Annotated in this window: 55 protein-coding genes, 1 tRNA gene and 5 pseudogenes (1 of these 61 running past the window's edge); 26 read left to right on the plus strand and 35 right to left on the minus strand. The window is 58.9% G+C overall.

All coding sequences use genetic code 11. From position 1 onward, the window contains the following. Positions 1-144 precede the first annotated feature (144 nt). Positions 145-1,080 carry a LysR family transcriptional regulator gene (locus E2H86_RS19690; RefSeq protein ID WP_133330848.1) on the minus strand — a complete coding sequence of 312 codons (936 nt, stop codon included), beginning with the start codon at positions 1,078-1,080 and terminating at the stop codon, positions 145-147. Between the two features lie 117 nt (positions 1,081-1,197). Here E2H86_RS19690 and E2H86_RS19695 point away from each other — a divergent pair, with 117 nt between their 5' ends. The 3 genes from E2H86_RS19695 to E2H86_RS19705 all read left to right on the plus strand — a co-directional run bounded on the left by E2H86_RS19695 (position 1,198) and on the right by E2H86_RS19705 (position 5,413). After that, positions 1,198-1,947, plus strand: a complete 750-nt coding sequence (locus E2H86_RS19695; RefSeq protein WP_133330850.1) for a 3-oxoacyl-ACP reductase family protein — start codon at positions 1,198-1,200, stop codon at positions 1,945-1,947. Between the two features lie 47 nt (positions 1,948-1,994). After that, a complete protein-coding gene (locus E2H86_RS19700) occupies positions 1,995-3,185 on the plus strand; it encodes an MFS transporter (protein ID WP_133330852.1) in 1,191 nt (396 codons plus the stop codon). A 92-nt stretch (positions 3,186-3,277) separates the two neighbouring features. Continuing rightward, positions 3,278-5,413 carry a TonB-dependent siderophore receptor gene (locus tag E2H86_RS19705; RefSeq protein WP_133330854.1) on the plus strand — a complete coding sequence of 712 codons (2,136 nt, stop codon included), beginning with the start codon at positions 3,278-3,280 and terminating at the stop codon, positions 5,411-5,413. A 215-nt stretch (positions 5,414-5,628) separates the two neighbouring features. On the opposite strand, the gene E2H86_RS19710 is transcribed toward E2H86_RS19705, so the two are convergent. Next, a tRNA-Ser gene (locus E2H86_RS19710) sits at positions 5,629-5,718 on the minus strand. Between the two features lie 290 nt (positions 5,719-6,008). Here E2H86_RS19710 and E2H86_RS19715 point away from each other — a divergent pair. The 3 genes from E2H86_RS19715 to E2H86_RS19725 all read left to right on the plus strand — a co-directional run bounded on the left by E2H86_RS19715 (position 6,009) and on the right by E2H86_RS19725 (position 8,574). Continuing rightward, positions 6,009-6,698 (plus strand): crotonase/enoyl-CoA hydratase family protein, encoded by a 690-nt coding sequence (locus tag E2H86_RS19715; protein ID WP_133330857.1) that lies wholly within the window; start codon positions 6,009-6,011, stop codon positions 6,696-6,698. A gap of 118 nt (positions 6,699-6,816) precedes the next feature. Then, entirely contained in the window at positions 6,817-7,539 is a 723-nt protein-coding gene (locus tag E2H86_RS19720) for a lysophospholipid acyltransferase family protein (protein ID WP_133330859.1), read from the plus strand. Positions 7,540-7,602: 63 nt separating this feature from the next. Beyond that, positions 7,603-8,574 carry a magnesium and cobalt transport protein CorA gene (locus tag E2H86_RS19725; RefSeq protein ID WP_133330861.1) on the plus strand — a complete coding sequence of 324 codons (972 nt, stop codon included), beginning with the start codon at positions 7,603-7,605 and terminating at the stop codon, positions 8,572-8,574. 51 nt (positions 8,575-8,625) lie between these two features. Here E2H86_RS19725 and E2H86_RS19730 read toward each other — a convergent pair whose 3' ends face one another. Then, positions 8,626-9,363 (minus strand): amidotransferase, encoded by a 738-nt coding sequence (locus E2H86_RS19730; protein WP_133330863.1) that lies wholly within the window; start codon positions 9,361-9,363, stop codon positions 8,626-8,628. 527 nt (positions 9,364-9,890) lie between these two features. Here E2H86_RS19730 and E2H86_RS19735 point away from each other — a divergent pair. Then, a complete protein-coding gene (locus E2H86_RS19735) occupies positions 9,891-10,691 on the plus strand; it encodes a c-type cytochrome (RefSeq protein ID WP_133330865.1) in 801 nt (266 codons plus the stop codon). Between the two features lie 54 nt (positions 10,692-10,745). On the opposite strand, the gene E2H86_RS19740 is transcribed toward E2H86_RS19735, so the two are convergent. From E2H86_RS19740 to E2H86_RS19755, 4 genes are all read right to left on the minus strand, one after another. Continuing rightward, on the minus strand, positions 10,746-11,078 hold the full coding sequence (locus E2H86_RS19740) for a ribonuclease E inhibitor RraB (protein ID WP_133330867.1): 333 nt from the start codon (positions 11,076-11,078) through the stop codon (positions 10,746-10,748). 180 nt (positions 11,079-11,258) lie between these two features. After that, positions 11,259-11,495: a hypothetical protein gene (locus E2H86_RS19745; protein WP_133330869.1), complete on the minus strand. Its 237-nt coding sequence runs from the start codon at positions 11,493-11,495 to the stop codon at positions 11,259-11,261. Positions 11,496-11,612: 117 nt separating this feature from the next. Continuing rightward, entirely contained in the window at positions 11,613-13,670 is a 2,058-nt protein-coding gene (locus E2H86_RS19750) for an LTA synthase family protein (RefSeq protein ID WP_133330871.1), read from the minus strand. A gap of 167 nt (positions 13,671-13,837) precedes the next feature. Continuing rightward, positions 13,838-14,029: a PLDc N-terminal domain-containing protein gene (locus E2H86_RS19755; protein WP_133330873.1), complete on the minus strand. Its 192-nt coding sequence runs from the start codon at positions 14,027-14,029 to the stop codon at positions 13,838-13,840. A gap of 125 nt (positions 14,030-14,154) precedes the next feature. Here E2H86_RS19755 and E2H86_RS19760 point away from each other — a divergent pair, with 125 nt between their 5' ends. Then, positions 14,155-15,093, plus strand: a complete 939-nt coding sequence (locus E2H86_RS19760) for a ZIP family metal transporter (protein ID WP_133330875.1) — start codon at positions 14,155-14,157, stop codon at positions 15,091-15,093. Positions 15,094-15,218: 125 nt separating this feature from the next. On the opposite strand, the gene E2H86_RS19765 is transcribed toward E2H86_RS19760, so the two are convergent. Together E2H86_RS19765 and E2H86_RS19770 are read right to left on the minus strand one after the other, a co-directional pair. Further along, positions 15,219-15,749, minus strand: a complete 531-nt coding sequence (locus E2H86_RS19765) for a hypothetical protein (protein ID WP_133330877.1) — start codon at positions 15,747-15,749, stop codon at positions 15,219-15,221. 60 nt (positions 15,750-15,809) lie between these two features. Beyond that, entirely contained in the window at positions 15,810-16,334 is a 525-nt protein-coding gene (locus tag E2H86_RS19770) for an ankyrin repeat domain-containing protein (protein ID WP_133330879.1), read from the minus strand. A 257-nt stretch (positions 16,335-16,591) separates the two neighbouring features. Between E2H86_RS19770 and E2H86_RS19775 the strand changes: the two genes are divergently transcribed. After that, the gene (locus E2H86_RS19775) at positions 16,592-16,864 is read left to right on the plus strand and encodes a DUF3509 domain-containing protein (protein WP_133330881.1); all 273 of its coding nucleotides are present in this window, start codon (positions 16,592-16,594) and stop codon (positions 16,862-16,864) included. A gap of 56 nt (positions 16,865-16,920) precedes the next feature. On the opposite strand, the gene E2H86_RS19780 is transcribed toward E2H86_RS19775, so the two are convergent. The 3 genes from E2H86_RS19780 to aroC form a co-directional block, all read right to left on the minus strand. Continuing rightward, a complete protein-coding gene (locus E2H86_RS19780) occupies positions 16,921-17,457 on the minus strand; it encodes an oxidase (protein WP_133330883.1) in 537 nt (178 codons plus the stop codon). Further along, positions 17,457-18,611, minus strand: a complete 1,155-nt coding sequence (locus E2H86_RS19785; protein WP_133331138.1) for an MFS transporter — start codon at positions 18,609-18,611, stop codon at positions 17,457-17,459. Before E2H86_RS19785 ends, E2H86_RS19780 begins: the two co-directional genes overlap by 1 nt. A 95-nt stretch (positions 18,612-18,706) precedes the next feature. After that, complete coding sequence (gene aroC, locus E2H86_RS19790) at positions 18,707-19,798, minus strand: chorismate synthase (protein WP_133330885.1); 1,092 nt, start codon at positions 19,796-19,798, stop codon at positions 18,707-18,709. 144 nt (positions 19,799-19,942) lie between these two features. Between aroC and E2H86_RS19795 the strand changes: the two genes are divergently transcribed. Together E2H86_RS19795 and E2H86_RS19800 are read left to right on the plus strand one after the other, a co-directional pair. Then, a complete protein-coding gene (locus E2H86_RS19795) occupies positions 19,943-20,905 on the plus strand; it encodes an alpha/beta hydrolase (RefSeq protein WP_133330887.1) in 963 nt (320 codons plus the stop codon). A 192-nt stretch (positions 20,906-21,097) separates the two neighbouring features. Further along, a complete protein-coding gene (locus E2H86_RS19800) occupies positions 21,098-21,886 on the plus strand; it encodes a hypothetical protein (RefSeq protein WP_133330889.1) in 789 nt (262 codons plus the stop codon). 89 nt (positions 21,887-21,975) lie between these two features. Here the strand turns inward: E2H86_RS19800 and prmB are convergent, their stop codons facing one another. Then, positions 21,976-22,884 (minus strand): 50S ribosomal protein L3 N(5)-glutamine methyltransferase, encoded by a 909-nt coding sequence (gene prmB, locus E2H86_RS19805; protein ID WP_133330891.1) that lies wholly within the window; start codon positions 22,882-22,884, stop codon positions 21,976-21,978. A gap of 181 nt (positions 22,885-23,065) precedes the next feature. On the opposite strand from prmB, the gene E2H86_RS19810 reads away from it, so the two are divergent. From E2H86_RS19810 to E2H86_RS19830, 5 genes are all read left to right on the plus strand, one after another. Then, positions 23,066-23,656 (plus strand): cysteine hydrolase family protein, encoded by a 591-nt coding sequence (locus tag E2H86_RS19810; RefSeq protein ID WP_133330893.1) that lies wholly within the window; start codon positions 23,066-23,068, stop codon positions 23,654-23,656. 79 nt (positions 23,657-23,735) lie between these two features. Then, positions 23,736-24,056 carry a hypothetical protein gene (locus E2H86_RS19815; RefSeq protein ID WP_133330895.1) on the plus strand — a complete coding sequence of 107 codons (321 nt, stop codon included), beginning with the start codon at positions 23,736-23,738 and terminating at the stop codon, positions 24,054-24,056. Between the two features lie 187 nt (positions 24,057-24,243). Further along, positions 24,244-24,804: a Smr/MutS family protein gene (locus E2H86_RS19820; RefSeq protein ID WP_133330897.1), complete on the plus strand. Its 561-nt coding sequence runs from the start codon at positions 24,244-24,246 to the stop codon at positions 24,802-24,804. A 70-nt stretch (positions 24,805-24,874) separates the two neighbouring features. After that, positions 24,875-25,420: a GTP cyclohydrolase I FolE gene (folE, locus tag E2H86_RS19825; RefSeq protein WP_133330899.1), complete on the plus strand. Its 546-nt coding sequence runs from the start codon at positions 24,875-24,877 to the stop codon at positions 25,418-25,420. Positions 25,421-25,482: 62 nt separating this feature from the next. Beyond that, positions 25,483-25,848, plus strand: a complete 366-nt coding sequence (locus E2H86_RS19830) for a glutaredoxin family protein (protein ID WP_133330901.1) — start codon at positions 25,483-25,485, stop codon at positions 25,846-25,848. A gap of 58 nt (positions 25,849-25,906) precedes the next feature. On the opposite strand, the gene E2H86_RS19835 is transcribed toward E2H86_RS19830, so the two are convergent. Further along, complete coding sequence (locus E2H86_RS19835; protein ID WP_133330903.1) at positions 25,907-26,509, minus strand: glutathione S-transferase family protein; 603 nt, start codon at positions 26,507-26,509, stop codon at positions 25,907-25,909. Between the two features lie 142 nt (positions 26,510-26,651). Between E2H86_RS19835 and E2H86_RS19840 the strand changes: the two genes are divergently transcribed. Beyond that, positions 26,652-27,842: a benzoate/H(+) symporter BenE family transporter gene (locus E2H86_RS19840; RefSeq protein WP_133330905.1), complete on the plus strand. Its 1,191-nt coding sequence runs from the start codon at positions 26,652-26,654 to the stop codon at positions 27,840-27,842. Between the two features lie 45 nt (positions 27,843-27,887). Here the strand turns inward: E2H86_RS19840 and E2H86_RS26875 are convergent, their stop codons facing one another. Both E2H86_RS26875 and E2H86_RS26880 read right to left on the minus strand, forming a co-directional pair. Then, positions 27,888-28,769, minus strand: a complete 882-nt coding sequence (locus E2H86_RS26875; RefSeq protein ID WP_427592411.1) for a methyl-accepting chemotaxis protein — start codon at positions 28,767-28,769, stop codon at positions 27,888-27,890. Positions 28,770-28,808: 39 nt separating this feature from the next. After that, positions 28,809-29,828 (minus strand): annotated as a pseudogene (locus tag E2H86_RS26880) (methyl-accepting chemotaxis protein); the annotation flags it as partial. Between the two features lie 336 nt (positions 29,829-30,164). On the opposite strand from E2H86_RS26880, the gene E2H86_RS19850 reads away from it, so the two are divergent. Next, entirely contained in the window at positions 30,165-31,166 is a 1,002-nt protein-coding gene (locus E2H86_RS19850) for an NADP-dependent oxidoreductase (RefSeq protein ID WP_133330909.1), read from the plus strand. A gap of 137 nt (positions 31,167-31,303) precedes the next feature. Here E2H86_RS19850 and E2H86_RS19855 read toward each other — a convergent pair whose 3' ends face one another. Beyond that, entirely contained in the window at positions 31,304-32,245 is a 942-nt protein-coding gene (locus E2H86_RS19855) for a hypothetical protein (protein ID WP_133330911.1), read from the minus strand. Between the two features lie 54 nt (positions 32,246-32,299). Further along, positions 32,300-33,100, minus strand: coding sequence for a lipopolysaccharide biosynthesis protein (locus E2H86_RS19860; RefSeq protein ID WP_133330913.1), 801 nt, complete (start codon positions 33,098-33,100; stop codon positions 32,300-32,302). A gap of 401 nt (positions 33,101-33,501) precedes the next feature. On the opposite strand from E2H86_RS19860, the gene E2H86_RS19865 reads away from it, so the two are divergent. The 3 genes from E2H86_RS19865 (at position 33,502) to E2H86_RS19875 (ending at position 35,170) form a co-directional block, all read left to right on the plus strand. After that, on the plus strand, positions 33,502-34,302 hold the full coding sequence (locus E2H86_RS19865) for a polysaccharide pyruvyl transferase family protein (protein ID WP_133330915.1): 801 nt from the start codon (positions 33,502-33,504) through the stop codon (positions 34,300-34,302). 365 nt (positions 34,303-34,667) lie between these two features. Beyond that, positions 34,668-34,922: a hypothetical protein gene (locus tag E2H86_RS19870; protein WP_133330917.1), complete on the plus strand. Its 255-nt coding sequence runs from the start codon at positions 34,668-34,670 to the stop codon at positions 34,920-34,922. Next, positions 34,919-35,170, plus strand: a complete 252-nt coding sequence (locus tag E2H86_RS19875) for a DUF3077 domain-containing protein (RefSeq protein WP_133330919.1) — start codon at positions 34,919-34,921, stop codon at positions 35,168-35,170. Before E2H86_RS19870 ends, E2H86_RS19875 begins: the two co-directional genes overlap by 4 nt. Before the next feature lie 85 nt (positions 35,171-35,255). Here E2H86_RS19875 and pyrF read toward each other — a convergent pair whose 3' ends face one another. Next, positions 35,256-35,957, minus strand: a complete 702-nt coding sequence (gene pyrF, locus E2H86_RS19880) for an orotidine-5'-phosphate decarboxylase (protein ID WP_133330921.1) — start codon at positions 35,955-35,957, stop codon at positions 35,256-35,258. A 180-nt stretch (positions 35,958-36,137) separates the two neighbouring features. On the opposite strand from pyrF, the gene E2H86_RS19885 reads away from it, so the two are divergent. After that, the gene (locus tag E2H86_RS19885) at positions 36,138-36,305 is read left to right on the plus strand and encodes a DUF2897 family protein (RefSeq protein WP_003252762.1); all 168 of its coding nucleotides are present in this window, start codon (positions 36,138-36,140) and stop codon (positions 36,303-36,305) included. Between the two features lie 51 nt (positions 36,306-36,356). On the opposite strand, the gene E2H86_RS19890 is transcribed toward E2H86_RS19885, so the two are convergent. Further along, positions 36,357-36,689: a ComEA family DNA-binding protein gene (locus E2H86_RS19890; protein WP_133330923.1), complete on the minus strand. Its 333-nt coding sequence runs from the start codon at positions 36,687-36,689 to the stop codon at positions 36,357-36,359. A gap of 1,208 nt (positions 36,690-37,897) precedes the next feature. Between E2H86_RS19890 and tnpB (E2H86_RS19895) the strand changes: the two genes are divergently transcribed. The 3 genes and pseudogenes from tnpB (E2H86_RS19895) to E2H86_RS19905 all read left to right on the plus strand — a co-directional run. Next, positions 37,898-38,257, plus strand: a complete 360-nt coding sequence (tnpB, locus tag E2H86_RS19895; RefSeq protein ID WP_230385545.1) for an IS66 family insertion sequence element accessory protein TnpB — start codon at positions 37,898-37,900, stop codon at positions 38,255-38,257. Between the two features lie 18 nt (positions 38,258-38,275). Further along, positions 38,276-39,853 (plus strand): annotated as a pseudogene (gene tnpC, locus E2H86_RS19900) (IS66 family transposase). 44 nt (positions 39,854-39,897) lie between these two features. After that, positions 39,898-40,134: pseudogene (locus tag E2H86_RS19905) on the plus strand (IS66 family transposase); the annotation flags it as partial. A 55-nt stretch (positions 40,135-40,189) separates the two neighbouring features. On the opposite strand, the pseudogene tnpB (E2H86_RS26330) reads toward E2H86_RS19905, so the two are convergent. Both tnpB (E2H86_RS26330) and E2H86_RS26335 read right to left on the minus strand, forming a co-directional pair. Beyond that, a pseudogene (gene tnpB, locus E2H86_RS26330) lies at positions 40,190-40,384 on the minus strand (IS66 family insertion sequence element accessory protein TnpB); the annotation flags it as partial. Positions 40,385-40,567: 183 nt separating this feature from the next. Beyond that, positions 40,568-40,773 (minus strand): annotated as a pseudogene (locus E2H86_RS26335) (transposase); the annotation flags it as partial. Between the two features lie 39 nt (positions 40,774-40,812). Here E2H86_RS26335 and E2H86_RS19920 point away from each other — a divergent pair. Continuing rightward, positions 40,813-41,730 (plus strand): metallophosphoesterase, encoded by a 918-nt coding sequence (locus tag E2H86_RS19920; protein WP_133330927.1) that lies wholly within the window; start codon positions 40,813-40,815, stop codon positions 41,728-41,730. A 49-nt stretch (positions 41,731-41,779) separates the two neighbouring features. Here E2H86_RS19920 and E2H86_RS19925 read toward each other — a convergent pair whose 3' ends face one another. The 13 genes from E2H86_RS19925 to E2H86_RS19985 all read right to left on the minus strand — a co-directional run. Then, the gene (locus E2H86_RS19925; RefSeq protein WP_133330929.1) at positions 41,780-43,030 is read right to left on the minus strand and encodes an O-antigen ligase family protein; all 1,251 of its coding nucleotides are present in this window, start codon (positions 43,028-43,030) and stop codon (positions 41,780-41,782) included. A gap of 26 nt (positions 43,031-43,056) precedes the next feature. Continuing rightward, complete coding sequence (locus E2H86_RS19930; protein WP_133330931.1) at positions 43,057-44,442, minus strand: undecaprenyl-phosphate glucose phosphotransferase; 1,386 nt, start codon at positions 44,440-44,442, stop codon at positions 43,057-43,059. Positions 44,443-44,751: 309 nt separating this feature from the next. After that, on the minus strand, positions 44,752-45,861 hold the full coding sequence (locus E2H86_RS19935; protein WP_133330933.1) for a DUF1972 domain-containing protein: 1,110 nt from the start codon (positions 45,859-45,861) through the stop codon (positions 44,752-44,754). A gap of 17 nt (positions 45,862-45,878) precedes the next feature. Continuing rightward, positions 45,879-47,153 carry a hypothetical protein gene (locus E2H86_RS19940; protein WP_133330935.1) on the minus strand — a complete coding sequence of 425 codons (1,275 nt, stop codon included), beginning with the start codon at positions 47,151-47,153 and terminating at the stop codon, positions 45,879-45,881. Positions 47,154-47,196: 43 nt separating this feature from the next. Beyond that, positions 47,197-48,135 (minus strand): polysialyltransferase family glycosyltransferase, encoded by a 939-nt coding sequence (locus E2H86_RS19945; protein WP_133330937.1) that lies wholly within the window; start codon positions 48,133-48,135, stop codon positions 47,197-47,199. A gap of 36 nt (positions 48,136-48,171) precedes the next feature. Then, positions 48,172-48,870, minus strand: coding sequence for an acylneuraminate cytidylyltransferase family protein (locus tag E2H86_RS19950; RefSeq protein ID WP_133330939.1), 699 nt, complete (start codon positions 48,868-48,870; stop codon positions 48,172-48,174). Next, positions 48,863-49,918: a nucleotidyltransferase family protein gene (locus E2H86_RS19955; protein WP_133330941.1), complete on the minus strand. Its 1,056-nt coding sequence runs from the start codon at positions 49,916-49,918 to the stop codon at positions 48,863-48,865. The genes E2H86_RS19950 and E2H86_RS19955 overlap by 8 nt, the downstream gene beginning before the upstream one ends. A 20-nt stretch (positions 49,919-49,938) precedes the next feature. Further along, positions 49,939-50,592: an acetyltransferase gene (locus E2H86_RS19960; RefSeq protein ID WP_133330943.1), complete on the minus strand. Its 654-nt coding sequence runs from the start codon at positions 50,590-50,592 to the stop codon at positions 49,939-49,941. Further along, the gene (gene neuB, locus E2H86_RS19965) at positions 50,589-51,677 is read right to left on the minus strand and encodes an N-acetylneuraminate synthase (protein WP_133330945.1); all 1,089 of its coding nucleotides are present in this window, start codon (positions 51,675-51,677) and stop codon (positions 50,589-50,591) included. Before neuB ends, E2H86_RS19960 begins: the two co-directional genes overlap by 4 nt. A gap of 4 nt (positions 51,678-51,681) precedes the next feature. Continuing rightward, on the minus strand, positions 51,682-52,839 hold the full coding sequence (gene neuC, locus E2H86_RS19970; protein ID WP_133330947.1) for a UDP-N-acetylglucosamine 2-epimerase: 1,158 nt from the start codon (positions 52,837-52,839) through the stop codon (positions 51,682-51,684). After that, a complete protein-coding gene (locus tag E2H86_RS19975) occupies positions 52,836-53,987 on the minus strand; it encodes a LegC family aminotransferase (protein ID WP_133330949.1) in 1,152 nt (383 codons plus the stop codon). Before E2H86_RS19975 ends, neuC begins: the two co-directional genes overlap by 4 nt. An 8-nt stretch (positions 53,988-53,995) precedes the next feature. Then, positions 53,996-54,976 (minus strand): NAD-dependent 4,6-dehydratase LegB, encoded by a 981-nt coding sequence (locus tag E2H86_RS19980; RefSeq protein WP_133330951.1) that lies wholly within the window; start codon positions 54,974-54,976, stop codon positions 53,996-53,998. After that, on the minus strand, positions 54,976-55,856 hold the 3' portion of the coding sequence (locus tag E2H86_RS19985; RefSeq protein WP_133330953.1) for a lipopolysaccharide biosynthesis protein. The gene runs 343 nt beyond the window's last position; the window shows 881 of its 1,224 coding nt (coding positions 344-1,224); its start codon lies off the right edge, out of view — the gene reads right to left on this strand; its stop codon occupies positions 54,976-54,978. The genes E2H86_RS19980 and E2H86_RS19985 overlap by 1 nt, the downstream gene beginning before the upstream one ends.

Raw genomic sequence — 55,856 nt, forward strand, 5'->3', positions numbered from 1 at the left:
CTTGATTCGAGCGTAGAACCTGTGGGAGCGGGCTTGTCCCGCGAACACCGGCGAAGCCGGTGCCATTCACCGCGTCGCCCCATTCGCGGGACAAGCCCGCACACAGTGGCCACAGTTCTCAGCGCAGAGGGGCTGAGTGATCGTCTACTCGGTCAACGCATCGAAGCGCCTGGCCCACTCCCGTTCGGCAAACTGCTCCACGACAAAATCGATGAACGCCCGGGTCTTGCCCGGCAATAACTTGTGCTCGGCGTAATACAGGCTGATGTGCCCGTCGTTCACGTACCAGTCCGGCAACACACGCTGCAAGCTGCCGGCCTCCAGATAGGGCACGGCGAATGGCAAGCTGACCAGGGCGATCCCCAATCCCTGCTGCGCCACCACGCACGCGGCATCCGAATCGCTCATGGTCATCGCCTGACGCAACCGCAAGGGTTGTTCCTCCTGCCCACGGCTGGTCAATGGCCAGGAACGAACCCGCCCGGTCTGCGGAGAGCGGATCAGGATCCCGTCATGGCGCTGCAGCGCCTGGGGATCGTCGATAGGTGCGTGACGCTCCAGATAAGCGGGAGCGGCGACCAGCACCCGATGCGCTGGCGCCAGCTTGCGCGCCACCACGCCCAGCGGTAGCTCGAAACCGCCGCCAATGGCGGCGTCGAAACCCTGGCCGATCAGATCCACCTGACGGTTATCGAAGTGCCAGTCCGGGACGATCGCCGGATACCGCCGCAGGAACTCGCCCAACAACGGCAGCACGTACAGCCGCCCGAACACCGTGCCCATGCTCACCCGCAGCAGTCCGGCCGGTTGCCCTTCGGCGCTGGCCAGATTGGTCACGGCGTACTGGATGGTGCGAACGCTGTCGCTGACTTCACCCAGAAAACGCTGTCCCGCTTCAGTCAAAGTGAGCTTGCGGGTACTACGCTGGAACAGCCGCACCCCAAGACGCGCTTCCAGCTGCGCGACATGCTTGCCCACTGCCGCCGGGGTGATGCGCAGGCGCCGGGCCGCCTCGGCAAAACTGCCCACCTCGGCGCTTCGGATGAAGCACTCGAGGGCGTTGAAAGACTCCATGGCCATGATTACCAACCAAAGGTTTACTCTGTTAATCGCAATTGCCATCTTATCAGCAGGTAATCGACGGCCGATACTGCGCTCATCCAAGGCATCCGGCCTTGCTTCCAGCAGGAGATCAGCATGTCCACACCACTCAACCTCGAAGGCAAAGTCGCCTTCGTCCAAGGCGGCTCGCGCGGTATCGGTGCGGCCATCGTCCGGCGCCTGGCCCGCGAAGGGGCCCAGGTCGCCTTTACCTACGTCAGCTCGGCAGGCCCGGCCGATGCCTTGGCCGAAGAAATCAAGGCCGCTGGCGGACAGGCCCTGGCCCTGCGCGCCGACAGTGCGGACGCCGCCGCGATTCAACTGGCGGTAGACGACGCGGTGAAGGCCTTCGGGCGCCTCGATATCCTGGTCAACAACGCGGGTGTGCTGGCCGTAGCCCCGGTCACCGAGTTCGACCTGGCCGATTTCGACCGCATCCTGGCGGTCAACGTGCGTAGCGTGTTCGTGGCCAGTCAGGCCGCCGCACGCTACATGGGCCAAGGGGGACGCATCATCAACATCGGCAGCACCAATGCCGAACGCATGCCCTTCGCCGGTGGCGCGCCCTATGCCATGAGCAAATCGGCACTGGTCGGCCTGACCCGCGGCATGGCCCGTGACCTGGGCCCGCAGGGCATCACCGTGAACAACGTGCAACCGGGACCGGTGGACACCGATATGAACCCGGCCAGCGGCGAGTTCGCCGAAAGCCTGTTACCGCTGATGGCGATCGGGCGCTATGGCCAGGTGGACGAGATCGCCAGTTTCGTCGCTTATCTCGCTGGCCCAGAGGCCGGCTACATCACCGGCGCCAGCCTGACTGCCGATGGCGGCTTCGCAGCCTGATAAACTGGGGCCTCACGCCCCAGTTTTTTTCTGATTTCGAGAGATCCATGAGTTCCCCTACCCTCAGCCGCGCGCTGATCCTGCTGATGGCCGTGGCCACCGGTCTGGCCGTGGCCAGCAATTACTACGCCCAACCCCTGCTGCACAGCATCGCCGAGCAATTCGGCCTGAGTACCGCCAGTGCCGGCAGCATCGTCATCGCCGCGCAATTGAGCTACGGCGCCGGCCTGTTGTTGCTGGCGCCCTTGGGCGATCTGTTCGAGCAGCGCCGGCTGATCGTGATCATGACCACCCTCTCCGCCCTGGGCCTGGTGATCAGCGCCTGCGCGCCAAGCCTGCCCTGGCTGATCCTTGGTACCGCGCTGACCGGGCTGTTCTCGGTGGTGGCGCAGATCATGGTGCCGCTGGCAGCCACCTTGAGCGCGCCACACCAACGCGGCCGCGCCGTGGGTACGCTGATGAGTGGCCTGCTGCTGGGCATCCTGCTGGCGCGCACCGCCGCCGGCTTCATGGCCGAGCTCGGCGGCTGGCGCAGCATCTACGTGCTGGCCGCGGTACTCATGGGCGTCAGCGCGATTGCCCTGTACCGCAGCCTGCCACGACATCACAACCCTGCCGGCCTGACCTACCCGGCGCTGATCGGCTCGGTGTTCCGCCTGTTCGTCGAAGAGCCGCTGCTGCGCCTGCGCTCACTGCTCGGCCTGTTGGCCTTCAGCCTGTTCGGACTGTTCTGGACCCCGCTGGCGTTTCTCCTGGCCCGTGAGCCCTACCACTACTCCGACGCCGCGATCGGGCTGTTCGGCCTGGCGGGCGCGGCGGGGGCGCTCTCGGCCAACTGGGCCGGGCGCCTGGCCGACCGCGGCAAGGGCTCGCTGGGCACCACCGTTGGCCTGGTGGCATTGGTGCTGTCGTGGGTGCCGCTGGGCTTCGCCGAGCACTCGCTGGTCGCCCTGCTGGTCGGCGTGTTGCTGCTGGACCTGGCGGTACAGCTGGTGCACGTGAGCAACCAGAACGCGGTCATCGCCCTGCGCCCACAGGCACGCACGCGCATGAACGCCGGCTACATCACCTGCTATTTCATCGGCGGCGCATTGGGCTCGCTACTGGGGACGCAGCTGTTCCAGCACCTGGGCTGGTCAGGCATCGTCATGGCCGGCCTGACGATAGGCGCGCTGGCGTTGCTGGTGTGGTGCCTGGCCGAAAGCAGACGCAAACGGGCCAAACAGGCTGTCGCCTGACGGTTGACCTGCCTGGGGTGGAGAAGCCTTCGCAGGGGGCGCCTGATAAGATCGACGTTTTTGTCTGCGCCCCTGCCTAGGAGCTTCACCCCATGCCCCTGCTTCGCCCTCACCTGCCCCTGAGCCTGCTCAGTCTGGGCCTGGCCCTGCACAGCCCCCATGGTCTGGCCGACGACAGCGTGCAGCTCGCGCCCATCGAGGTCGAAGGCAATGCCATCGATGATGGCTACCGGGTGCAACAGGCCTCGGTGGGCGGCTTCCAGCCCGCGCCATTGCTCGATACCCCGGCCTCGATCAACGTGTTTGGCGAACAGTTGCTCAAGGACCGCCAGGTCCGCCTGCTCAGCGAAGTCCTGCAAAGCGATGCCTCGGTCGGCGAGAGCTACGCGCCTATCGGCTACTACGAGAACTTCAACGTCCGCGGCTTCGAGCTCAATGCGGCCAGCAGTTACCGGATCAACGGCCAGGCCATCGCCGGCGAGCAGAACGTGGCCCTGGAGAACAAGCAACAGGTCGAACTGCTCAAGGGGCTGTCGGGCTTGCAGAGCGGTGTGTCGGCGCCTGGCGGACTGATCGACTACGTGACCAAGCGCGCCGCCGACGTGCGCAGCGTGACGGTGTCGAGCAACGAACAAGGCGAGCGCTACCTGGCCACCGACCTCGGCGGCTGGTTCGGCAGTGAGCGGCAGTTCGGTCTGCGGGTCAACCTGGCCCATGAGGACATCCGTTCCTATGTCGACCATGCCGACGGTAAGCGCGACTTCGCTGCGCTGGCCTTCGACTGGCAGGTCAGCGCCGACGCCACCTTGCAGCTCGATGCCGAATACCAGCACCGCGAGCAGCTCTCGGTACCTGGCTACCAGTTGCTCGGTGGCAGCGAGGTGCCCCACGGCGTCGACCCGGAGGATCGCCTGGCCTACCAGCGCTGGGCCAAGCCTGTGCAGAGCGATTCACTGAACCTTGGCGGGCGCTTCCAATACCGCTTCGACGATGCCTGGAGCGGTACCCTGAGCGCCTCGCGCAGCCAGGTGGTGATCGACGACTACAGCGCGTTCGCCTGGGGGAGCGACAGCGGCTGGCAGTCGCATTTCAGCCCGGACGGCGACTATGACATCTACGATTTCCGCAGCCCTGACGACACCCGCCGCACCGATGAGGTCCAGGCCACCCTCGATGGCCGCTTCGATGCCCTGGGCGTCGGTCACGAACTGACCCTCGGTACCAGCGCCCAGCGCCGCACCCTGGACCAGCGGCCTTACTACAACGAGTTGCTCGGCAACGGCAACATCGACACCGGTGCACCCAGCCTGGAACCCTCCAGCAACCCCATCGGCAGCAGCGAGCGGCGCCTGGACAGCCGCCAGTACGGGCTGTTCGCCAGCGATCGCGTGACCTTCAACGAGCAGTGGCAGGCACTGATCGGCGCCCGCGAAGTCCGCCTGGACGAATGCACCTGGGACGAGGACGGCAATGCCGGTCGCCATACCCGCCAGTACCAGTTGTTGCCCAATGCCGCGCTGATCTTCAAGCCATTGCCCGACACCACCCTCTATGCCAGCTATGCCAAAGGCCTGTCGGCCGGTGGTACCGCGCCATGGTACGCCTCCAACGCCAGCGAAATCCTCGCTCCGACGCTGTCGCACCAGCTGGAGCTGGGCGTCAAGCAAGACTGGCAAGGCATGAGCTTCAGCGCCGCGCTGTTCCAGATACGCCAGGCCTACCAGTACGCCAAGCCGCAAGGCAGTGAGTTCGTCTACGTGCAGCAAGGCCAACAGAAGAATATCGGCCTGGAGCTGGGCGCCAGTGGTTGGGTGACCTCGAAGTTGCAGGTACAGGCCAGCGCGGCGGCGATTCGGGCGCGGGTGAAAAACAGTGGCACCGCGCAATACGAAGGGCACCAGGCGATCAACGTACCGCGCCTGCGGGCAGCGCTTCAGGCCGACTACAGCCTGCCGGTGCCAGGCCTGGCCCTGCTCGCTGGCGCACGCTACAGCGCCAGCAAGTATGCGAGCCAGGCAGGGAACGTCGAGGTGGGTGGGTATACCGTGTTCGATCTCGGCAGCCGCTATCGCACGCGGATTGCGGGGTATGACACGACGCTGCGGCTGACCGTGGATAACCTGTTCGACAAGCGCTACTGGCGTGATGTGGGGGATTACCTGGGGGATAACTACCTGTTCCAGGGAGCGCCACGAACAGCGCGGGTGTCGGCTTCGGTGGCATTCTGAGGCGGGTGGTGGTGTAGGGCGTTGGTTTGGGGGGGGCGGCGCGGGGTGTGCACTTGAGGGGTGTTGTGCCGCACAAATCGAGCGCCGCGCGGGCGGCGCTCGATAGATGCAACACCAAATTCCTCCAGCGCACACCCCAAATCCCCAACCTCACCCCTACCGCGCCGAAATGCAAAAAGCCCCCGCACTTTTCAGTACGGGGGCTTTTCGGAATGTGGCGGTGAAGAAGGGATTTGAACCCTTGATACGATTTCTCGTATACACACTTTCCAGGCGTGCTCCTTCGACCACTCGGACACTTCACCGTTTTCTCTTCAAGCTGTTCAGCCTGTCGAGGCGCGCTAATTTAGTGGAACGTCTTTCACTTGGCAAGTATTTTTTTCAGAAATTTCATGCGTTTAAGCCAACGCCGCGAAAACACGGGGCTATCAGGGCAATGCTGCCAAACAAGCCTGCGCTTTTACCTGCAGCCACCGCCCTGCCCCGACAGACCAAGGCATACAGCCCGAACGCTGACTGGTCAGTCAACCTTGCCGCTTTACCTGACCCGCGACGCTGGGTAACGTCTGGCTCACGCCACCCAAAGGACTCTGTCATGAGCGAGCTGATTACTTACCACGCCGAAGATGGCATCGCCACCCTGACCCTGGACAACGGCAAGGTCAATGCCATCTCGCCAGAGCTGATCATCGCCTTCAATGCCGCACTCGATCGCGCCGTGCAGGAACGTGCGGTGGTGATCATCACCGGCCAGCCCGGCATTCTCTCCGGCGGCTACGACCTCAAGGTGATGACCAGTGGCCCCAAGGAAGCGGTCGGGCTGGTCACCGCCGGCTCCACCCTGGCCCGTCGGCTGCTGTCGCATCCGTTTCCGGTAGTCGTCGCCTGTCCCGGCAATGCGGTGGCCAAGGGCGCCTTCCTGCTGTTGTCGGCCGACTATCGCATCGGCGTCGAGGGGCCCTACAAGATCTGCCTGAACGAAGTACAGATCGGCATGACCATGCACTACGCCGGCATCGCCCTGGCCCGTGATCGCCTGGGTCGCGCGGCCTTCCAACGTGCGGTGAACAACGCCGAGGTCTTCGATCCCCAGGGCGCGGTACAGGCCGGCTTCCTCGATCGCGTGGTGCCCGCCGAGCAATTGCAGGAAACCGCCCTGGCTGCGGCACGGGAGCTGAAAAAGCTGAACATGCTGGCGCACAAGAACACCAAGCTCAAAGTGCGCAAGGCCCTGCTCGACGAGCTGGACGACGCGATCATTCGGGATCAGGAATACATGGGCTGAGGCCCTGTAGGAGCGGGTTTACCCGCGAAGAGGACAGCACGGTACGCCTGACGCAAGGTTTGCCCCGGACAGTGCACAGTCGTACACTGCGGCGCGACAGTCTGGTGTGAGTCGTATCATGCTCTATTCGCTTCGCATGCTCCTGCTGGCGGTGCACTTTCTGCTGGTGGGCGTCGCTGGCCTGCTGATCGGCCTGTGCCGCCCGTTCAACCCCGACAACAGTCGCCTCTTCGCCCGCCTCTACAGCCTGCCGGCAACCTGGTTCATGCGTCTGCGGGTCAAAGCCGAGGTCGGTCCGCTGCGGGACCAGCCGCCAGGCTGCGTGATTGTCGCCAACCACCAATCCAACTTCGACCTGTTCGTGCTCGGCCACGTCGTGCCCCGGCGCACCGTCGCCATCGGCAAAAAGAGCTTGGGTTGGATTCCGCTGTTCGGCCAGTTGTTCTGGCTCGGCGGCAACGTGCTGGTGGACCGCAGCAATGCCTACCAGGCGCGCAAGGCACTGCAACTGACCACCCGCATCCTGCGTAACGACACTTCGATCTGGATCTTCCCAGAGGGCACGCGCAACAGCGGCGAGCACCTGCTGGCGTTCAAGAAGGGCGCGTTCCACATGGCCGTGGAAGCCGGTGTACCCATCGTGCCGGTGTGCGTCAGCCGCTATGCCCGACGCCTGAACCTGAACAGCTGGCGCCGGCGCACGGTGATCGTGCGCTCGTTGCCGCCGATCAGCACGGCAGGGATGACCCAGCAGGACGTGCCCGCGCTGATCGAACAGTGTCGTACCCAGATGCAGCAGAGCATCGATCGCATGGAAGGCGAGCTGGCCAGCCACCGCTGAGTTGCTCTGCGGCCGCGAACGGACCAAGCTGTAGGGCGTGTTCAACCGAAGAAGCGGGCCACCATGGGTCGAGTCGTCGCAGCGGCGGTGTACAGCGCCGGCAGGAAAGTCACCAATATCAGCATCGACCAAGGCCGTGAGTGGGCGAGCAAGCCCGGGCACTTCGTCTGGATCGGCCTGGAAGAACCCAATGCCGAGGAACTGGCCAACCTGCAATGTCAGTTCAATCTCCACGAGCTGGCCATTGAGGACGCATTGGAGAAACACAGCCGACCGAAGCTGGAAACCTTCGGCGACGCGCTGTTCATCGTCACCTATTCACCGGTGCGTCACGAGGGCCGGCTGGAATTCATCGAAACCCACATCTTCGCCGGCAACGGCTACATCATCACCTGCCGCAACGGCCACTCCAAATCCTACGCCCTGGTGCGCCAACGCTGCGAAGCACGGCCACTGTTGCTCGAACACGGCGAGGACTTCGTGCTCTATGCCCTGCTCGACTTCGTCACCGAGAACTACCAGCCGGTCAGCGAGGCGATCCATGGCGAGATCGAGGAACTGGAGCGAAGCGTGCTCAGCAATTCGCTCCAAGAGGAAGACATCCAGCGTCTGCACAGCCTGCGGCGGGACATCCTGCGCTTGCGCCGCTATGTGGCGCCGATGGTCGAGGTGAGCGAAGAACTGCAACGCCTGAGCTTCCCGTTCATCGACAAGAACATGCGCCCGTACTTTCGCGATGTGCAGATCCATGTCACTCGGCAGATGGAAGACCTGGCGAGCATCCGTGACATCGCCAGCCAGACCATCGAGATCGGCATGCTGCTGGAGGCGTCGCGGCAAAGCATCGTGCAGCGCAAGTTCGCCGCCTGGGCGGCGATCCTGGCCTTCCCCACGGCGATTGCCGGTATCTACGGGATGAACTTCCAGAACATGCCAGAGCTTGGCTGGCACTACGGCTATTTCACCGTGCTGGGGGTCATCGGCCTGGGGTGCGCGGGGTTGTACGCGAGCTTCAAACGGTCGGGATGGCTTTGAGGGCCCTATCGCCGGCAAGCCGGCGCTTACAGGCGATAGGGCCTGGCCAGGTCAAGCGGCGCTGTCGCTGGCCTTGCTGACCGGCTGCTGGATGAAGCGCATCATCCACTCGCCCACCAGATCGCCCTGGTGCTCGGTGGCCAGGCTGGCGATGGCCTTGTGGTAGACCTCGTCGCCCAGGTATTCCTGGCGCGCATCGAGCAGTGCCCGGGAATAGTCGTGGACGAACTCCGGGTGGCCCTGGAAGCACAATACCTGGTCACGGATGTGGTAGGCGGCGTTGGGGCAGAAATCGCTGGAGGCAATCACCGTGGCGCCTTCCGGCAACTGGGTGACCTGGTCCTGATGGCTGATGAGCAGGGTCAGCTCGGACACTTCCGGGTCCATCCACGGCGCATGGGCGGCCAGTGAATAACGGTGGATGCCCACGCCCCAGCCTTGCTCGGCGCGCTCGGCCTTGCCACCGAGGGTGAGCGCCAGCAACTGATGACCGAAACACACGCCCAGCAGCTTCTCGCCCCGCTCGTAAAGCTTGAGCAGATAGGCCTTGAGCGTCTGGATCCATGGATCGCTGCCGAACGAATCGGCCTTGCTGCCCGTCACAAGGTACGCATCGAAGGATTCGTCGTCCGGGGGATAGTCCCCGTTCATCACGTTGTACACGAAGAACTGCGCTGCGATCGGCTGACGCGAGAAGAGCTGCTCGAACATCCTTCCGTAACCCTGGTACTGCGCGGTCAACTCCGGTCGCAGGACATCGGTTTCAAGGATGCAGATGCGTAACGACATAGGGATAGTCCTGGACGACATGGTTGGAAAACTGTTGTAGAGACTGACGCGAAAGCCACGTACAAGCAAGTAGGCCGCGCTGACGAACGGTCACATTTCGTCGGTCGGAGGCGAGCGAGGTCGCAAGTGTCTAGCCGGAGCATGACAGCGGTATGGCAGTTGGCCTCATAGCTGTCAGGCATTTTAAGCCTGGTCTTTTAGTACAAAGCGTTCTTAAACGGGGATGATGCACACCCTACTGTTGGTTGTATATCCACGCATCAGAGGCAAGCGGTGCAGGCGTTCACGTTTCGCCACCGCGATCGACCCGAAGCACGCCAAGGAAGCCCAGGGTATTCAGGAATAACAACAAGAAGGCGGTCCGCCATGTTCAGACAACCGAAAGTTCGCCAAGCCGGGCTCATTGTGTTCGCCACCACGCTGCTGTTGATCTTGCCGAACCTCACACGACTGTTCGGATGATCCCGGCTGTGGCCTTGCTCGCAGCGCGCAGGTAACCTGCCGACCTCTATGGTTGGAGACCTGCCATGCGCCACTGCTTAGCCCTCCTGGCCCTGCTGCTGTGCCTACCGCTGCACGCTGCGCAATTGCACCTGGTGCTCGGCGACTCGTCGCGTACCTGGAGCAGCGCCGAGCTGCTCGAGCATGCCCAGGCCGAGAACATCCAGATCGACCAGGACGTGTCGTACAAGCGGCCGATGCACTACCGCGCAGTACCGCTGGCGGCGCTGCTCGAGGGGGTGAAGCCTGGAGACCACCTGCAGGCGGTGGCATTGGATGGTTTTGCCGCAGAAATGCCGGCCGAGCCGTTGCTGCGCAGCGGCCCTGCCCGCGCCTGGCTGGCCGTGGAAGACCCGGCCCAGCCCTGGCCGGCGCTAGGTAACGGCAAACCCAGCGCCGGGCCGTTCTACCTGGTGTGGACCGACCCGCAGGCAGGCGGTATCCGCCCCGAGCAATGGCCCTTCCAGATCGCCACGATTCGTCGTCTGGCGCCCGTTGCACAGCGATTCCCTGCGTTGCGCCCCGATCCTGCCCTGCCGGCCGACGACCCCATACGCCAAGGCTTTGCCCTGTTCCAACAGAACTGCCTGGCATGCCACCGGCTCAATGGCGCTGGCGATGCGCAGTTCGGGCCGGACCTGAACATCCCGCACAACCCGACCGAGTATTTCCAGCCGGGGTATCTGCGCCAGTACATTCGGGATCCGCAAAGCCTGCGAGCCTGGCCGCAGGCACGGATGCCGGGTTTTGCCGAAACGGTGTTGAGTGAGCAAGAGCTGGATGCCTTGTTGGCCTATCTGGGGCACATGGCCAGTCGGAGACCCTGACGTTTTTGCTGGCCTCTTCGCGGGCTTGCCCGCGAAGAGGCCGGCGCAAGAGGTTCAGGCAACCGGCCGCTCGTGCTTGACGCCCCACCCTTCGACTTCGCCGCCATAAGGCGAAACGACCTGTTCGAAGGTCTCCTCGAAATCTCCGATTCCACCATACGTGGCGTACATGACCTTGCTCAGTTCCAGGTGCCAGGCGCCGTCATCGAGCTCGCGCACTTGGGCATTGAGCGACTCTCCGCGAAATTGCCTGGCCGCTCGCCGCGCCCCTGCTTCATCGGGGAATACCGCATAGAACTCGATGGGATGGATGCGGGTGAAGTCGAAACCGCCAGCTTTCATCTGGCGCAGGACATTGCTGCTGATATCGTCGTTTTGGCTGCTCATGAAACGTCCTCCTAACTTGCGATGGATAGACTTTCCGTGCACTGCGCACTCACCGGCGAGGCCGGCGGGTGGAGTTGATAGAGCTGATGCAAGACGCGAATCGAACCGGTACGGGCCGCAAGATAGCCCAGCACCTTCCATCAGCGTAGTGGTTGCCAGGGCGCTACGCCAATAGGTGACTCAGGGCGCTTCCTGAATACGGCTGATGGTCACGCCGCTGTGTTCCTTGAGCCAGCGTGCCGTGGGTGACGAGGTGCGATCCTGGAAGTCGTTGAGGTCCAGCTCATCCATGACCGGGAACAAGTGCGAGCGAATCGCCCGGGCGGCGTCTTCTTCGCTGGGGCGTTCGTCGGCCCGCAGCAGCAGCGACGTCGGTTCGCCTTTCTGGTCGGCAAAGATGACTTCCCACGCTTTCATTGAACGAGCCCTCTCAGTCAAGGAACAACAGTGTGTGATGCCTGTATACCTTGACCTTGGAGGGATAGCGTTCGTTCAGTCGTGACGCGGGGGGCCGCCGGGCGGCCCCCGTAGGCCTTACTTCGGCTTGCCGTGCACCACACCGGCGGTGTTGTCCAGCAAGCTCTTGGTGGCGGTCTGGATGTAGGCTTCGAGCTTTTTCAGCATTTCCGGTTGGTCCGGACTCTCGATCAGCTCGGCCTTGAACTCGCGACCCAACTGATAGCGGTACAGACGCGGACTCATGTCCTTGGACTCGATGAGGATGCGATCGCCCTGCACCAGGCCGACGATCTGCTCGCTGCCCGATGGCTTGATCATGCCCACGCCCGGGTCGCCCTCTGGCAGGTTGAGCAGGTCACGGCCCCAGCATTGGTGACGGGTCTGGCCACCGAGGCGGCCCATGATGGTCGGCACGATGTCGACCTGGGTACCCACGGTGTGGTCGACAGCGCCGAACTTCTCCTGGATACCCGGAGCGATCAGCAGCAACGGCACGTTGAAGCGGCCCAGGTCGAGCTCGGTGACCTGATCCTGGTTGCCAAAGCCGTGGTCGCCGACGATGACGAACAGGGTGTCCTTGAAGTACGGTTCTTTGCGCGCCTTCTCGAAGAACTGGCCCAGCGCCCAGTCGGAATAGCGCATGGCGGTCAGGTGCTCGTCCAGGCGGCCTTGGCCGGTGACCTTTTCGACCGGCAGGTCCTTGGGCAGCGCATACGGCGTGTGGTTGGACAGGGTCTGCAGCAGCGCGTAGATCGGCTTCTTGTCGTCGTGCTTGGCCAGTTCCTCGGCACCGCGGTCGAACATGTCCTGGTCGGACACACCCCAGGTCGGGTCGGAGAACACCGGGTCGACGAAATCGTTGCGGCCGATGAAGGTGGTCATGCCCTGGTTGCCGAAGAAGCCGGACTGGTTGTCCCACGCGAAGTCGCCGTTGTAGACATAGACGTCGTCGTAGTCGCGGGCGCCGAGCAGGGCCGGCAGGCCGGACAGCTTGTGGCCGCCTTCGGGGGTCTGCATCAGGTATTCGAAACCTGGCAGGTTGGGGAAGCAGGCCATGGTGGCGAACATGCCCTGGTGGGTATGGGTGCCGTTGGAGAAGAAGTGGTCGAACAGCAGACCCTCCTTGGCCAGCTTGTCGAAGTTCGGGGTGATGTTGTTCGGGCTGCCCAGGGCGCCCACCGAGTGGCCGGCGAAGCTCTCCATGAGAATCACCACCACGTTCTTGACCGGCAGGGTGCGGTCGGCTGGCGGCAGGAAGTCACGGCGCACCGGGGCTTCGTCGGCATCGACCAGGGTGTCGTGCGGCGTCAGCAGCAGATCGCGCACGCTCTGCTGGGCCACGCCCTGGTCGAGCACGGGCTTCCAGATGTTGGCGCGGTCTTCGCCGAAGCGGCTCTTGGCGGCGTCGATCAGGGTCAACGTGCCGTTCAGACCCAGCTGGTTGACGAAGTTCGAATCGGTGGTGAATGCATCCCCCCAGCGCATCGGCGGGCCCTGGCGCAGGGTACCGCGGGCAGCCACCACGGCCATCAGCAGGATCACCATGAACACCGCCAGGCGGTTGTACCAGGGCGTCGGCGCGATCGGGCGGTCGTTGCGGGTCAGGCGATCGATGCCCTTGAACAGCAGGCTCAGCAGCCAGGTGCCGACCAACCAGGCCAGCAGGTAGCGTACCACCGGGAAGCCGTACCAGAGCATGCTCAGCACGGTCTTGGGATCTTCCTGGATGTACTGGAACACCAGGCCATTCAGGCGCTGGTGGAATTCGCGGTAGAAATCCATCTCCATCAGGCCGAGGAACATCACCACGCTGGCGGACAGGGTCAGCCAGAAGCGGAAGACGCCGCGCCGGGCCATGGCCCAGGGGCTCAGGCACGCCAGCAGCAACGGGATGCTCAGGTACACCACCACCCGCAGGTCGAAACGCAGGCCGTTGAGAAAGCCTTCGGCGACGGTGGAATAGGGCGTGGTGCCGATCATGTCGCTGTTGTAGACCAGCAGCGCCAGGCGCACGAGGCTGAGCATGAGCATGATCACCAGGCCGCTCAACAGCGTGTAGGCCAGGTGGGACTTCAGGGTAGGCGCGTAGGCGGCTCGCGCGCCCTGGCGCTTCAGGGCATCCGTGTTAGCCATGAATGGAGGGATCCTAGGATTGCGGTTTGCGAAGAGGTGCGGGTCAAGACCAACGCAGTATTGTGCGGCGGGGATTCTGTTTAAACCAATGTGAAAATTTTGTCACTGGGCTGTTTCGGACTTTGTCTGGACCGGCGCTTTCGTCCGCTCAGGCAGGGCGGACGCGCTCAGATGCGCACGTCGCCCCGCGGCCCGGCGATGGCCCAGATGACCAGGCCGATGACCGGCAACAAGGCGATCAGCAGGATCCACAGCACCTTGACGCCGATCTCCCGCGGGCTTTTGATCACATTGAGGATCGCCCAGATATCCAGAGCCAGGATGATCAGGCCGACCAGGCCGTTGAAGGTGGACCCCATGAGCATGCTCCCTTGCACGTGCTTTGCTGGACAGCATAGCCCTATCGAGGCGATAGAAGGGAATCCTTGGCCGTTTCGACCGGTCAGTGGATAGACTGCTGCAAAGACCAGAGATAGAGGTGCCCATGCCCCCAGCCAACAGCCCCGCCGCCGAACCCGACAACCTGATCAGTGCCTGGCGCCAGCAAGCCATCGATTCGCCTTGGCTCAGCGCCGGACTGGGCGCCAGCCTGCTGGTGGTGCTGGCATTGCTGGCCATCAGCGTGTGGAACGCGGTGCACGGCGAGCATTCGCAGAACCTGCACCTGGCCGCCCTGGGTGGGCTGTCGGGCTTTGCCGCCACCGCCCTGGGCGCGGTGCTGGCGGTGGTGCTGCGCGACGTCAGTGCGCGTAGCCAGGATGTGATGCTGGGCTTTGCCGCCGGCATGATGCTCGCCGCCAGCTCGTTCTCGTTGATTCTGCCGGGGCTCGATGCCGCCCGTGAGATCACCGGCAGCGGCCCCGCCGCAGCCTTTACCGTGGTGCTGGGCATGGGCCTGGGCGTGTTGCTGATGCTGGGGCTTGACCGCTTCACCCCGCATGAACACGAAAGCGTCGGCGCGTGCGGGCCGCATTCGGACCGGATCAGCCGGGTATGGTTGTTCGTGCTGGCGATTACCCTGCATAACCTGCCTGAAGGTATGGCGATCGGCGTGAGCTTCACCAACGGCGACATGAACATCGGCCTGCCGCTGACCAGCGCCATCGCCATCCAGGACATTCCGGAGGGCCTCGCGGTGGCCATGGCGCTGCGGGCCACGGGCCTGTCGAACCTGAGAGCGGCATTGGTGGCCATCGGCTCGGGCCTGATGGAGCCGCTGGGTGCGGTGATCGGGCTGGGGATCTCGACCGGCTTCGCCCTCGCCTACCCGGTCAGCATGGGGCTGGCGGCGGGGGCGATGATCTTCGTGGTGTCCCACGAGGTGATCCCAGAAACCCACCGCAACGGGCACCAGACCTCGGCTACCCTGGGATTGATGGGTGGGTTTGCGGTGATGATGTTTCTGGATACGGCGTTGGGCTGAGGGTTTCCATCGCCTGGGCTGGCCTCTTCGCGGGACAAGCCCGCTCCCACAGGGACCGCACTGTATTCGAAATTGGGGTAATCCTGTGGGAGCGGGCTCGTCCCGCGAAGAGGCCAGCGTAGATATCAGACGTGCACCGCGACCTTCAACGCCTCAAGCGCCGGCTCCACCTTGATCCCCAGCTCGCCCCCCAGCTCCAGCACCCGCGCCAGGTCCTGCTGGCCAACCATCACCATCTGCAACTCGTCATCGAGCAACTGGCTGAAATTGAGCAGCACATAGCCTCCGGCCTCCTTGTTCAACGCGCCCATCTGCACCTGGATGCGGTTGAGTGCGGTCAGTGGCTCGGTGCGTGCCAGTTGCTTGGGCTTGAGGGTGAACGGCACGCTCTGGTCGAACGAGTCGCTGATCTGCTGGAACAACGCCTGGTAACTGTCGGCCTGGAACACCACGGTATCCGGCAGGCTGCCGAGCACCACCCATTCACCCAGGGGAATGGGGAAACTGTCGTCGTAATTGATATCCGGGTTGGCGGCCAGGAAAGCGGCAGGGTCGGCGTAGGCCTGGGCGGCCTCGTCGGCGATGCGCTCGATGTCTTGCTCGCGCATGCAGCCGGCGCCAATGAGGCTGATGAATTCGAGCAACTGGTTTTTCATGAAAGGGGGCCTGCGACGGGTGAAAAGTCGCCAAGGATAGCCGCAAACGCCCCCTGGCGGTTAGCCGGCCAGCATTTGCAGGCGCGCTGCAGCGTCCACCGCGCCCATGGTATGGGCCGCCATCAGCGCGCTGGCGCCACGGGCGTCCTGACGTGTCGGGTCAGCACCCTGAGCCAGCAGGTAGTCGAGGATCTCGCAGCGGTTGAACATCGCCGCCAGCATCAACGCAGTACGTCCGTCCTGCGCCGTGGCATCCACCGGCACGCCATTTTCGATCAGCAACTGGATCATCTCCAGGTCGCCCTTGAACGCCGCTCCGGCAATCGGCAGCTGGCCGTTGTCGTTGGCGATCAGCGGATCGGCGCCATGGGCCAGCAGAACCCGTACCGCAGCGTGGTGACCGTGGTAGCTGGCAAGCATCAGCAGGGTATCGCCCTTGTGATTACGCAGGTTCGCTGGCAGGCCGTTGGCCAGCAGACGTTCGAGCATCTCGGCGTCGCCCTGGCGGGCGCGGTCGAAGACCTGTTCGGCGAAAGCAGCCGCTTCATCCTGGCTCATCTGGGTAGGCGTGGGTTGTGCGGACATCGGAACCTCCTGGCGTCAAAGATTGCCCAAGTGTTCGTCAGGCAAGTGCGCAGGGTCAAAGGTTCAGAATCTATGGAGCCAATAGTTTCGTGCAAATTGCACTGTGCAAAATGCACGACCTTGCAGGCTGCACGAAAGCCATTCTGGAAAATAAAGCTAAGTCGCTGATTTTAAAGGATTTATCAGACCAACTAGATCTGGCACGGTCACTGCAATCATCAACTCACGTCTGCAAACACATTCAGTCAGGAGTTGATATGGACCTCATCCAGGAAAAATTCGTCTCGGTGTTCCCCGCCTACCAGGTTGCCACCCAGGCGCGCCCCGATGGTGGCGTACTGCTGACCCTTCGCGCTGCCGACGGTAAAGTGACCCGCCGCGTGCTCACCTATGGGCAACTGCACAGCGCCGAGCAACTGTCCTGGGCGATCAGCGCGATCCGCCGCGATCTCGCGGAGCAAGCCAGCGAGCTGCCGGTGATTTCGATGCTGCAGAGCCAGCAGCGCTTTGCCCTGCCGACCTATCGTTGAGGTTGTCTGCTCCGGCCTCTTCGCGGCGGTTCGCCGCGAAAGGGCCGGCACAGGCGTTAGAGCTCGTCGATCCCCAGAAATTCCCTGGCGCCCGCATCTCCGGTAAACACCGCCTGCGCGCCCTGCTCATCGGCAAACACCCGCAACGCCAGGCAAAACGGATTATCCCCCAGCTCCACCCAGCGCCGCGTCCCAGCCGGGACCACCAGTCGATCGCCCTTCTCGCAAAGCACCGCGAACACCTGCTCGCCCAAGCGCAGCCCGACCTGTGCCCGCCCACCGACCACCGCGAACACCTCCTCGGCACCTTGCACATGCTCATCGCGCAGATCCACCTGCGCCGGGTCCGCTCCGTCACGGTTGACCAGCTGGAACGCGCGGCTGCCGTGCGCCGTCATCAACTGATCCAGGTATTCACGGCAGGCGGCCAGGGCATCTTCCGCACTGCCACCTGGCCGTACGCGCAGCTCCAGCGGGCCATGGGAAAAGCCAACCCCATGCTCGGCCAGGGTCGCGGCGATGTCGTCGTGATGGGTCAGCACCTTGTGCGGCGAGGCGGGGCTTGCAGGGTGGAAAACGCAGAGGATGCTCATCAGGGGCTTGTCCTGGTCGATGGCGAACGGAAGGCAATGATAACGGCTGCGGCCAGGGCTGCGGCGCTGGCCATACCAAAGGTGAAGGCGGGGCCCAGCAGGTTCCAGCTGTAGCCCGAATACAGCGCGCCCAGGGCGCCCCCGGTACCCGACAGCGCCGCATACAGGGCCTGGCCCTGGCCTTGCTGGCGGGCGCCGAAGCTGGCCTGGACGAAGGCGATGGCGCCAGCGTGGAAGCAGCCGAAGGTGGCGGCGTGCAGCACCTGGGCAACGATCAGTACGGCAGGCTGGTCAGCCAGATTGCCCAGCAGCAGCCAGCGAATTGCGGCCAGCAGGAAACTCAGCAACAGCACCCGCTGCACCGAAAAGCGCGCGAACACGCGGCTCATGAACATGAACATCAACACCTCGGCCACCACGCCGAGCGCCCACAGCAGGCCGATCTCGCCACGACTGTAGCCCAGGTGCTCGAGGTGCAGGGTGAGGAAGGTGTAGTAAGGGCCATGGCTCAGTTGCATCAGCGCCACGCAGGCGTAGAACGCCAATACCCCGGGGGCCCGCAACTGGCCCAGGAAACCGCCGGCGGCGGTGCGCTCGCCCTGCTCCGAGGGCTGGGCATTGGGTACCCACAGGCTGGCGGCGAAGATGCCGGTCATGATCACCAGAATGGCCACCGGGTAGATGTCCAGGCTCAGCCACTCGAACAGCCGCCCCAGGCCGACCACGGTGAGGATGAAGCCGATCGAGCCCCACAGGCGCACCTGGCTGTAGCGCGAGGTCTGACCGTGCAGGTGGGCCAGGGTAATGACCTCGAACTGCGGCAACACCGCGTGCCAGAAGAACGCGTGCAGGGCCATCACCAGCGCCAGCCAGGCGTAGCTCTTACCGAGGAAGATCAGCGCGAACGCGGCCAGGGTCGAAAGCGCCCCCAGGCGCACGATGAGCAGGCGCTGGCCGCTGCGATCACCCAGCCAGCCCCACAGGTTGGGAGCGATGCAGCGCATCAGCATGGGAATGGCCACCAGCTCGCCGATGCGCGCCGGAGGGAAGCCCAGGTGGTCGAAGTACAAGGCCAGGAACGGCGCGGTGGAACCGAGCAGGGCGAAGTAGAAGAGGTAGAAGCTGGACAGGCGCCAGTAGGGGATCGGGGGCATGGGCAGTGGGCCGGTAATGATGTTGCCTGTGCTGGCCTGTTCGCGGCGGTTCGGCGCGAACAGGCCGGTACAGGCAACCAGGGGCATCTGTCGATTCAGAGCTGCCCGAGCACCGGGGTCGACACCTTCACCTCGGCGTTCTGCGCCCGGTGGCGCAACAGATGGTCCATCAGCGCGATGGCCATCATCGCCTCGGCGATCGGCGTGGCACGGATGCCCACGCAGGGGTCGTGGCGACCCTTGGTGATGACATCGACCGGATTGCCATCGACATCGATCGAACGGCCCGGGGTGGTGATGCTGGACGTCGGCTTGAGCGCCAGATGGGCGACGATCGGCTGACCCGAAGAGATGCCACCGAGGATGCCGCCGGCGTTGTTGCTGAGGAAGCCTTCCGGGGTCAGCTCGTCACGGTGCTCGGTGCCGCGCTGGGCAACGCTGGCAAAACCGGCGCCGATCTCCACGCCCTTGACCGCATTGATGCTCATCAGCGCATGGGCCAGCTCTGCATCCAGACGGTCGAAGATCGGCTCGCCGAGGCCTGGCATCACGCCTTCGGCGACCACGGTGATCTTCGCCCCGACCGAGTCCTGGTCGCGGCGCAGTTGATCCATGTAGGCTTCGAGCTCCGGCACCTTGTCCGGGTCAGGACTGAAGAAAGCGTTCTGTTCGACCGAGTCCCAGGTCTTGAAGGGGATTTCGATCGGGCCGAGCTGGCTCATGTAGCCGCGCACGCGGATGCCCTGGGTGGCCAGGTATTTCTTGGCGATGGCACCGGCGGCGACGCGCATGGCGGTTTCGCGGGCCGAACTGCGGCCACCGCCGCGGTAGTCGCGGATGCCGTATTTGTGGTGGTAGGTGTAGTCGGCGTGGGCCGGGCGGAACAGGTCCTTGATCGCCGAGTAGTCCTTGGATTTCTGGTCGGTGTTGCGGATCAGCAGACCGATCGAGCAACCGGTGGTGCGGCCTTCGAACACGCCGGACAGAATCTCGACCTCGTCGGGCTCCTGGCGCTGGGTGGTGTGACGGCTGGTGCCCGGCTTGCGGCGGTCGAGATCGTGTTGCAGGTCGGCCAGGGACAGTTCCAGACCCGGCGGACACCCATCGACAATGGCGACCAACGCCGGGCCATGGCTTTCGCCTGCGGTGGTGACAGTGAACAGCTTGCCGTAGGTATTGCCGGACATGGACGCTCCGCGAGTCTGAACGAAAGCGGCAGTATACGCGGCTGGCCAGGAGATTTGCAGCGCCACACCCCACAACACCGACCAAGCCCTCAGAACCTTCACCCAAACCCCCTGTCAAACGCTCATCTCCCCATGTAGTACCCCATGATGTCGCGCCTCGTCGCTCTCCTGCTCCTGCTCTGCACCGGTCTGGCCCAGGCCGCCGCCCCCACCGTGCTGCACCGCCCCATCGACCTGGACACCGGCCAGGGCGTGCTGCATGGCAGCCTGCTGCTGCCGCAGCAAGCGACGCCACCACCGGTGGTGCTGATCATCGCTGGCTCCGGCCCGACCGACCGCAATGGCAACAACCCTGGCGCCGGGCGGGTCGACAACCTCAAGCGTCTGGCCTTGTTGCTGGCCGATGCGCACATCGCCAGCGTGCGCTACGACAAACGCGGCGTGGCCGCCAGTCAGCCGGCCACGCCCGACGAACGAAACCTCAGCGTCGAGCGCTATGTGGCCGACGTGGTCGCCTGGAGCCGCAAGCTCAAGGCCGACCCACGCTTCGGTCCGCTGATCCTGATCGGCCACAGCGAAGGCGCCCTGATCGCTACCCTGGCGGCTGAACAGGCCGGCGCCAGCGCGGTGATCACCCTGGCCGGCAGCGGTCGGCCGATGGCCGACGTGGTCCGCGAGCAACTGGCCGAACGCCTGCCGCCGGCGCAGTTGGCCAAGGGCAGCGCCCTGCTCGACCGCCTGCAGGCCGGGCAGACCAGCCTGGACGTGCCGGCACCGCTGCGCCAGGTGTTTCGCCCCAGCGTCCAGCCCTACCTGATCTCGTTGTTCCGGCAGAACCCGGCGCAGGCCTTCGCTCGTCTGCCGATGCCCGCGCTGATCATCCAGGGCCGCAACGACGTGCAAGTGGACGTGGCCGATGCCGAGCGCCTGAAGGCCGCCAAGCCCGATGCCCAGTTGGTGCTGATCGACGGCATGAACCACATGCTGCGCATCAGTCCCAAGGACATGAGCCAGCAGCGCGAAAGCTATTTCAATCCAGAGCTGCCACTGGCCCGGGAACTGGGCGAACGGGTGGTCGGGTTCATTCACGGCTTACCGGCAACTTGAGCTCAAACTTCAGTCAAGGCTGCCGATAAGGCAGGTATCGGCGGTGATTGGGGCCGCTTGCGGCCCATTCGCGGGGCAAGCCCGCTCCCACAGGCGCAATGCATAACCTGTCCTGTGGGAGCGGGCTTGCCCCGCGAATGGGCTGCACCGCAGCCCCTGTCGGCGCCCGCCCGTATCTGAGGAAACGCCCTGATGACCGAAGCCCCCGCCGCCGTAGAGCCGGCCGAAGAGCCGCAAACCCCGGACAGTGCCCCGCTGCCCTGGGACGATCTGACCGCCGAACACTTCCAACTGCTGCGTCTGGCGCCCTTGCCCACCGACCGCAACAGCGGCGCACGGCCCTTGCGCTTCGTGCAGTTCGGGTATGCCGAGCGCAACGACAAGGCCCACAGCCTGCTGCGCATGGAAGTTCGCCTGCCCGGGCAGAAGACCCGCAAGGAACAGAACCAGCTCGACATACGCGTCGATCATGCCGAGCACCGCGTGTACATCGGCAGCGACAGCGGCCTGCAGCTGGAACCGCTCAACCGCGGCCTGGGCCGCTACATGCTGGCGCAAGCCGTGCACTGGCTGCAGCGCCGCTGGCCGCACTATCAGGTCGAGGGCATGGCGCTGCCAAGCAAGGACGCGCTGAACGAAGACTCACGCCTGCGCCGCGACCAGTTCCTGCGGGCGACCGGTATCGAGGTGGAATATGCCGACCCGCAGCACCTCAAGGGGCGCACGGTGGAGGCCACGGTCGGCCAGCTCAAGGGCGGCTGGAACAGCGAGAAAGTGCAGCGGCTGGACCTGCTCGATGCAGCGAACATGCTGCAGCAGGCGGACCAACAACTGATGGAGAAAGAAGCGCAACTGCGCGAGCGGGACGAACGGGTGGCCAAGTATCAGCGCGAGGATACCGGTTTGCGATTCACCATCACCTGCCTGATCGCGTTCGTGTTGTTCCAGGTCGGGTTGTTCGTGTGGGTGGCGTTGCGGTAGGTCTGACGGCGCAGTTGTTGCGCCTGGGAGAACGAGCGCAGCGCGGGCGGCGCTCGATCTCCCAGGCGCTCGATATCTGAACGCGACGATCAAACCCGCGCCTTGAACAACTCTTGATGCTGGCGACACTGCTCGGCAGTCAGCATGAACACCCCATGCCCGCCCCGCTCGAACTCCAGCCAGGCAAAATCCACCTCCGGATACAGCGCCTCGACGTGAACCTGGCTGTTGCCCACCTCGACGATCATCAAGCCCTTCTCGGTCAGGTGATCGGCCGCCTCGGCGAGCATCCGTCGCACCAGGTCCAGGCCATCGTTGCCACAGGCCAGGCCCAGTTCCGGCTCGTGATGATACTCGGCCGGCATGTCGCCAAAGTCCTCGGCATCGACATACGGCGGATTCGACAGGATCAGGTCGAAGCGCTGGCCCGGCAGCCCGGCGAAACCGTCGCCCTGCACGGTGTACACGCGCTCTTCCAGGCCATGGCGTTCGATGTTCTGGTTGGCCACCTCGAGGGCTTGGAACGACAGGTCGGCCAACACCACCTCGGCCTCGGGGAAGACGTCGGCGGCGACGATACCGATGCAGCCGGAGCCGGTGCACAGGTCGAGAATGCGCGCCGGCTCGTTGGCCAGCCACGGCTCGAAGCGTTTCTCGATCAACTCGCCAATGGGCGAACGCGGCACCAGCACGCGCTCGTCGACCACGAACGACATACCGCAGAACCACGCCTCGCCCAGCAGGTAGGCGGTCGGCACGCGTTCTTCGATACGGCGCTTGAGCAGGTGTTGCAGGCGCACTCGCTCATCGTCCTCGAGTGCGCAGTCCAGGTAACTGTCGGCCACCTCCCAGGGCAGATGCACGGCGCCCAGGACCAGCAGGCGAGCTTCGTCCCAGGCATTGTCGGCACCGTGGCCGAAGAACAGATCGTGCTCGTGGAAGCGGCTGACTGCCCAGCGGATGTGGTCGCGCAGCGTGCGCAGACGGGATGTGATCACGGGGTACTCCTCTTTACAGACCGTACAAAAGTCTAACAGCCCCACCCGCACAAATGTTCCCCGCGATTCCCTGATACATAGCCACAGGCCAGTAACCACGCCAGTTTTGATGTCAACCATTCCCATTGGCCTCAAGGCAGGGGACAATAGCGCTACAAAAGCCCTATCCAAGGAGCCCTTGATGTCCGTTCCAACCACGATGTTCCGCCTCACTGGCCGCGACTATCCGCCGGCCAAGCTGAGCCAAGCCAGCCTGATCATCATCGATGCGCAGAAGGAGTACCTGAGCGGTCCTCTGCAACTGTCGGGCATGGACGAGGCCGTGGCCAACATCGCCCGGTTGCTCGAGGCCGCTCGCAAGGCGGGCCGCCCGATCATCCATGTTCGCCACCTCGGCACGGTCGGTGGGCGCTTCGACCCGCAGGGTCCTGCAGGGGAGTTCATCCCTGGCCTGGAGCCGCACAGCGGCGAGATCGTCATCGAAAAACGCATGCCCAATGCATTCAAGAACACCCAGTTGCACGAGACGCTGCAGGGGCTCGGGCATCTGGACCTGATCGTCTGCGGTTTCATGAGCCATTCCAGCGTGAGCACCACCGTGCGCCGCGCCAAGGACTATGGTTATCGCTGTACCCTGGTGGAAGACGCCTCGGCGACTCGCGACCTGGCATTCAAGGATAGGGTGATCCCGGCCGCGCAGATCCACCAAGGTGAAATGGCCGTGATGGCCGACAACTTCGCCTGCGTCGCCCCCACCGCCAGTTTGATCTGAGCGCATACCGCCCGGCAGCCGGGCGGAACCGGAGAGCCCGCGCCAGGTCGAATTCCTGATGTCCAGAGAGGAAATCGGAATGAAGATCAAAGGCAGTTTCGACGCCAAGCGCCTGCGCCCGCGTGAACCGCGCAACTGGGGTGCACGCCTGGCGGCCGGCCTGTCCGCCCTGCTGGCAACGCTGGGCGTGCTGCTGGCCATGGCCGGCGTGTCTGGCCTGTTGGGCAACTACGAAGCCCTGGCCGACCTCAATGCCAACCGGCCGATGGCCGCGGTGGTGGCCGTGGTGGGCTTGCTGTTGCTGTACCTGGGTGTGCGCTTCTGGCGCCGGAGCCGCATCCGCCTGCGCCGCGGGCGCGAGCTGAATCTGTCGCCGCATTTGATGAAGAAGCATGATTGAGGGGGTGTGGGCCTGGCGTGGTTTTTGGGGTGGTGCGGATATCGAGCGCCGCCCGCGCGGCGCTCGATATCCGCACCACCACTCACCTCAAGACCTACCCCCGCCAACACCGCGCCCCTCAAATCCCATCCACCCGCTGACGCCACAAGGCCATTAGCGTAAACTACGCCGCCCTAGCGGAGGCATCATGCAAGACGACGACTTTTCCCTCTTCCACGCCGAAGTGCGCGGCGTCAAGCCGATCAAGCACGACCGCGCCGATGTCGGCAAGCCCAAGGCTGACCGCAAGCAGCTCGCCGGCCTGCGCCAGGCGGCGACGGTGCGCAGCGACCAGACGCTGGTGATCGACGGCCTGTCCGACCAGTTCGTGATCGACGTGGGCGCCGAGGATGAGTTGATGTGGCGCCGTGACGGCGTACAGGAAACCCAGATACGCAAGCTCAAGCTCGGGCAGATTCCGTTCGAGGGCAGCCTCGACCTGCATGGCATGAGCGTGGAAAAAGCCCGCGAGACCTTGTGGGCGTTCATTGCCGAGGCGACCCAGCTCGAAGTACGCTGCGTGCGCGTGACCCACGGCAAGGCCGCACGCCTGGACGGCAAGCGGCCGATGATCAAGAGCCACGTCAACACGTGGCTGCGTCAGCACCCACAAGTGCTAGGGTTTACCTCGTGCCAGGCCCGCCATGGCGGCACTGGCGCGGTCTATGTGATGCTCAAGCGAACCATGATGGAAGGCCGCGACGAGTAGCGCCGCGCTTGCAGCGGCGCCATTGCCGCCGTACCCTTCTTTATTTGCGATTTTTCCCACAGGTAGATCAATGTCCCTGGAACAGAACTACACCGAGATCCTCAGCCAGATTGGCGAGGACGTCTCCCGTGAGGGCCTGCTCGACACGCCCAAGCGGGCTGCAAAGGCCATGAAGTACCTTTGCCGCGGTTACGAGCAGACGCTGGAAGAAGTCACCAACGGCGCGCTGTTCTCCTCCGACAACAGCGAGATGGTGCTGGTCCGGGACATCGAGCTTTACTCGATGTGCGAACACCACATGCTGCCGTTCATCGGCAAGGCCCACGTGGCCTACCTGCCGAAAGGCAAGGTACTGGGCCTGTCCAAGGTCGCGCGGATCGTCGACATGTTCGCCCGCCGCCTGCAGATCCAGGAAAACCTCAGCCGCCAGATCGCCGAGGCCGTGCAACAGGTCACCGGTGCCGCTGGCGTTGCCGTGGTCATCGAAGCCAAGCACATGTGCATGATGATGCGCGGTGTCGAGAAGCAGAATTCGACCATGCTCACCTCGGTGATGCTCGGCGAGTTCCGCGACAATCCTGCCACCCGCATGGAATTCCTCGGCCTGATCAAGTGATCGCCGCGTGACCCGAGCCGGCCCCCAGGGGTCGGCTTTTTCATTTCAGGAGTATGTTGCCAATGATCGTCAAAGCCCTACGGGTCGGCCTCGGCCAACTCATCGTGTTCGGCGACTGGATCAGCCGCCCGGCCAAGCGCAAGCGTGATGCCGCGGCCCAGGCACAGGTCGACCAGGCGGCCAAGGACCTGACGCTGTATCAGTTCCACGCCTGCCCGTTCTGCGTGAAGACCCGCCGTACCCTGCATCGGTTGAATGTACCGGTCGGGCTGCGGGATGCGAAGAACGACCCGGTGCACCGCCAGGCACTGCTGGAAGGCGGTGGTCGGGTGAAGGTGCCTTGCTTGCGGATCGAGGAGGAAGGCCAGGTGACCTGGATGTATGAGTCCAAGGACATCATTGCGTACCTGGACAAGCGGTTCGCGTAACCCTGATAAAATCGATCGTCTGCTTCGCGGGCAAGCCCGCGAAGAGGCCAATACAGGATTACTCCACCATCGGCACATGCCGCGGATGGCTGGCCACCCTGGCTAACCAGGCCTGCACCGCCGGGTAATCCGCCAGATCGAACCCACCTTGATGCGCCACATGGGTGTAGGCATACAACGCCACATCGGCAATCGAATACTGGTCCCCCACCAGGTACGGCGTCATCTGCAACTGCCGCTCCATCACCTTCAACGCCTTGTAGCCGCCCTTGTGCAACTTGCGGTATTCGTCCACGCGCTCGTCCGGCAGCCCCAGATAGAACTGGATGAACCGCGCTACCGCGATGTAGGGCTCATGGCTGTACTGCTCGAAGAACTGCCATTGCAGCACCTGGGTGCGCAGGCGCGGCTCGCTGGGCAGGAACTCGCTGCCTTCGGCCAGGAAATTGAGGATGGCATTGGACTCCCACAGGCAGGTACCGTCCTCCAGCTGCAACACCGGCACCTTGCCATTGGGGTTCATGGCCAGAAATTCCGGCGTTTGCGTCTCGCCCTTGAGTATGTCCACCGGCTGCCACTGACAAGGCTGACCCAACAAGGCGAGCATCAACTTGACCTTGTAGCAGTTGCCCGACTGGTAATCCCCATAAACCTTGTACATCACCCCTCCCCTCGTGCAGTTGCACAGCATTTGCCCAATAGTGGCAACTGTACGGCCAAAAGCAATACCTGCTGTATGGCAAAGATCACCTGCCCACGGGTTAGGCTGAAAAAACTGCTTACACCTCTACAAGGATTTTCCCATGACCGATGCCACCTCCGCTCGCCTGCGGCCTTTGGCAGACAGTTCCGCCTCGGCGGTGGTCGCCGGCTTCATCGCCATGCTCACCGGCTACACCAGTTCCCTGGTATTGATGTTCCAGGCCGGCCAGGCAGCAGGCCTGACCAGCGCGCAGATCTCTTCGTGGATCTGGGCGCTGTCGATCGGCATGGCGGTGTGCAGCATCGGCCTGTCCTTGCGTTACCGCACGCCGGTGACCGTGGCGTGGTCCACCCCCGGAGCGGCACTGTTGATCACCAGCCTGGGCGGGGTCAGCTACGGCGAGGCCATCGGCGCGTACATCACCTGCGCGGTGCTGGTGCTGATCTGCGGCCTGACCGGCAGTTTCGATCGCCTGGTCAAACGCATTCCAGCCTCCCTAGCCTCGGCATTGCTGGCCGGCATCCTGTTCAAGATCGGCAGCGAGATCTTCGTCGCCGCCCAGCACCGCACGGTGCTGGTACTGGGCATGTTCTTCAGCTACCTGCTGGTCAAGCGCCTGTCGCCACGTTATTGCGTGCTGGCCGCGCTGCTGGTGGGCACGGCGTTGTCGGGGGCCCTGGGCCTGCTTGACTTCAGTGGTTTCCACCTGGAGGTGGCCAAACCCGTGTGGACCACGCCGAGCTTCTCGCTGGCAGCGACCATCAGCATCGGCATACCGTTGTTCGTGGTGGCGATGACCTCGCAAAACATGCCAGGGGTGGCGGTGCTGCGGGCCGATGGCTACCAGGTCCCGGCCTCGCCGCTGATTTCCACCACTGGCCTGGCGTCGCTGCTGCTGGCGCCGTTCGGCGCGCACGGGGTCAACCTGGCGGCGATCAGTGCAGCGATCTGCACCGGCCCGCATGCCCATGAAGATCCGGCCAAGCGTTATACCGCCGCGGTCTGGTGCGGAATCTTCTACGGTGTCGCCGGCACGTTCGGCGCCACCCTCGCGGCGCTGTTCGCCGCACTGCCGAAAGAGCTGGTGCTGTCGATCGCCGCCCTGGCGCTGTTCGGCTCGATCATGAACGGGCTGAGCGTGGCCATGAGCGCGGCCAGGGAGCGTGAGGCGGCGTTGATCACCTTCATGGTGACGGCGTCGGGGTTCACACTGTTCTCGGTCGGTTCGGCGTTCTGGGGGATCGTGGCAGGGGTGCTGACCTTGCTGATTCTGAATCCGCGCCAAGCTTGACGCATCCGCACAAAGGCCAGCGCGCGTCCTGCGCGCTGGCACCGTTCACAGCCTGAAATGCCCTACCATGCCCTGCAAGTCGCTGCCCAAGCGCGCCAGTTCGACGCTGGAACGCGCATTGCCCGCCATCGCCAGCGCCGCCTGATCGGCACTGCCGCGAATATGGGTGACGCTGCGGCTGATTTCCTCGGCCACCGAGCTTTGCTGCTCCGCTGCAGCGGCAATCTGCTGGTTCATCTGCTGGATCAGCGACACCGCAGAGGCGATGCTGCCCAAGGCGCTTTCGGTCTGCAGTGCGTCAGCCACCGCCAGCCGCACCAGCTCGGTACTGCCACGGATCTGCGTCACCGATAGCTGGGCGTTGCCACGCAGGCTGGCCACCAGCTGCTCGATCTGCTCGGTGGACTGCCGGGTACGCCGAGCCAATGCCCGCACCTCATCGGCCACCACCGCGAAGCCACGCCCCTGCTCGCCCGCCCGCGCCGCCTCGATCGCCGCGTTGAGCGCCAGCAGGTTGGTCTGCTCGGCCACGCTCTTGATCACTTCCAAGACATCGCCAATGGTGTGGATCTCGGCGCTGAGGCTCTCGATACCGGCGCTGGCCGCCTCGGCAGCTTCGGCCAGTTGTTCGATACGCTGCATGCTCTGGCGCACCACCTGCTGACCGCTGTCGACCTTGTCGTCGGCGGCCTGGGCGGCCTCGGCAGCCTGCTCGGCGTTGCGCGCCACATCGTGCACGGTGGCGGTCATCTGCTGCATGGCAGTGGCCACCTGCTCGGTTTCTTCCTTCTGGCTGCCGACTTCACGGTTGGTCTGCTCGGTCACCGCCGACAACGCCTGGGCATTGTCGGCCAATTGCTCGATACCTTGCTGCAAACCACTGACGATGCCTGCCAGCCCCTGCTCCATCTGCTGCATGGCCTGCATCAACTGACCCACTTCGTCACGCCGCGGCGCATGGGGCGGGTGCACCAGCTCCCCCGCCGCGATGCGCTGGGCGCGATCGATGACGCCCTTGAGCGGCAAGACCAGTGCCCGGGTGATCAGCCAGCCGGCCACTATCCCCACCAACAAGGCAAGCCCCGCACCCAGGGCGATGGCCAGGCTGTTGCGCGAGAGCTCCGCCTGCATGGCCTGTTGCTGCCCGGCGTAGGCCTGCTCGACGCGCTGGGTGACCTGACCGGCGCGGGCCTGCAATTGCGCCTTGAGGCCCTGCTCGCGGCCCAGCAGGTCGGTGTATTCATCGAGCTTCTCGGAGAACCCGGCAATGTGCCCGGCCACCTCGCCCAGCACACTGCGGTAGCCAGGGTCCGCGACCGCCGTCTTGAGCTGGTCGACCAGATTGGCGGCATCGACCGTTTGCGCGATGCGCTCCTGGCCCTCGCTCGGCTCGCCCTTGCGGCTCTTGTCCAGGCGCACCCGGGCCTCGTCCATGGCCTGCATCATCAGCCGCGATACCTGGCCGACCTGGGCGGCCTGTTCGAGGAACTCGCTGCCCTGCTGGCCTTGGGATTGCTTGAGGGTATAGACGCCATCGTCGGCCAGACCGGCCTGGACCACATCGAGATTGCCGCCCATGCTGGTGACCGCCCAGCTGGCCGTGTCCAGCGCCAGCTCCTTGGCCTGGACCACGCCAACGAAGGCATCGAAGGCCTGGCCATAGGCGGCCAGGTCCGCTTGCACCCCGTCCAGCCCAGGCAAGCCCTGGACCCGCTCGACCAGATCCTTCAGGCCGCCACGCAAGGCCTCGGCCTGCTGGTTGTCGGAACGCAAGGCGAACGCTTGCTCATGCTCGCGCAAGCGCAGCAGGTCGGTGTTGAACTGAGACAGTTCGCGCAAGCCTTCGAAGCGCTGGGCCACACCCTGCAGCGCGGCGATGCCGATGGCTGCCACGGCCAGGGTCAACAACAACACCAGGGCAAAGCCCAAGCCGAGCTTGCGGGCCATGCCCAGGTTTGCCAACACACCGTGCCGGGTCGTGCCCATGGCGATCCCCCTTCAACTTGTCAGGCTTTGCCGAAAGGCCAAGAGTGGCAACAGCGCCCGCCAGGGACAAGGGCTTGGCGCCACGATAGTGTCAAATGAGTATCACCGTGTCGCTTTCAGCGAGATGAAGGTCGCCCTGTGTGCGGAAACAACGTCTGGGTGGCCGCAGCCTGCCAGTGGGCGACACGATTTGGCTGGGCACCTGTTCAGATGACGCTCGAGCATCATCAGGTCCGCAGTTGGGCTACCATGCTTGTCGGTGATATTAGGCACCGGCCAGCATCAACAAGGTAAATTGATCGAGTTTCCCTTGTCAGCCCTTTTCGAGGACACGCCATGACCCAGACCAACCGCCGCTTCCTGCTCAGCAAACGCCCCGTCGGCGCTGTACGCCGCGACGACTTCACCTTCGAGAACGCCCCCGTCGCCGAGCCAGCCGAGGGTCAGGTCCAGGTCCGTAACCTGTACCTGTCGCTGGACCCGGCCATGCGCGGTTGGATGAACGAAGGCAAGTCCTACATCCCACCGGTAGGACTGGGCGAGGTGATGCGTGCACTGGGCGTAGGCGAAGTCGTCGCCTCCAAGCACCCGGACTTCAAGCCAGGCGATCACGTCAACGGCCCGCTGGGTGTGCAGGACTACTTCACCGGCGCCCCCCAGGGCCTGTACAAGATCGACCCCAAGCTCGCCCCCCTGCCCCGCTATCTGTCGGCCCTGGGCATGACCGGCATGACCGCCTACTTCGCGCTGCTGGAAGTCGGCCAGCCCAAGGCCGGTGAAACCGTGGTTATTTCCGGTGCCGCCGGTGCCGTGGGCAGCATTGTCGGGCAGATCGCCAAGATCAAAGGTTGCCGTGTGGTCGGTATCGCTGGCGGGGCGGAGAAATGCCAGTACCTCAAGGATGAATTGGGCTTCGACGGCGTGATCGACTACAAGGCCGAGGATGTGCTGGCCGGGTTGAAGCGCGAGTGCCCCAAAGGGGTGGATGTGTATTTCGACAACGTGGGCGGCGAGATTCTGGATGCGGTGCTGACGCGGATCAACTTCAAGGCGCGGATCGTGATCTGCGGGGCCATCAGTCAGTACAACAACAAGGAAGCGGTCAAGGGTCCGGCCAACTATCTGGCGCTGCTGGTGAACCGGGCGCGGATGGAGGGGTTCGTGGTGATGGACCATGCCAAGGATTATGGCAAGGCGGCGCAGGAGATGGCTGGGTGGTTGGCCAGTGGGCAGGTGAAGAGCAAGGAGGATGTGGTGGAGGGCTTGGAGACCTTCCCTGAAACCTTGCTGAAGCTGTTCAGTGGCGAGAACTTTGGCAAGTTGGTGCTGAAGGTCTGACCACTTCCTCAAGCCCGACGCAGCCCCCTGTGGGAGCGGCCTTGTGCCGCGAAGGGCTGCGCAGCAGCCCCAGGTCAAATCCAGCGTATTCCTCCTGGGGCTGCTCGCAAACCTTTAAGGCCCGAGGCAGGACATGGCTACGGTGCAGCGTTCGATGCTTCCAAGAGCCGATCCATCAATCCCGTCGGACTGTGCTTGCGCAACGCATCCGGCGCAACGATCGGCGCCTTGCTGGCCAGGAACCCCTGCAGATCGCGCTCTTCATCCCCTAACACGTAGAACCGATCAGGGTGATAGAACGACGTCTCCTTGACCCGCTTGTTATCCGTAATCAACTTCTTGTCGAAAAAAGCAGCCTCCAGCGGTCTCAACGTCAGCCCGGTTTGACCTGGTTGGTTGATGTCTACCAACACATCACAGGCCTTGGCCCTGGCCAAGTTGTCTTCATACGAGAGCACCGCTCCCACGTGGTAGCGGCAAGGCGTGCGTGAGGTATCGTCCCGAACGATCAAGAAATCAAGGTCGCAGCCCTGGGCGCTCAACTCCCCAGCCAACGACTCAAGGCGCTGCGCCCGGCCCTTGTCGCGTCCGAGGAAGAAACACAGCGGTTTCTGTTGCCCACCAGCAGGTTGGGCGGGCACCTGGCGGGCATCCTCGATATCGAACGGAAAGAACTGTTCAAGGTGTTCCATACCCAGGCGCTCGCACTGAACGGGGTCGTAGCTGTAGATACGGTCGAACAACAGACGCATGCGCTCGACGAAGTCCGCATCGACCAGATCCCGCACCAACAAAACCCGCTTGCCGGGAAATCCATTGACCAAATGAACTTGCCGCCCCCGCTTGAGCTGGCCTTCGTTGCACACCAGCAGGTCGTCTGCTGTGGCCCCGTTGGCTGCGCACACCCGCTTGCCAAGCCACTTGAGCAATGGCGCTGCCCCGCCAAGTGCCCTGGCCAGGCGTACGACCCGGCGGGCGTACGAAGGGAGCTCGAACGTGCGCACGGCATGCGACTGTGCCAGACGCTCAATCATGATTTTTTCGTAGTGGGCTTTCCAACCCATGAAGTAAACCGTCACGCGGGTGGCCTCGTGGCGCCTAGAGTAGGCGCGGATACTCTGATTTATTGGGGATTAGACGTTGCTGGAGAAAATCATCGAATCCGCCTGGTCAACAGAGACCTTAGGAATGACTGACTCCGGAATTCGCGACGAAGATGACAGGTTGTAGACAGCGAAGTGCTCACCCACCACGCGGTCAGCCATGAGTTTCAGAGAGGGGAGGATGCGTCGCTCATAGGCTTCATCCAATCCACATGGCGAAACCGCTCGGCCTGCCGTTTCGTAGAAACGACCCGCCGCCTGATTAAGGTCTACCCCAACCAGGAATACTTGGTTGAAGCCGAGGTGGTGAGCAATCTGCAAAGCGACATAAGCGACGGTACGGGCGTCGAAATAGCCTTGGGAGAGGTCTTTGCTAAACCCCAGAGTTCGCGAGCGGCTATCCCAGAACGCTCGGCTGCGCACGAGCATTGGATCCGGGTTGAATGCAGCTTCGTAGAGGCTCGAGCGAGTAGCCTTGTTGAGCGGGTAGATCTCAGCATCGGTTATGGCAGGAATGCACTCGACTTCGTCTGGCCAGATGGCTAGGCGCTGGCTCAATCGCAATGCGTGGGCATACAGATCCGGTTGCTGGCGTGGAAAACCAGTGTCGGTGCAGACATAGAAATAGGGACTGATGCCTTTGTCATGAAACATCGAAATCGCGCCATTGAGCGTGATCATCGGAACATCAGCAAAACGCTGCAACGGAAAATCCTTTGCGGATGCCCCTGAAGCGACGATGAAAACTGGACCCTTCGCAATACCCCGACACGCCGAAAATTCCCTGACCCTGCTTTGCCGGGCCGGCGTTCTGATGCTGACTGCTTCCACTTGGCCTCCACCAATATCTGCGCGGGCAGTAGTATACCTGAGCTTAGTGGCACATCGCCTTTACCCAACTTTACCGACGACCTGCGAACAATCTACGCGAAACGCGGCGCGGGAGTATACAGAAACTGATCATTCTTTGTTCAATTTTTGTTGCAAGGAAATGCCGAGACTCCCATTGGTCAGTCGTGTGGAGGCGACATCATCTCAGTGATTTTACTAGTATTATCAATGAGATGAGCTGAGCAGAAGCCCTAATGATATCATTGCGCCTCTATCGCTGAATCGCTATATTCCTTGCCTTCCCGCGCCTCGCATCAGCCACCCTAGCGGAACGAATAACCCGATAAATACTGGACCCACGCGCCCGGCGCGTAGCCATCCCTGGAAGGACAATCAGAACAATGAAGCCGATCAGACTTTTCTGGTGCCGTGGCAGTGGCCGTGACAATGCCGCCCAACAGAATTTCGGTGACTACCTGTCTGCCGACATCGTGGAGTTCGTCTCCGGCCGCAAAGTGGAGCACGCGTCGATTCGGCGTGCGGACATGATCGCCATCGGCAGCGTCCTGGGGCGGGAAAAGAAGGCCAAGACCTGGGGCTTCCCGCGCAAGCTACATATCTGGGGCACCGGCTCTGGCAACCCAGACGATATATTCTCTGGCCGGCATCACTTTCATGCGGTACGCGGTACCAAGTGCCTGAGCCAGATTCGCGGAAAAAAAGTCAAACCCGTACTGGGCGATCCGGGGCTGTTGTCGGCTTCGCTGGTGAACAAGCCGATCGACAAGTGCATTCGCGTCGGCCTGATTCCGCATATTCGTGATCGAAAGAACACGCGAATGGCTGAACTGTTGACCAGGATCCCCGGCGCTAAGGTGATCGACGTCTATTCGCCCGTGAAACAAGTACTGGCCGAGATCGCCTCTTGCGACTTCGTGCTATCGACCAGCCTGCACGGACTGATCGTCGCGGACTCCTATGGCGTGCCGAACCAGTGGCTATCAACGAATCGCTGCCCTCGGTGGGAATACAAGTTCCAGGACTACTACACCAGCTTTGGCTTCGACAACCCAGCGCCGCTGACGGTTGATGAGATATTGCTGGCTCGGTCGTGGACGATCGATGCTGCCTTGCAAGCGTATGCTCGACCGGGGCTGGATGACATGAAACAAGCGCTGGTGAAGGTTTTCCCTGATTTCTGAGTACGTCTTGCGATTTCTATCAATGCGGCGCGGGCAGAGTGCGTTATCCGTAGGACTTTTCCGAACCTGCAACCGGATGCTTCAAAACAAAGCAGGTTCGGAACTATCCTACGCTCGCCGCAGAAGTTTCATTGTTGTCGGGCCAATACCCCAGGAATAACGTTCCTAGGTCACCAGTTGATGGTGGCCGGGTGTGAGAAACCCGACGAACAAATGGCGGTACCGTTATGGCGGTCGTGTGCGGGCAGACTTCGGTCTGGCCGAGGTTTGCCTTTGTTCTCGGTTTTCTCACCCCGTGCATGGCCGCCACCCAAAACCCGTGAGAAAAGTTGAAGTGGTGGCTCCTTTCACAACAAAGGTGCCCTATGAAAAAGAAAATCGTACCCGACCCTCCAGTTGATCGGGCCTCGCCCCGCTACACAGTTCCCGCCCACATCACCCGCGAAGATGCCATATTCTCCGCCAGCAGGCTCATGGAGAGCTTCACTCACGCCAGTAACCGGTATCTGAACGCAGAGACCGAGGAACATGCCAAGGCCGCCCTCAATGACATGACGATCTCCAGCGATTTGTTGGCTGCGGTGCTCATTCACCTTCACACACTGGAAGGTAGCCAATGAAGGCTATTCTCGGCACCCGCTCCACCGCAGGCCAAACCACGTTTTCCGAGTTGTACGCAGTACGTCCAGGCATTCCCCTCGACCATGCGTTCTCGGAGCTCTCCGCCCTCCTGGGCTGCATAGAGCATTTGACCGAGGAGGCGGAAATGGAGAGCAACCTGATCGCAGGCAGCGCGGCGCGCATGCTCAGCGCCATGGCCAAGGCGCTGATCAACGACATGGAGATTGGTTTGAACTGCGGTGGTTGATCCACACCGAAGCGGCGCACCCGGCAATAAAAAGGGCCGGCATCAAAATGCCGGCCCCCCCTTCACGCCATCGCCAAGGCGACGATTAACCGCGAATCTCTGCCACCACTGCTGCCAATGCTTGAGCCGGATCCGCCGCCTGGCTGATCGGCCGACCAATCACCAAGTAGTCAGAACCCGCATCCAGCGCCTGACGCGGCGTCAGGATACGACGTTGATCGTCCTGAGCACTGCCCGCCGGACGAATACCTGGGGTCACCAATTGCAGCGCAGGATGCGCAGCTTTCAGCGCAGGCGCTTCGAGCGCCGAGCACACCAGGCCGTCCATCCCCGCCTTCTCAGCCAGTGCCGCCAAACGCAGCACCTGCTCCTGCGGATCGACATCCAGACCGATACCAGCCAAGTCCTCACGCTCCATGCTGGTCAGCACGGTCACGCCGATCAGCAAAGGCTGCGGGCCGGAACGCTTGGCCAGGACCTCACGGCAGGCCGACATCATGCGCAGGCCACCAGAGCAATGCACGTTGACCATCCAAACACCCATCTCGGCTGCAGCCTTCACCGCCATGGCCGTGGTGTTGGGAATATCGTGGAACTTGAGATCCAGGAACACTTCGAAGCCCTTTTCGCACAAGGTTTCGACGATACCCGAGGCGCTACTGGTGAACAGTTCCTTACCGACCTTCACCCGGCACAGGGCTGGGTCGAGCTGGTCAGCCAGCTTCAGGGCTGCGTCACGGGTGGGGAAATCGAGGGCGACGATCAGGGGCGTCTGGCAGGCGGACATGGGCGGGTCTCTTGGCAAGTCTTGAACGGCGCGCATTGTAAACGAAGTGGGCCGGGGTTTGGGGGCCGTGGGTCATCGGAATTGGCCTGGCATCGCGCCACTCCTATAATTGAACCAACGGACCGGGTAATCGCTCAAAAATTATACAAGCGACGCCTGACAGCTCTAAGGAGAATGACAATGCCCTGGTATGCATGGCTGATACTCATCATAGCCCTTGGCTCCATCGTCGGTGGGCTGATGATGTTGCGGGATACGGCGAAGAAACTGCCGTTGACTGAGGAGCAACTGCGTAAGGTGCATGAGCGTAATGCCGAGGCGGATGCCAAGGATGCGCAGGATCGTTAGACGCGATGAAATGGCGTCGGGGCAGGTCGTGCCCTGCCCCGGCCAGTTGGGTTACTCCACTACCAGTTTGCCTCGATTCCGCTCCAGCAAGGCGTTGCCTATTCCCTTGATTTCCAAAAGTTCATCGACTGAGGCGAAGGGGCCGTTGGCGTCGCGGTAGGCGACGATGGCCTCGGCTTTGGTTTTGCCGATTCCGGCTAACTCCTGTTGCAACGTGAAGGCGTCGGCGGTGTTCAGGTTCAGGAGGCTGGCGGGGGTTTGGGCTTGGCTGACCGCTGGCGCTGGGTCGTTCGGGAGACTCGTGGTCGTGGGGGCAGCACTGAGGCTGAACGACAGGCCGGCGAACAGGGGAAGCAGAAGGTGTTTTACGATTGATTTGCGCATTAGAGTCACTCCTGTGAGGTGAGGTTGAATGCAGCAGCTCCTTGGCTGCCTTTTCAAACTAGCGGGTCACAGGCGATTGGCCCAGTATCTTTGGCTAAGCAATAGTAACTGAATTAGACATCTCAAACTGTTGCAAGACCATTAGGTAATTTTTCCCACAACAAACCGTAAGCTCTCCGTAGATCTCACTAGTTAAATGATGAGAAGGAAGTCGGATATTTCTGAAACCACACACTAGTCGGCTGCTTTTGCAGCAGCAGTGAAGCAACACATCACGGTGTTTCAGGGCAGGGCACCTGTCAATTTTACTAGTTGTGGAAATCGCAGTCCCATCATCCAATGAGAGGCCGTTGCTATGAACGGCTGTGCAGGAAATTAATGCCGGTAGCGCCCAAATGGAGAACGCTTTGGATTGTTCAACTGGTGAACTCGTCGAATGGTTAAGTGGAAGAAGACGCCTGCTGGGCGGGGGAAAGCCCCGAAGGTCACCTGCCCAGCGGACCCGGCCACAGTTGCCTTTGTCATTGAAGAAGTCCATATGAAAAATCCTGAAAGCCAACAGACCAATAAAGTGTGCTAGGCACAGGGATGCCGACGAAAATACCTATGGCTGTAAGCGCCATGTTGACCCTACAGGTGCAAAGGCAGCGCTGGAGGCGTGGGTCAATGGAAATCGGATAAGATCCATTGGGACGGGCTCTACGGCCCAAGTCAAGCCCCGTCTGGCGTCTACACCCCGGGCAAGGGCATCGGGACATCACGGCGGTTCAGTCAGACAAATTGATTGGAATATCACGATAACCTTCAAGCATGCGGCCTGCACCTCGTCCACCGTCGTGGAGATCGTCATAGGTTTTCTTACCACGAGTCGTAACTTTGCGCTGGTGTATTAGAACGCCCCACTGGGGCGCTTACGGGCTGGTGATGGAGTATGTCGGTATCCACCGGCGTAAGGATAGCTCTCACCATCCCCTGATTTACCTGAAACCGGCCCCGGGAGGGGGCGGGGAAAGAGCCGTAGTGCCGTACTATTCCTCTGAGCGCAAAGCCGAACTGTTCGAGATGCTGGGCCCTCCACTCAAACTGATGATGGCCGAGGTCGCCAGGGTGTTACTGAAATGTCGTAAGGGATCCATCATCCCCACATTCCAAGCGCCCACCTGATTCCCGACGCTGCGCTCCCGATTTCGTTCTGGAGCCCGCCCGCTATGATGCGACCCGACAGCAAAGTCGAAAAAGTCTACCTCTACCCCAAGCCCGTGGACTTTCGAAAGTCCATCGACGGCCTCACGGCGCTGGTCGAGTTGGATATCAAGGTCGCCGTGTTCGACCCCGTACTGTTCGTCTTCCTCAATAAAGCCCGTAACCGCATCAAGGTGTTGTACTGGGAGCGCAACGGCTTCTGCCTTTGGCTCAAGCGCCTCGAAGCCGAACGTTTCAAAACCGCCCCCGACGCCAGCGACGAAGCGATTATCCTGACCGTCCAGGAACTGAACTGGCTACTTGACGGCTTCGATCTCTGGCGCAACCGTCCGCATCAGGTTCTGACGCCCCGTTTCGTCGCCTGACCCGGTATAATCCGGGCCATGATTTCAGTGCCCGACAACCTTCCGGATGACCCTGTTCTGCTCAAGCAAATGCTGCTTGAGAGTTACGCTGCTCGTGCGTGTGAGCAATCTGCTGCCCATGTGCGAGCAGGAGGTCAAAGCGGCTTATACGACACACATCGACGACCTGAAAGAGCAGATCAAGTTATGGCGTGACCGTTTCTTTGGCCGTAAGTCCGAGCAAACCGTCGATCCCAATACGCCGCAACTGGCGATGTTCAACGAACCCGAAAGCGACCCGCTACTGGCGGTGGTCGACGATGCAGACGAAGAAGTCGTTGCTCCAGCCAAACGTCGCGGCAAACGCAACCCCTGTCGGCCGATCTGCCTCGGGTCGAAGTCATCCACGATCTGCCCGAGCACGAACTGACCTGTGCCTGCGGTTGCCGCAAGCATGCCATTGGCGAAGAAACCAGCGAGCAGCTCGACATCGTGCCGATGCAGATCCGCGTACTCAAACACGTGCGCAAGATCTATGGCTGCCGAGGCTGCGAAACTGCGCCGGTCACTGCTGACAAGCCAGCCCAATTGATCGAAAAGAGCATGGCCAGCCCCAGCGTACTGGCCATGCTGCTGACGACCAAGTACGTCGATGGCTTGCCACTGCACCGTTTTGAAAGCGTACTGTCCCGCCACGGTATCGACATCCCCCGGCAAACCTTGGCGCGCAGGGTGATTCAGTGCAGCGACCACTTCCAGCCGCTGCTGAACCTGATGCGTGACCGGTTGCTGGAAAGCCCGGTGATTCACTGCGACGAAACGCGTGTACAGGTCTTGAAAGAGCCAGACCGTGACCCGACCAGTCAATCCTGGATGTGGGTGCAGGCCAGCGGGCCGCCTGACCGACAAGTTGTGCTGTTCGACTACACCACCAGCCGTGCGCAGGAAGTACCCTTGCGCCTGCTGGAAGGGTATCGCGGTTACGTGATGACCGATGATTACGCCGGTTACAACGCCTTGGCGTTGCAGTCGGGTGTCGAGCGGCTGGCGTGCATGGCTCACGCGCGCCGCAAGTTCGTCGAGGCGCAGAAAGTGCAGCCCAAGGGTAAGACGGGCCGCGCCGATGTGGCGCTGACGATGATCAACAAGCTGTACGGCATCGAGCGTGACCTCAAGGAGGTCAGCGACGAACAGCGGTTCATCGGTCGCCAGGAAAGAAGCCTGCCGATCCTCGGCCAATTGAAAAGCTGGCTGGAAAAGACGCACTCCCAGGTCACACCGCAAAGTGTGCTGGGCAAGGCCGTGCACTATCTGGCGAACAACTGGAGCCGGTTGGAACGCTATGTCGAGGCCGGCCATTTGCCAATCGACAACAACCGGGCAGAGCGTGCGATAAAGCCGTTTGTTATTGGGCGTAAAGCGTGGCTGTTTAGTGACACGCCCAAGGGCGCCACGGCCAGTGCGCAGATCTACAGCTTGGTCGAGACCGCCAAGGTCAACGGCCAGGAGCCCTATACGTGGCTGCGCCACGTACTTGAGCGCCTGCCGTATGCGTCGTCAGTAGCAGACTACGAAGCGCTGCTGCCATGGAACTGTTCGCCAGAGGTGCCACGGTAACCTTGGTTTCCACCTTGCGGTAGGTGGGGTTCATGGATCGGTTACGTTGCAAACGCAAGCCGCTGCCAGCAGATTTGCCGCGTATCGAAGTTGTCAACGAACTGCCCGAGCATGAACAGACTTGCGATTGCGGCTGCCGCAACTGCGAGGCAACGCCCGGAACGGCGGACAAACCTGCCTGGGTGATCGAGAAAAGCATGGCTCGCCCAAGTGTGCTGACCACCAAATACGGGGACGGCTTGCCGCTTCACCGCTTCGAAAAAGTGCTGCGGCGCCACGGTAGCGCCGGAGGTCGAGGCCGTCGAGCAACCAGTTCAGTTCCTGAGCGGTTAGGACAATGGCTTCATCGGTGACATCAGGTGAGGTTTTCAAACGTTCGGACTCCAAGCGTTTGAGCCAGAGGCAGAAACCGTTGCGCTCCCAATACAAGACCTTCACGCGTTTGCGCGGCTTGTTGAGGAAAACGAAAAGCACTGGGTCGAACACCCCCACCTTGATATCGAGTTCGACCAGCGCGGCAAGGCCATCAATGGATTGTCGAAAGTCAACGGGCTTGGGGTAGAGTTACACTTGTTCGACTTTGGCGCATCATGGTCGGCGACCTCCAGAAATAAATCGGGAGCACAGCATCGGGGATCAGGTAAGAGTTTTGAATGTGGGGATTATGGAGCGCTTACGACGTTTGAGCATCTGATCCAATGTGCCCGGGTTTCACCAACCCCGGGATCGTTGATACAACGTTGACCATGGGCCGAAGCGTTCCGGCATATCTCGCCACGCAGCGCCAGAACAGAGTACCCAGAGCACGCCATCGACCATCAGACGGTCGTTCAGGCGGGGCCGTCCCGGTCTTGGATTTCAGCGAAAAGATTGGTAACACGAGTCCAGGCGGCCTCCGAAAGCTCGTAAGGCTTTGCCATAACAGAATTCCTTTCCGTAGAAGGCCGGTAGGTCATAATATGAGCATTGAAACCAAGACATCCACACAGGGCATTCATCGAAAACAAGAAAATGTTAAAAAACCAAACCACACAAACCAAAACACTTCAACCAAGACAATCAAAAAATACAAACCAGGCTTAGATATGAAATATACACAAAAAAAAATAGAAAAACGATTACAACCCTGGTCCCACACAGAATCTCAAAAAACCACTTTCACTCCTCACGTTTTTGCACCAGTAAGATTTTTTCGAGAGAATAAGGTCGGTAGAGACTACGTGGTTGGAGACATCCACGGAAGATACGACCTACTTACTAAACTACTTAGTGTAGCAAGCTTCAATATCAGCAAAGATAGAATTTTCGCAACTGGAGACCTAATCGATAGAGGAAGTTTTTCGCACGAAGCACTATGGTGGCTCGATAAATTATGGTTCAACTCAGTAAGGGGAAACCATGAGCAGATGATTATTGATGTAATGGCTGGCACTGGAGATCCCAAAAGACACTTCAGGAATGGAGGGGAGTGGTTCTACGAAACCTCGAAACAACAACAATACGACATTGCAAGTGCTTTATCTGAACTACCGATTGCTTTTGAAATAGAAAAAAGCAAAAACTCCAAGGTGGGTGTAGTACACGCAGAGCCTCCTCGCTGGGACACTTGTTGCTGGGAAGAGTCCTTAGCACTCTTAAATGCAGAACACATTGATTGTAAGCCTGCCAGAACGCAGGCAATATATAGCCGTACCAAACTGTCAGAATTGAACACATCAACTATAAATGGAGTAGAACGCATTTATCTCGGACACACCACTGTGAAAGAGGTAATTACACTAGGGAACACGACATACATTGACACTGGCTGTTCTTTTGAAGATGGAAAGCTGACAATGATTGACATTAAATCAGAAAAAATATACTCCAGATCATAATTAAGCAGTAGCGGACGGACCGAGGCCCGCAACAAAAATAAAACCAATACTAATACTTGGTGCCACCTTCATAGCGCCTGTGAGAAACAGCTAAGATTATGGCGAGCGGGAGCCAAAATACTGTCCAGTAGTCACCGGGGCGCGTGTAAATCCTTTCTACATCCGTGAGCATTGCTATCAATGCGAACGACAGCGCAGGAACAGCGATGCGTATCCAATAATTTTGCCGCAAACAATATGCGTTATAAAGAGCAATTCCTAATCCGACACCCATGAGCACTAGAGATACCAGTCCACTATCGTAGATCTGCTGCAAATAGAGGCTATGCGCGTGCGGTGATATCGTCTCCTGCCCGGGCCACTTGTATTCGAAAGGAGTACCCAGGCCATGACCTATTGTCCAATGTCCATGCATTGTCGTAAAAAAATAATCCCAAATAGGTTCTCGGCCGGAAAGCTTCCGGTAGGCTATTTCAAATAATATCTTATCCCACCACAGATAGCCCGCGAGCATTACGCACAGTAAACCTGAAACCAATACAGCCCAAGCACGGAGGGAGTTATTCAAAGCTACCACCAGCAAGGAGGCGGCCGCCAGTCCGAACCAGGCTCCCCGAGTGTAAGTAAGAAGCACATATAAAGAGAGAACAAAAAAGCACGCCATCCATAATACAAACTTTAAAGAGGTCGTGGAGCGCTCCAAGGCGAAGCTAAGAGCCCAACAAGCTACCGCGCCATGAAATATACCAGCAGCGACAGGCCAACCGAAATCTGCAAGTCCCCCAAACCCCAACGCATGTATACGATATGCTCGATATGCCAACGAGTGCCCAACAACACCATACTGATAAACCAAACTTATCAAAGCGCTAAAGGCAATAATCGCCACTGATGAAAGAAGCGCAAATCGTAGGTATTTTGGACGATACTCAATAAGCCCCCAAATGGAGACCAAGTATAAGGCAATAAATAAACCACGTTTCGCTAAAGACATTGCACCTGTATCGCCTCCGCTCGCCCAAACTGTACTCAACCCTCCCCAAAGGAGAAATAGCCCCCAGGGAAGGTAGACTTTACCGGAGAAAATAAAAAATCGAAACTTAAACAAATTATATATAAAAAGAACCAATCCCGGCAACAGCAGCCAAATATAGACTTGAGAGTTCCGAGCACTACCTGAAGTAATCCAGACCTTCCCCGTAATCTGAATAAAAACACCGATTGCCATAATTAAAAAAAGCAGGCCTATCCAATCCCGGCCACTACGAGAAAACATGCGATTGCTGACAAGATCACTCATATTAGCACAACTCCAACGCAACGTGTTCAATATGCGTTTTTGTTTACAAAGCCCTTAAACACAGTCAATGATATAATTTTTAGGTCAAGCCAAAGCGACCAGTTATCAATATACCAAAGATCATACTCAACTCGCTTCTGCATTTTTTCAAGCGTATCAGTCTCCCCTCGATAACCACTAACCTGGGCCCAGCCTGTAATTCCTGGCTTGACTTTATGGCGCTGCATATAGGACTCAACTAATTCCTTGTAGTACTCATTATGCGATAATGCATGAGGCCGCGGACCAACGATTGACATCCGGCCTTGAAGAACATTGAAAAACTGGGGTAGTTCATCGAGACTAGTTTTGCGCAAAAATGCACCAACCTTAGTTATACGATCATCTCGGCGTGTAGCTTGGGTAACCGCTGCACCTGATTCACTATGAACAACCATGCTTCTAAACTTGTAAACTTTGAAACGCTTACCGTTAATGCCTGTACGATATTGTTTGAATAGCACCGGACCTTTTGAGGTCAAACGCACCGCCAACGCAATGGCGAGACACACCGGAAGAATTAATATAGATATGAGCATGCCAAGAAAAACGTCTTCAGCACGCTTTAAAAAACGAGCAGCGCCATCCATTGGACTGCAACTAAGATCAAGAGAGTAAACCCCGGCAATATGGCTCACCTTGTGATTAAGGAGACGGATATCATCCCACTCCGGAATAAACCTTATGGCAACAGTATGATGACGTAATTCGTACATTACCGTACGCACTGTCCCCCCTTCACTCAGGGGCAAGCACAACCAAACCTCGTGTACGCCAAGTTCACTCACCCGCTCAAGTATTTTTTTTGCCCATTTTGCATCATTATCGAAAGGAATACGTTCCAGCACCTTAAAACCATACTCCTCCAGCGAAGATCCTTGACTAAGTTGGCTAGCTGATGACCCTCCGGTATCTACCAGCACAACAGTTTTCAAATTCAGCCCCGAAGCTCGAACTCTTTTCAGAATGATAAATGCTGCTATGCGGAGCAGCAGACTTAGCGCCCCGCCAGTCAAAAGCATTGTGCTAAACCAAATACGAGAGTAGTTTTCGGAGACCTTCAGAAAAAAACTCAGAGACAACAAAATACCAGCTGCCGCAAGCCATCCTATCAACAGAACGCTAAACTGACGAACAAACGCATATCCTCGCTGAGACCCGTACACGCCACCCACGCCCAAACACGCCACAACCACAACTGCTGAAATTGTTGTAGCAGTATTGTACCGACCGTTCATTTCAAAAATATCGAAACGATAAAAATGGGCGAGCAATCCGGCCAAGATCACAATAAAGAAATCCAATAAGGCGACGAAAAGTGGTACCGGATAGCGCTCGGCAAATGTTGGCTGATAACGAGGGATGGCTTGCATAATCCTTACTTAAACTCCGGCAGATCTTATTGAGAAGGCTAAGTTTCTACCCACACAGAAAACCTCACGAACAAGGCTAAACTGTCTCCATTAGATCCAAATTTATCACGAAACCACTGACCACGAAAAGTTTTCCGAAAAAGACTCTGGGACCTCAAACCAACTCCCCATAAGGAGATGCGCTTGAGAGCTATTCCACTGGCTTCCGAGGTGGCCACGTAGCGTTCCGGGTTGGCATGCACAAAGTCCATATAGTTTGGGCCCTATGTGAACGCGCTACCCGCAGATCATTTCAAGGAGGGCAACCCTTTAGCGAGGGTACCAATCGTTAAGAAGTCGTTCGTAATCACTTAAAATACGCTGCCATGTAAATGCGGCTTTGTACCGGCTGGAGCTAGTAGCTTTCATGCCGTTGACAGCCATTTGATCTTCGAGCATGCGATCAAACAATTCTGAGCAATGCGCTTGATCTTTGAAATATAGAGCAGCATCTCCAGCAACCCAGCGATTGAATTGATTATCATGCGCAATTACGGCGCATCCGGCACCTAGAGCCTCCACCAATGAAGGATTCGTCCCCCCCACACGATGCCCATGAAGATAAAATCTACTGTAAAAACGTAGAGCTTGCACCTTCGGTACTGAATAGATAGCACCTGGAAATATGATTTCCTCACTAGCCGCTGCCATCACCTGACGATGGTACGAGTTTTGCTTAGAAAAATTCCCGAGTACCACAAGTGTATGATTACGCTTTTTCGAACTGAATGCCGCTACCATCTCTAAGAAAGAATTTTCAGGTTCCGGTCGGGCGATGATGATTGAAAACTCCCCCGCCCGAACATTAAATTCTCCTAGTAGCGACTCATCCGCATCTAAAACCTCATCCCCACCATACGGGATCATTGAAATCTTAGACTCACGAACCCTGGTTGATAGATGTTTTTTGATTTTCGGATGATCTGCAATCAAATGATTACCAACCCAGCAGCCAAATCTTTCATTGATCCAAAACCAAGTTTTAGCCGCCAACCCCCATTTGTCTCGACGCCATTCAATGCCATCCATATTGAAGATGTTTTTTTGCCCTTTTAACTTTTGTAGGGTATTAAAAATGGCAGTATTATAGCCCAAAGTCAGAAATAAACCCTTTTGACTCAGCGCATGAATTGTTGCACGCCAATCAAAGATAATCGTTCCTAAGGCTCCGGTGCGCTGAACTGGGATGTGAATACGATGAACACCTTGCCAGTTGCTTTCCCAAATCTGAGTGCCTTCCGTTTCTTGGCAATACACACTTACAGACCAGCCTAACTCTATAAGGTATAGTGCTAGCTTTTCAGCAAAAGTTTCGAACCCACCATGCTGAGCAGGAACGCCTCTAGTCCCCAATATGTAAAGCTTTTTCTTTGCCGACATCTTCAATACGCAACCTGTTAAGTATAGTTTGGCTTTTCAAGGCTTTGTTTGATCCCACAAGCCTGGAAGCGCAAGCGTGACGAAATTATGAATCTTCCGACAACTCCTAGTATGAGTAGCGGAACCCCAAAATAGAGGTAAGGTGATACAAAACCCGCAGCCGCTACTCCGCTTGTCGTAACCGAAAAAATTAGCAGCAAAATAAAAGATAAACCACCACGCCCCACCAACAATGGCCAAACGATATAGAAAAAAGCAACTAAGCATCCTGTTATTGCAGGATAGAGCACTGCCCCTAACATCCCAAAATCTACGAACCCTGCGCCGACATAAGACGGTGTAATACCCCCGCCAGGGAAATCATAACCAAGAGCCTCTTTCAAGTGCGCGCCAAGATTTACATCTGGCCCTGGGACGATGACGGCAAGTTCCATTAATATGCCACCACCGCTTAAAAAATCTTTATATTGTGTAAGAATTACGTCTAGGTTCCAAACTGTAACAAACGAGCGCCAAAAAAAAGACGCCGCAAAGCGTTCAAATACATCCCCCCCGCCTTTACGCAAGACGCCTAGTAGCACAAAACAGCTAAGAACTACAACAGCCAATATAGCAGATTTAAGTACGGGTATTTTTCCAAATTTAGTATATAGCTTGGCGATACCACAGATTACAACAAGGAATGCTATCCCTGATCGGAATCCGAATGAAATCATACAGGCCGCCGAAACGAAAAATACAAACACTTTTATTAGAAAATGCCTATCTTGACGAATGCTACTCCATGCAGCCCCTATGAGAAGAAACAGCTGAGCTGGGATTACGAAAATTCCATTTCCGCTCATCGCGGCAACTCGCTCATCTTCGAAGCCACCGTCGGCTGCAAGGCTCAGCAATGCACTAAATCCACTGCGAACCGCCACCACCACTGTCAATAGGACTCCCACAGCCCAAAGTATATCCGCGAATCTATTGGCACGAGCATCCAATCGGAAGGTGAAACGTTGGTATGAAGTGCTCGAAAATCTAAGCCTTACCGCACTACCTAGAACAAGATAAGTTACCGCTGCAGAGAATACAGTTATCACATATGATAAGAGAACCAAGATCAAAGTTAGATTTTCAATATGGTAGGCAGGGTATATATTAAAGTAATAGACAAAAACACCCAGCGATAAAAAAAATAAATGATAGTCCAACATAAATACAATTGGATTACCAAAATCGAAGAACCCCCATAATTTAGCATGAAACACAAGCGCAACAGAAAATAAAAAAAGTATCAAAGTCATGCTAAGTGCTCATCCATTTTTGCCTGCACTATATCGTCAGCGCTCATATTTTTTGGACGCCGAAACGCGCCAATAAGTCAGACATTGGCATGTCTCCAACTTTTGCCTTGACCACATGAGACTCGGGCACACAAGAGTAGCACTTCACTTCTGGGAGCATGCTGGAGATATTTACCAATGCAGAACTAAAAAACCCCCATACACTACCGACCCCAATGCTAGCGGCAACCTCCTCTGCTGTAAGCAATTTTAGCTCATCTGACAGCATCTCAAAATTTGGCGGCAAATCGTCAAACGATTTCCCTCTGGTCCAATAGCTATGATGCGGCTTAAAGTAAACTTTTTCGATATCTCTCATCTGAGAATACAATTTTTCGCGAACCACCTCAGCTTCATCCTTTGAATAAATTGCTTCGATATCCTGATCTACAAAGAGCGCTATTGAGGGCTCCAAATGCTTTGACCTAACGATGGAAAATTCAAATTTTGTGATACGCCCATGCATTTCCGGCATGAAAATAAGGTCAGGATGCCGCACAAAGGTCTCACGAATAATCCGCTGCTCACACCCGGACAGATAACCTTTTGTGCGGCGAAATCGATAGCAAAGTAGAGCCGCAATCATAGACTTTCTACTAGTTTGCCGCGCAACAATACCAGTCACATCCACGCGAATATAATTCATCAAACCGTCTTCGTAAATAAAAATATCACGAACCTTAGATGAATAAAAAAAATAGTTAGCCAGAAGCTGTTGAGGGTGCGGCAAGAGCACACTTATATCGCGACCCAACAACATCAAAATACGAAACCAAAAAAATTTTGCAACCAAACTTAATCTTGCGACATACCTAAAACTGAAAAATGACTCATAGAAAGGGACGATTATGTACCCCCGAGCCGATAGTACAGGAGTAATATTCTCCAAGATCTTCAAGTGCAGCTTTGTGTATCCAAATACTAATAGGTATTTTCTTTTCATTGATTGAGCACTTAACCTAAAACCCACGTAAAACAATCATACATCTCGTGCGCACCCTACTATACTAGCACACATCGTAAAATCAACATGCGTATCGATATCAATGGATCTTTCAGTTGGCATGACATACGCATTGACCCTATTTGTATATAAGAGCTTGGTTGTTACTACGTGATATTCAGGTACTATATAAATAGCTCCATTCAATCGATACGTCCTAGGGAGGTCCTGACTTCTCGCGGGAGTCAGAAAGTCTACCCCTTTAAACTCGCCATCTTCAGCTATACTGCCACACCATTGAATTGGATGATCTACCTCGCATACGGAGACTACAGTTTCGTCTGCGCGCTGCAAAAACTTTTTGTAGGCTTGCTCAATATCATAGCTAGCTCGGAGTGGAGATGTAGGTTGTAATAGAATAATATCGGAATAAAGAAAACCCTGCGCTCGTTCGCGCAGAATCACATCGAGAAGTACATCAACTGTCTTTGCATTGTCGTCTGCCAGACTAGGATCTCTAAGCATAGTATTCGCCCCAAATAACTCAGCGGCGGCGAGAATTTCCTCATCGTCGCTGCTTACTACTACTTTGTCAGCTATGCCAGAGGCCAGCGCTGCTTCTATAGTCCAGGCGATCAAAGGTTTGTTCCCGAGCGGCAGAATATTTTTCCGCGGTAAGCGTTTGCTACCACCTCGAGCGGGAATAACCACTAAAACCTTCCGCCCCTCACCCATTAAACACGCCTCCCACTTCAGCCTGTGCTCGATGGAAATCTTCGATCCTACCGATATCTAACCAATACTCATGTATTGGAAACATATTCACAACTTTGCCACCCGACATTGCTTCTTCTAAAATAGTCGGCATGTCGATTTTAGCATCCCCCCTAACGCTCTTTACTAACTCTGGCGAAAGCAGATAGATACCTGCATTGATGAAGAATTTCTGTATTGGCTTTTCCACCATCGAAAGTATTTTATGCCCTTCGCTCTGAACAACACCATAAGGCACCTGATATTCATACTCACGTACACACATAGTAGCCAATCCGTCATGAGCCTCATGAAAACTTAAAAGATTTTGGAAGTCTAAGTTCGTGAGTAGGTCACCATTCATCATAAATAAAGGCTCATTAATTTCTTCGTGCGGTAGCAACCCTAACGCCCCACCGGTACCAAGCGGTTCGCTTTCATGCACATAACGGATACTTACACCCCAATCAGAACCATCACCGAAGTAATTCCGGATCATTTCTGGCATGTAATGAGTTGAGATAAAGAATCGATGAAAGCCCGCATTGATGAACCCCTGCATTATGAGTTCGAGAATTGGCTTCTCGCCCACTTTCAAAAGTGGTTTAGGACATGTCTGAGTCAAAGGGTGCAAGCGTGTGCCAAACCCGCCTGCCATCAGGAAAACCGGGTTATTACGCAGACGTTTATTTAGAAGCCCGTGAAGCGTTTCAAGACCTACAACTTTATAATCGCTGTCGACTACCGGTAACTGCAAAACTTGAAATCTTTCCATTACAGAAAGCATCCTCTCACGACTCCATCCGCGGTGGGCTACCTGCGGCGTTGCGTGCATCGCATCCTTCACAGGAGTCGACAGAGGAAGATGGCGCAGCAGCGCCCGTCGTACATCACCATCGGTTAAGGTACCAAGCATCCGCTGCTCCTCGTCCGTGACAATCACGATTCTCAGTGCTTCGCGGTCGAGGACCGCTATGGCATCTTCCAAAGCGACATCGGGGCGCAGTAGCACTGATTGCCATTGTTTCATTTTTGCTATCCCTTACTAAACTAGAGTGACGCCGGCTTCAAACGCGGCATAGCCCCAAGCAGAACCTGATGGGCTGAAAGATTGCGGACGAGCGTAGCGCCCGCCCCCACGACCGAGTCACGGCCAATCCTTAAGCCTTGAATAATGTTCGCACCACAAGCGATAAACGCCCCAGACTCTACATGCACAGAGCCGCACAGGGTAGCGCCAGGTGCGATATGTATATGTGACTCAAGAATGCAATCGTGGTCGATGGCAGAACGAGTGTTGATGATGCAGTTGGCACCGACCACGACGTCGGCCTGTATGACCACACCAGCCATGACTTGCACTCCGTCACCGAGGCTGGCCGAGGGATCGACCCAGGCCGTTGGATGAACTAAAACGGGAAAGCGAAAACCTGCTGCGTGATACTTCTCATAGACCTTTTGCCGGACGTTGCCATGAACCAGTTGGCCGATACCATTGATCAGACCTACCTCATTACCTGTCTTGGACGTCAACGCCTCGTCGCCTCCCAGTACCGGCAGGCCTCTCCATTCCTGGCATCCTCGCTCAGCCAACTGGGGGTCGCACACTCCGACAATCTCCCAGCCCGAAGCGCGGGCAAGCGCGAGCAGGACCTTTGCATGTCCTCCCGCGCCCAGCATGATCAATGGCAGCGTGCTGCTCATGCGTCGATCGTCTCGCCTGGCAAATAATCACGGGAAGCAGCCTGACCGACCAGCTCCCAGAGCATAGCGGGGGGCAACCCCCTGCCGCAGCGCGCCGTGCTGAGATCAGAGCGTTGCAGAACCTGGCCTGCCGAGATAGCGTTAGTTACCACCACCTGCTGCCGAGCCGCTCTGCGGGTATCCCATTCACTTGGCTGAGGCGCTTTCCCGCCATCGCCAAGGGCCAACTGCAACGCTCGGATATCGGCAACCATACCTTTGAGCTCGTCTGGCTCTAGCGACGCCTTATGGTCAGGGCCTGGAAGGTTGCGGTCGAGGGTAAAGTGCTTCTCGATCACCCGAGCGCCGCGCGCCACTGCAGCTACTGGTATCAAGCTACCTTCAGTATGATCGGAGTAGCCAACTGTCAGACCAAAGGCCTCAGCCAACGTATCCATTGCCCGCAGATTCACTTCAGCCGCCGGGGTCGGATATTGCGAGGTGCAATGCAGCAACGTGACATGCCCTTGTAGCGCCTGACGATGCTCGGGCTTGCTCCAGCACTGCCACACTTCATCGAGCGACGAAGGCTCCTGGTCACAGTTGAGCGCATGGGCAACCACGGCAAGCGCCGTTTCAACCTCGGAAAGTGTCGCCATCCCGGTGGACAGGATCAAAGGCTTTCGGCTACGGGCGAACGCCCAAAGCAGCGGGGCATTGGTCAGTTCGCCAGAGGGCACCTTGAACGTTGGCACCCCAAGTTCAACGAGAAACGCCAGACTCTCGCTATCGAACGCCGTGGAAAGAAACTCGATGCCCTGTTTCCTGGCATGCACCTGCAACTCGGCGTGCCATTCCCGGGGCAACTCCAACTTCTTGAGCATCGCCAGCTGGCTTTCTTGAGCGTCGGTGCTCTTTTTTTGATACGCCGCTTTCGGCGCGCTTGCCGAAGCAAGCTTTTCCGCGCTGAACGTCTGGAATTTAACGGCATCCGCTCCGGCTGCCGCTGCGGCATCCACCAATGCAAAGGCCAGCTCTCGCTGACCGTTATGGTTAACGCCCGCCTCGGCGATGATGTATACGTTGTCGCGGTTCGATGTCTGCATGGAGTTACACCACCAAATCATGGAAATGCTTAGGCGTAGCCACACTAAGCTGTTCTAGTTCTGTAACAATGGCACTCGCGGCATCCCCCTGACCATAGGGATTATCGACGTTACTGCACGCGGTGCGGAAATCGGCCCCGAGAGCCTTGCGTAGTGCCTGCTCGATGCCTGTACGCGTCGCATCGCAATGTACGACTGAAGCTGCAGCGAGACGTCCCTGCTGGCGCAAGCCGATATTGACCGTCGGCACGCCAAAAGCCGGGACTTCGATGATACCGCTAGAAGAATTGCCCACCACTGCGTCTGCCAGTGCCACGGCGCTCAGATAACGCTTGAAACCAAGGGAAGGAATGGCGAGTACACGATCAGCATTACGCTGAGCGTAGCTCTCCAACAAAGGAATGATCGCCCGTCCGCCATTGTCGGCGTTCGGGTACGTCAGAATGATCTGGTGATCCTGGAACTGATCAAGCGCCTCAAGCAGAGCATTGAAGCTGTCCTGGGGGCTTTCCTCGAGGAGTGTGACTGGATGGTAAGTCACCAGCAGATAGGGCTTCTTCAACTCAAAGCCTAGACTCGCCGACAGCTCAGCCAACCCCATACGCTCGGATCGCATCAGGTGATCGAGGCCAATGGCACCCACATTGAACACTCGCTCCGGCGACTCGCCCATCTGGATGACGCGACGGCGATAGGGTTCAGCAGCGACGAAGTGCAGATCCGCCATCTTGGTGATCGCGTGGCGGATGGCATCATCATAAGCACCTTCGGTTATTTCCCCGCCGTGCAGGTGGGCCACCGGGATGCGCATGATCAAAGCAGCCTGGACGACCGCCAGCGCTTCAAAACGATCGCCCAGGACGACCAATACATCAGGCCGAAGCCGATCGAGTGCATCGGCGAAACCTATGGTACCAAGGCCCATTGACTTGACCACGCCGACGTCGGTGTCGGAAGACAACAGCATCTCGACCTTGGCATCAAGGGTGAAACCGTCCTGCTCGATTTGTTGCCATGTGGAGCCGAACTCCGGCGAGAAATGCATCGCCCCGGCAATAACTTGCAACTGCAGGGTTGGGCTGGCCTGGATGTCTTTCATCAACCAATACAGCAGCCCATATTCAGCCCTGGTGCCGGTAAAAACGGCGACCTTGCGTTTCATGCGTGGAACTCCGGCAACACGCTGCTTGGCAGGTTGACGATCCGCGCAGCCAGCCACTCGGCGTTGGTCAGATCACCCTTGATGGCATTCTCGTACATCGGCAGGTGGTTCATGAGTTGCCAGATCGGCCGAGTCATCACGCCATTGTCATTGGTAGCCTTCAACAACGCCTGGCGTTGTTCAAGGCCTTCACAGATAACGGCATTGAGCCAGTAGTTGGAACGGCAGCCCTCTGGTTCTTTTACGAACTGCAAGGAACCACCTGCCAACTGCGCATCATAACGTTGCGCAAGTTCGCGCTTGGCCTCGATGAACTTGTCCAATTGCTCCAACTGGGCGCAACCCAGAGCCGCGTTCAGGTTCGGCAGACGGTAGTTGTACCCCACCTCGTCGTGTACGTACTCGTAGGGGTGGGGCTTTTTGGCTGTGGTAGTCAAATGCTTGGCATGCTGACCCAGCGCCTCCCCGGCGAGGATCATGCCACCACCACCGGTAGTCATGATTTTGTTGCCATTGAAACTGAGGATACCCACCGCACCAAACGTGCCAGTGTGTTGCCCCTTGTAGAGGCTTCCCAGGGACTCCGCTGCGTCTTCGACCAAGGCGATGTTCCAGCGCTGGCAAACGGCAACCAACTCATCCAGCGCTGCCGGATGGCCAAACGTATGCATAGGCACGCTAGCGCGGATGACCTTTTGGCTAAGACGCGTCCGACACAGGCCGTCGTCGTCCAGGAATGCGTGCTCCTGCAACCAGGTATCCATCGCCGCAGGGCACAAACCGAGCGTCTGGCGGTCGACGTCGATGAACAGAGGTTCGGCACTGCAATAGGCAATGGCGTTGCAAGTGGCAATAAACGTGAGCGGTTGCGTGATCACCAGGTCGCCCTGCCCGACACCGACCAACTTCAATGCGATATGCAACGCCGCGGTACCGTTCACGGTCGCCACGGCTCGAGGGCTGCCGGTATAACTGGCCATGTCCCGTTCGAAACGGTCAACGAACGCACCCACACTGGACACGAATGTTGACTCGATGGTATCGACCACATAGTCGCGTTCATGGCCGAGGAACACTGGAGCGTGCAACGGGATGAACTCTTGGGTGCGGTATTGCTCGCGAATAAAGCTGATCAAAGTGTCGAACATGGGAGGCCTCAAACGTTATAGATATCAGCTTTGTACTTGGCCAGGTTTTCCGGGCGGGTGAACCAGTCGATAGTGGCCTGCAAGCCCTCACGAATCGAATATTGCGGCTTGAAGCCAGTCAGACCGTTGATTTTGGTGTTGTCACACCACAGGCGGAACACCTCAGATTTCTCAGGGCGCAGCCGCTGGTCGTCTGTAAGAAACTCGACATCGCTCCCCATCAATTCCTTGATCAGATTGAGCGTGTCGCCGACAGTGATCTCGAAGTTCGAGCCGATGTTGACAGTGTCGCCGATCGCTTTATCGCAGCGTGCCAGCTCAAGGAAACCTCGGCAGGTATCCGCAACATAATTGAAATCCCTGGTCGGCGTCACATCGCCCAATTTGATCTGCTTTTTGCCACTGGCAATCTGGCTAATGATGGTCGGAATGACTGCACGCGCCGACTGGCGCGGACCGTAGGTATTGAACGGTCGTGCGATGGTCAACGGCAGGTCGAACGCATTGAAGAAGCTCATCGCCATTGCATCGGCACCGATCTTCGATGCGCTGTACGGCGACTGCGGCTGAAGGGGGTGTTTTTCATCGATGGGCACATACTGCGCCGTACCATAGACTTCGCTGGTAGAGGTGTGAATGACCCGTTGCACACCGTTTTCCAGTGCGGCCTGGCAGATATTCAACGTACCCTTCACGTTGGTATCGACGTAGCTATCCGGCGCGACGTATGAGTAAGGGATAGCAATGAGCGCGGCAAGGTGGAACACCACATCCACATCCTTGGTGATGTGCTTGCAGTAGTGGGGGTCACGCACGTCTCCATTCAGTACCTCAATGTCCGCGAGGCAATCGACATCCTCGAGCCAGCCCCAGTAGTTAAAGGAGTTGTACTGCGACAGTGCCTTAACCTGGTAGCCTTCGCGAACCAGCAATTCCGTCAGGTGAGAGCCGATAAAACCATCTGCACCTGTGACAAGAGCTTTTTTCATCATTCCACTCGCTTGTGTCTTTTATAAAACAAATATTCCGGCGGGCTGAGCAGCGCATAGGCCAGAGCCTTCCAGACCGTGCTCAACCCAAATCCGACCACCAAACCGGCAAGCACCGCACCTCCCGCCGATTGCCCCGATAATCCAAACACCACCATCACAAAGGCCGCACAACCAGCAATATGACTCATGATGATGTGTTTGTCCCTGCCTTGGGCGTACAAACCGAACTGAGGGATCATCCCCAAGCTGAAGATGGTCGTTGCCAGCAGCACCCAGGGGAACATCCACGCCTGCGCCATATAGATGGGTTTATCTAGCATTTCTATGACGTAGGGAACCAGAAGGACCGCGATTATGCTAAAGACGATGCAAATCAGTACACACTGCTGAGTCAACCGACGCATGCAAGAACGGAAGTCCGTTACCTGACCGCTATTGTGCGCTGCAATCAATGTTGGGTAGATATAAACGAACACCCCTGCATCTAGGAAGGATATCAAGGCATTCGAAATACTCATGAAAAGTACATAGGCTCCGAGCACTTCCAATCCGGCCAAATGCTCCAACCAGTACCTATCTAAGGTAAAGATCCCTCGAGTAGCAAGAGTGGACAAGAGAAAAGGGACCGCAACCCAAATTCCCATCTTAATCCAGCGCCAGTCCAGCGCCCTCTGCCAACCGGATGAGTTCAAACGCATCAGGTATAAAAATGAAACCATGCACGCAGACAATCCGCCCACCGTCCAGCAGAGCAGTACGAACTGCAGATTCTGGGCTTGCGTATCGATAAACATCACTGCAACAGCGACAATCGCCCAAGCACCGGCACGCAGGAACAGCACTACGCTGGCAACAAGCTGCGCCGACAGGGCTACTA

The sequence above is a fragment of the Pseudomonas putida genome (genome assembly GCF_004357765.1).
GTDB classification, from domain to species: domain Bacteria; phylum Pseudomonadota; class Gammaproteobacteria; order Pseudomonadales; family Pseudomonadaceae; genus Aquipseudomonas; species Aquipseudomonas putida_U.

Coding starts and splice junctions, on each gene's coding strand:
- E2H86_RS19690 (WP_133330848.1), bottom strand. CDS start 1,080: ATGGCCATGGAGTCTTTCAACGCCCTCGAGTGCTTCATCCGAAGCGCC.
- E2H86_RS19695 (WP_133330850.1), top strand. CDS start 1,198: ATGTCCACACCACTCAACCTCGAAGGCAAAGTCGCCTTCGTCCAAGGC.
- E2H86_RS19700 (WP_133330852.1), top strand. CDS start 1,995: ATGAGTTCCCCTACCCTCAGCCGCGCGCTGATCCTGCTGATGGCCGTG.
- E2H86_RS19705 (WP_133330854.1), top strand. CDS start 3,278: ATGCCCCTGCTTCGCCCTCACCTGCCCCTGAGCCTGCTCAGTCTGGGC.
- E2H86_RS19715 (WP_133330857.1), top strand. CDS start 6,009: ATGAGCGAGCTGATTACTTACCACGCCGAAGATGGCATCGCCACCCTG.
- E2H86_RS19720 (WP_133330859.1), top strand. CDS start 6,817: ATGCTCTATTCGCTTCGCATGCTCCTGCTGGCGGTGCACTTTCTGCTG.
- E2H86_RS19725 (WP_133330861.1), top strand. CDS start 7,603: ATGGGTCGAGTCGTCGCAGCGGCGGTGTACAGCGCCGGCAGGAAAGTC.
- E2H86_RS19730 (WP_133330863.1), bottom strand. CDS start 9,363: ATGTCGTTACGCATCTGCATCCTTGAAACCGATGTCCTGCGACCGGAG.
- E2H86_RS19735 (WP_133330865.1), top strand. CDS start 9,891: ATGCGCCACTGCTTAGCCCTCCTGGCCCTGCTGCTGTGCCTACCGCTG.
- E2H86_RS19740 (WP_133330867.1), bottom strand. CDS start 11,078: ATGAGCAGCCAAAACGACGATATCAGCAGCAATGTCCTGCGCCAGATG.
- E2H86_RS19745 (WP_133330869.1), bottom strand. CDS start 11,495: ATGAAAGCGTGGGAAGTCATCTTTGCCGACCAGAAAGGCGAACCGACG.
- E2H86_RS19750 (WP_133330871.1), bottom strand. CDS start 13,670: ATGGCTAACACGGATGCCCTGAAGCGCCAGGGCGCGCGAGCCGCCTAC.
- E2H86_RS19755 (WP_133330873.1), bottom strand. CDS start 14,029: ATGGGGTCCACCTTCAACGGCCTGGTCGGCCTGATCATCCTGGCTCTG.
- E2H86_RS19760 (WP_133330875.1), top strand. CDS start 14,155: ATGCCCCCAGCCAACAGCCCCGCCGCCGAACCCGACAACCTGATCAGT.
- E2H86_RS19765 (WP_133330877.1), bottom strand. CDS start 15,749: ATGAAAAACCAGTTGCTCGAATTCATCAGCCTCATTGGCGCCGGCTGC.
- E2H86_RS19770 (WP_133330879.1), bottom strand. CDS start 16,334: ATGTCCGCACAACCCACGCCTACCCAGATGAGCCAGGATGAAGCGGCT.
- E2H86_RS19775 (WP_133330881.1), top strand. CDS start 16,592: ATGGACCTCATCCAGGAAAAATTCGTCTCGGTGTTCCCCGCCTACCAG.
- E2H86_RS19780 (WP_133330883.1), bottom strand. CDS start 17,457: ATGAGCATCCTCTGCGTTTTCCACCCTGCAAGCCCCGCCTCGCCGCAC.
- E2H86_RS19785 (WP_133331138.1), bottom strand. CDS start 18,611: ATGCCCCCGATCCCCTACTGGCGCCTGTCCAGCTTCTACCTCTTCTAC.
- aroC (WP_133330885.1), bottom strand. CDS start 19,798: ATGTCCGGCAATACCTACGGCAAGCTGTTCACTGTCACCACCGCAGGC.
- E2H86_RS19795 (WP_133330887.1), top strand. CDS start 19,943: ATGATGTCGCGCCTCGTCGCTCTCCTGCTCCTGCTCTGCACCGGTCTG.
- E2H86_RS19800 (WP_133330889.1), top strand. CDS start 21,098: ATGACCGAAGCCCCCGCCGCCGTAGAGCCGGCCGAAGAGCCGCAAACC.
- E2H86_RS19810 (WP_133330893.1), top strand. CDS start 23,066: ATGTCCGTTCCAACCACGATGTTCCGCCTCACTGGCCGCGACTATCCG.
- E2H86_RS19815 (WP_133330895.1), top strand. CDS start 23,736: ATGAAGATCAAAGGCAGTTTCGACGCCAAGCGCCTGCGCCCGCGTGAA.
- E2H86_RS19820 (WP_133330897.1), top strand. CDS start 24,244: ATGCAAGACGACGACTTTTCCCTCTTCCACGCCGAAGTGCGCGGCGTC.
- folE (WP_133330899.1), top strand. CDS start 24,875: ATGTCCCTGGAACAGAACTACACCGAGATCCTCAGCCAGATTGGCGAG.
- E2H86_RS19830 (WP_133330901.1), top strand. CDS start 25,483: ATGATCGTCAAAGCCCTACGGGTCGGCCTCGGCCAACTCATCGTGTTC.
- E2H86_RS19835 (WP_133330903.1), bottom strand. CDS start 26,509: ATGTACAAGGTTTATGGGGATTACCAGTCGGGCAACTGCTACAAGGTC.
- E2H86_RS19840 (WP_133330905.1), top strand. CDS start 26,652: ATGACCGATGCCACCTCCGCTCGCCTGCGGCCTTTGGCAGACAGTTCC.
- E2H86_RS26875 (WP_427592411.1), bottom strand. CDS start 28,769: ATGCAGGCCATGCAGCAGATGGAGCAGGGGCTGGCAGGCATCGTCAGT.
- E2H86_RS19850 (WP_133330909.1), top strand. CDS start 30,165: ATGACCCAGACCAACCGCCGCTTCCTGCTCAGCAAACGCCCCGTCGGC.
- E2H86_RS19865 (WP_133330915.1), top strand. CDS start 33,502: ATGAAGCCGATCAGACTTTTCTGGTGCCGTGGCAGTGGCCGTGACAAT.
- E2H86_RS19870 (WP_133330917.1), top strand. CDS start 34,668: ATGAAAAAGAAAATCGTACCCGACCCTCCAGTTGATCGGGCCTCGCCC.
- E2H86_RS19875 (WP_133330919.1), top strand. CDS start 34,919: ATGAAGGCTATTCTCGGCACCCGCTCCACCGCAGGCCAAACCACGTTT.
- pyrF (WP_133330921.1), bottom strand. CDS start 35,957: ATGTCCGCCTGCCAGACGCCCCTGATCGTCGCCCTCGATTTCCCCACC.
- E2H86_RS19885 (WP_003252762.1), top strand. CDS start 36,138: ATGCCCTGGTATGCATGGCTGATACTCATCATAGCCCTTGGCTCCATC.
- E2H86_RS19890 (WP_133330923.1), bottom strand. CDS start 36,689: ATGCGCAAATCAATCGTAAAACACCTTCTGCTTCCCCTGTTCGCCGGC.
- tnpB (WP_230385545.1), top strand. CDS start 37,898: ATGATGCGACCCGACAGCAAAGTCGAAAAAGTCTACCTCTACCCCAAG.
- E2H86_RS19920 (WP_133330927.1), top strand. CDS start 40,813: ATGAGCATTGAAACCAAGACATCCACACAGGGCATTCATCGAAAACAA.
- E2H86_RS19925 (WP_133330929.1), bottom strand. CDS start 43,030: ATGAGTGATCTTGTCAGCAATCGCATGTTTTCTCGTAGTGGCCGGGAT.
- E2H86_RS19930 (WP_133330931.1), bottom strand. CDS start 44,442: ATGCAAGCCATCCCTCGTTATCAGCCAACATTTGCCGAGCGCTATCCG.
- E2H86_RS19935 (WP_133330933.1), bottom strand. CDS start 45,861: ATGTCGGCAAAGAAAAAGCTTTACATATTGGGGACTAGAGGCGTTCCT.
- E2H86_RS19940 (WP_133330935.1), bottom strand. CDS start 47,153: ATGACTTTGATACTTTTTTTATTTTCTGTTGCGCTTGTGTTTCATGCT.
- E2H86_RS19945 (WP_133330937.1), bottom strand. CDS start 48,135: ATGAAAAGAAAATACCTATTAGTATTTGGATACACAAAGCTGCACTTG.
- E2H86_RS19950 (WP_133330939.1), bottom strand. CDS start 48,870: ATGGGTGAGGGGCGGAAGGTTTTAGTGGTTATTCCCGCTCGAGGTGGT.
- E2H86_RS19955 (WP_133330941.1), bottom strand. CDS start 49,918: ATGAAACAATGGCAATCAGTGCTACTGCGCCCCGATGTCGCTTTGGAA.
- E2H86_RS19960 (WP_133330943.1), bottom strand. CDS start 50,592: ATGAGCAGCACGCTGCCATTGATCATGCTGGGCGCGGGAGGACATGCA.
- neuB (WP_133330945.1), bottom strand. CDS start 51,677: ATGCAGACATCGAACCGCGACAACGTATACATCATCGCCGAGGCGGGC.
- neuC (WP_133330947.1), bottom strand. CDS start 52,839: ATGAAACGCAAGGTCGCCGTTTTTACCGGCACCAGGGCTGAATATGGG.
- E2H86_RS19975 (WP_133330949.1), bottom strand. CDS start 53,987: ATGTTCGACACTTTGATCAGCTTTATTCGCGAGCAATACCGCACCCAA.
- E2H86_RS19980 (WP_133330951.1), bottom strand. CDS start 54,976: ATGAAAAAAGCTCTTGTCACAGGTGCAGATGGTTTTATCGGCTCTCAC.